At 64.8% G+C, this 48741-nt stretch carries 46 protein-coding genes (1 of these 46 running past the window's edge); 25 read left to right on the top strand and 21 right to left on the bottom strand.

All coding sequences use genetic code 11. The features are described 5' to 3' along the window. Nucleotides 1–422: 422 nt before the first annotated feature. From kynU to GA0061098_RS06865, 5 genes are all read right to left on the bottom strand, one after another. On the bottom strand, nt 423–1625 hold the full coding sequence (gene kynU / locus GA0061098_RS06885; RefSeq protein WP_165637194.1) for a kynureninase: 1203 nt from the start codon (nt 1623–1625) through the stop codon (nt 423–425). 20 nt (nt 1626–1645) lie between these two features. Continuing rightward, nucleotides 1646–2485, bottom strand: a complete 840-nt coding sequence (gene kynA, locus GA0061098_RS06880; RefSeq protein ID WP_091955135.1) for a tryptophan 2,3-dioxygenase — start codon at nt 2483–2485, stop codon at nt 1646–1648. A 36-nt stretch (nt 2486–2521) separates the two neighbouring features. Further along, nucleotides 2522–3331 (bottom strand): alpha/beta hydrolase, encoded by an 810-nt coding sequence (locus GA0061098_RS06875; RefSeq protein ID WP_091955131.1) that lies wholly within the window; start codon nt 3329–3331, stop codon nt 2522–2524. Between the two features lie 272 nt (nt 3332–3603). Continuing rightward, the gene (locus tag GA0061098_RS06870; RefSeq protein WP_091955128.1) at nt 3604–4881 is read right to left on the bottom strand and encodes an ArgE/DapE family deacylase; all 1278 of its coding nucleotides are present in this window, start codon (nt 4879–4881) and stop codon (nt 3604–3606) included. Between the two features lie 54 nt (nt 4882–4935). Further along, nucleotides 4936–5661, bottom strand: coding sequence for a pyridoxamine 5'-phosphate oxidase family protein (locus tag GA0061098_RS06865; protein WP_091955125.1), 726 nt, complete (start codon nt 5659–5661; stop codon nt 4936–4938). Nucleotides 5662–5737: 76 nt separating this feature from the next. Between GA0061098_RS06865 and pdxR the strand changes: the two genes are divergently transcribed. Further along, the gene (gene pdxR, locus GA0061098_RS06860) at nt 5738–7228 is read left to right on the top strand and encodes a MocR-like pyridoxine biosynthesis transcription factor PdxR (protein ID WP_091955122.1); all 1491 of its coding nucleotides are present in this window, start codon (nt 5738–5740) and stop codon (nt 7226–7228) included. A 67-nt stretch (nt 7229–7295) separates the two neighbouring features. Then, a complete protein-coding gene (locus GA0061098_RS06855) occupies nt 7296–7541 on the top strand; it encodes a DUF6719 family protein (RefSeq protein ID WP_091955119.1) in 246 nt (81 codons plus the stop codon). Here the strand turns inward: GA0061098_RS06855 and GA0061098_RS06850 are convergent, their stop codons facing one another. Next, nucleotides 7542–7907 (bottom strand): hypothetical protein, encoded by a 366-nt coding sequence (locus GA0061098_RS06850; protein ID WP_028144962.1) that lies wholly within the window; start codon nt 7905–7907, stop codon nt 7542–7544. Nucleotides 7908–7941: 34 nt separating this feature from the next. Then, entirely contained in the window at nt 7942–8106 is a 165-nt protein-coding gene (locus GA0061098_RS44795) for a hypothetical protein (RefSeq protein ID WP_165637193.1), read from the bottom strand. On the opposite strand from GA0061098_RS44795, the gene GA0061098_RS43575 reads away from it, so the two are divergent. Further along, complete coding sequence (locus GA0061098_RS43575) at nt 8087–8407, top strand: hypothetical protein (RefSeq protein ID WP_129590821.1); 321 nt, start codon at nt 8087–8089, stop codon at nt 8405–8407. The two genes, GA0061098_RS44795 and GA0061098_RS43575, sit on opposite strands and share 20 nt — an antisense overlap. A gap of 385 nt (nt 8408–8792) precedes the next feature. Here GA0061098_RS43575 and GA0061098_RS06835 read toward each other — a convergent pair whose 3' ends face one another. Further along, the gene (locus GA0061098_RS06835) at nt 8793–9341 is read right to left on the bottom strand and encodes a CreA family protein (RefSeq protein ID WP_091955107.1); all 549 of its coding nucleotides are present in this window, start codon (nt 9339–9341) and stop codon (nt 8793–8795) included. Between the two features lie 208 nt (nt 9342–9549). On the opposite strand from GA0061098_RS06835, the gene GA0061098_RS06830 reads away from it, so the two are divergent. The 4 genes from GA0061098_RS06830 (at nt 9550) to GA0061098_RS06815 (ending at nt 13543) form a co-directional block, all read left to right on the top strand. Then, the gene (locus GA0061098_RS06830) at nt 9550–11130 is read left to right on the top strand and encodes a L,D-transpeptidase (protein ID WP_165637192.1); all 1581 of its coding nucleotides are present in this window, start codon (nt 9550–9552) and stop codon (nt 11128–11130) included. 93 nt (nt 11131–11223) lie between these two features. Then, complete coding sequence (locus tag GA0061098_RS06825; RefSeq protein WP_091955103.1) at nt 11224–11793, top strand: glutathione peroxidase; 570 nt, start codon at nt 11224–11226, stop codon at nt 11791–11793. A gap of 165 nt (nt 11794–11958) precedes the next feature. Further along, nucleotides 11959–12984 (top strand): polysaccharide deacetylase family protein, encoded by a 1026-nt coding sequence (locus tag GA0061098_RS06820; protein ID WP_091955101.1) that lies wholly within the window; start codon nt 11959–11961, stop codon nt 12982–12984. Nucleotides 12985–12991: 7 nt separating this feature from the next. Beyond that, nucleotides 12992–13543 (top strand): dihydrofolate reductase family protein, encoded by a 552-nt coding sequence (locus GA0061098_RS06815; RefSeq protein WP_165637191.1) that lies wholly within the window; start codon nt 12992–12994, stop codon nt 13541–13543. 4 nt (nt 13544–13547) lie between these two features. Here the strand turns inward: GA0061098_RS06815 and GA0061098_RS06810 are convergent, their stop codons facing one another. Both GA0061098_RS06810 and GA0061098_RS06805 read right to left on the bottom strand, forming a co-directional pair. Next, complete coding sequence (locus GA0061098_RS06810) at nt 13548–14000, bottom strand: DoxX family protein (protein WP_091955097.1); 453 nt, start codon at nt 13998–14000, stop codon at nt 13548–13550. A gap of 295 nt (nt 14001–14295) precedes the next feature. Next, entirely contained in the window at nt 14296–16602 is a 2307-nt protein-coding gene (locus GA0061098_RS06805; protein WP_091955094.1) for an NADP-dependent malic enzyme, read from the bottom strand. Between the two features lie 248 nt (nt 16603–16850). On the opposite strand from GA0061098_RS06805, the gene GA0061098_RS06800 reads away from it, so the two are divergent. Beyond that, nucleotides 16851–18821 (top strand): hypothetical protein, encoded by a 1971-nt coding sequence (locus GA0061098_RS06800; protein ID WP_165637190.1) that lies wholly within the window; start codon nt 16851–16853, stop codon nt 18819–18821. 141 nt (nt 18822–18962) lie between these two features. On the opposite strand, the gene aspS is transcribed toward GA0061098_RS06800, so the two are convergent. Further along, a complete protein-coding gene (gene aspS / locus GA0061098_RS06795) occupies nt 18963–20735 on the bottom strand; it encodes an aspartate--tRNA ligase (RefSeq protein WP_091955088.1) in 1773 nt (590 codons plus the stop codon). A gap of 196 nt (nt 20736–20931) precedes the next feature. On the opposite strand from aspS, the gene GA0061098_RS06790 reads away from it, so the two are divergent. The 6 genes from GA0061098_RS06790 (at nt 20932) to GA0061098_RS06765 (ending at nt 26931) form a co-directional block, all read left to right on the top strand. Beyond that, nucleotides 20932–22404 (top strand): protein adenylyltransferase SelO, encoded by a 1473-nt coding sequence (locus GA0061098_RS06790; RefSeq protein WP_091955085.1) that lies wholly within the window; start codon nt 20932–20934, stop codon nt 22402–22404. A 19-nt stretch (nt 22405–22423) separates the two neighbouring features. Further along, a complete protein-coding gene (locus GA0061098_RS06785) occupies nt 22424–22681 on the top strand; it encodes a hypothetical protein (RefSeq protein ID WP_091955080.1) in 258 nt (85 codons plus the stop codon). A gap of 237 nt (nt 22682–22918) precedes the next feature. Continuing rightward, nucleotides 22919–23767 carry a phosphodiesterase gene (locus tag GA0061098_RS06780; protein WP_091955076.1) on the top strand — a complete coding sequence of 283 codons (849 nt, stop codon included), beginning with the start codon at nt 22919–22921 and terminating at the stop codon, nt 23765–23767. 1 nt (nt 23768) lies between these two features. Further along, nucleotides 23769–24719, top strand: coding sequence for a carbohydrate ABC transporter permease (locus tag GA0061098_RS06775; protein ID WP_165637189.1), 951 nt, complete (start codon nt 23769–23771; stop codon nt 24717–24719). After that, on the top strand, nt 24716–25585 hold the full coding sequence (locus tag GA0061098_RS06770; RefSeq protein WP_091955069.1) for a carbohydrate ABC transporter permease: 870 nt from the start codon (nt 24716–24718) through the stop codon (nt 25583–25585). The genes GA0061098_RS06775 and GA0061098_RS06770 overlap by 4 nt, the downstream gene beginning before the upstream one ends. An 11-nt stretch (nt 25586–25596) precedes the next feature. Then, nucleotides 25597–26931 carry an ABC transporter substrate-binding protein gene (locus GA0061098_RS06765; RefSeq protein ID WP_091955066.1) on the top strand — a complete coding sequence of 445 codons (1335 nt, stop codon included), beginning with the start codon at nt 25597–25599 and terminating at the stop codon, nt 26929–26931. 72 nt (nt 26932–27003) lie between these two features. Here GA0061098_RS06765 and GA0061098_RS06760 read toward each other — a convergent pair whose 3' ends face one another. Further along, entirely contained in the window at nt 27004–27993 is a 990-nt protein-coding gene (locus GA0061098_RS06760; RefSeq protein ID WP_091955062.1) for a zinc-dependent alcohol dehydrogenase family protein, read from the bottom strand. A gap of 103 nt (nt 27994–28096) precedes the next feature. Here GA0061098_RS06760 and GA0061098_RS06755 point away from each other — a divergent pair, with 103 nt between their 5' ends. Continuing rightward, nucleotides 28097–29005, top strand: a complete 909-nt coding sequence (locus tag GA0061098_RS06755) for a LysR family transcriptional regulator (protein WP_091955058.1) — start codon at nt 28097–28099, stop codon at nt 29003–29005. A 469-nt stretch (nt 29006–29474) separates the two neighbouring features. Beyond that, complete coding sequence (rnd, locus tag GA0061098_RS06750; protein WP_038972944.1) at nt 29475–30623, top strand: ribonuclease D; 1149 nt, start codon at nt 29475–29477, stop codon at nt 30621–30623. Nucleotides 30624–30701: 78 nt separating this feature from the next. Here rnd and GA0061098_RS06745 read toward each other — a convergent pair whose 3' ends face one another. From GA0061098_RS06745 to GA0061098_RS06730, 5 genes are all read right to left on the bottom strand, one after another. Beyond that, nucleotides 30702–32084 (bottom strand): aspartate aminotransferase family protein, encoded by a 1383-nt coding sequence (locus GA0061098_RS06745; protein WP_091955055.1) that lies wholly within the window; start codon nt 32082–32084, stop codon nt 30702–30704. Between the two features lie 218 nt (nt 32085–32302). Further along, nucleotides 32303–32473 (bottom strand): hypothetical protein, encoded by a 171-nt coding sequence (locus tag GA0061098_RS44790; RefSeq protein WP_162832232.1) that lies wholly within the window; start codon nt 32471–32473, stop codon nt 32303–32305. Nucleotides 32474–32503: 30 nt separating this feature from the next. After that, complete coding sequence (locus GA0061098_RS06740; RefSeq protein WP_091955051.1) at nt 32504–33067, bottom strand: isochorismatase family protein; 564 nt, start codon at nt 33065–33067, stop codon at nt 32504–32506. Nucleotides 33068–33092: 25 nt separating this feature from the next. After that, a complete protein-coding gene (locus tag GA0061098_RS06735) occupies nt 33093–33713 on the bottom strand; it encodes a GNAT family N-acetyltransferase (RefSeq protein WP_028144981.1) in 621 nt (206 codons plus the stop codon). After that, a complete protein-coding gene (locus GA0061098_RS06730; RefSeq protein ID WP_165637188.1) occupies nt 33700–34317 on the bottom strand; it encodes a hypothetical protein in 618 nt (205 codons plus the stop codon). The genes GA0061098_RS06735 and GA0061098_RS06730 overlap by 14 nt, the downstream gene beginning before the upstream one ends. A 70-nt stretch (nt 34318–34387) precedes the next feature. On the opposite strand from GA0061098_RS06730, the gene GA0061098_RS06725 reads away from it, so the two are divergent. Next, nucleotides 34388–35428 carry a LysR family transcriptional regulator gene (locus tag GA0061098_RS06725; RefSeq protein WP_091955043.1) on the top strand — a complete coding sequence of 347 codons (1041 nt, stop codon included), beginning with the start codon at nt 34388–34390 and terminating at the stop codon, nt 35426–35428. Between the two features lie 10 nt (nt 35429–35438). Here GA0061098_RS06725 and GA0061098_RS06720 read toward each other — a convergent pair whose 3' ends face one another. Then, nucleotides 35439–36575, bottom strand: coding sequence for an autotransporter outer membrane beta-barrel domain-containing protein (locus GA0061098_RS06720; protein WP_165637187.1), 1137 nt, complete (start codon nt 36573–36575; stop codon nt 35439–35441). Here GA0061098_RS06720 and GA0061098_RS44785 point away from each other — a divergent pair. Next, complete coding sequence (locus GA0061098_RS44785) at nt 36460–36939, top strand: hypothetical protein (protein ID WP_165637153.1); 480 nt, start codon at nt 36460–36462, stop codon at nt 36937–36939. The two genes, GA0061098_RS06720 and GA0061098_RS44785, sit on opposite strands and share 116 nt — an antisense overlap. Nucleotides 36940–36954: 15 nt before the next feature. Next, a complete protein-coding gene (locus GA0061098_RS06710; protein ID WP_007591938.1) occupies nt 36955–37161 on the top strand; it encodes a cold-shock protein in 207 nt (68 codons plus the stop codon). A gap of 92 nt (nt 37162–37253) precedes the next feature. Here GA0061098_RS06710 and purN read toward each other — a convergent pair whose 3' ends face one another. Next, nucleotides 37254–37922, bottom strand: a complete 669-nt coding sequence (gene purN / locus GA0061098_RS06705; RefSeq protein ID WP_208610628.1) for a phosphoribosylglycinamide formyltransferase — start codon at nt 37920–37922, stop codon at nt 37254–37256. Then, the gene (gene purM, locus GA0061098_RS06700) at nt 37922–38995 is read right to left on the bottom strand and encodes a phosphoribosylformylglycinamidine cyclo-ligase (protein WP_091955034.1); all 1074 of its coding nucleotides are present in this window, start codon (nt 38993–38995) and stop codon (nt 37922–37924) included. The genes purN and purM overlap by 1 nt, the downstream gene beginning before the upstream one ends. 157 nt (nt 38996–39152) lie before the next feature. Here purM and GA0061098_RS06695 point away from each other — a divergent pair, with 157 nt between their 5' ends. The 4 genes from GA0061098_RS06695 (at nt 39153) to ppx (ending at nt 44341) form a co-directional block, all read left to right on the top strand. Further along, on the top strand, nt 39153–39695 hold the full coding sequence (locus tag GA0061098_RS06695; protein WP_025035876.1) for a CDP-alcohol phosphatidyltransferase family protein: 543 nt from the start codon (nt 39153–39155) through the stop codon (nt 39693–39695). Nucleotides 39696–39804: 109 nt separating this feature from the next. Continuing rightward, nucleotides 39805–40482, top strand: a complete 678-nt coding sequence (locus GA0061098_RS06690) for a P-loop NTPase family protein (RefSeq protein WP_091955349.1) — start codon at nt 39805–39807, stop codon at nt 40480–40482. A gap of 148 nt (nt 40483–40630) precedes the next feature. Continuing rightward, nucleotides 40631–42823 carry an RNA degradosome polyphosphate kinase gene (locus GA0061098_RS06685; protein WP_165637204.1) on the top strand — a complete coding sequence of 731 codons (2193 nt, stop codon included), beginning with the start codon at nt 40631–40633 and terminating at the stop codon, nt 42821–42823. 15 nt (nt 42824–42838) lie between these two features. Beyond that, nucleotides 42839–44341 carry an exopolyphosphatase gene (ppx, locus tag GA0061098_RS06680; RefSeq protein WP_091955346.1) on the top strand — a complete coding sequence of 501 codons (1503 nt, stop codon included), beginning with the start codon at nt 42839–42841 and terminating at the stop codon, nt 44339–44341. Between the two features lie 106 nt (nt 44342–44447). On the opposite strand, the gene GA0061098_RS06675 is transcribed toward ppx, so the two are convergent. Continuing rightward, complete coding sequence (locus GA0061098_RS06675) at nt 44448–44921, bottom strand: hypothetical protein (RefSeq protein WP_129590820.1); 474 nt, start codon at nt 44919–44921, stop codon at nt 44448–44450. A 221-nt stretch (nt 44922–45142) separates the two neighbouring features. On the opposite strand from GA0061098_RS06675, the gene GA0061098_RS06670 reads away from it, so the two are divergent. Together GA0061098_RS06670 and GA0061098_RS06665 are read left to right on the top strand one after the other, a co-directional pair. Continuing rightward, nucleotides 45143–46276, top strand: coding sequence for an efflux RND transporter periplasmic adaptor subunit (locus GA0061098_RS06670; protein WP_430649253.1), 1134 nt, complete (start codon nt 45143–45145; stop codon nt 46274–46276). Further along, a protein-coding gene (locus tag GA0061098_RS06665) for an efflux RND transporter permease subunit (RefSeq protein WP_091955025.1) crosses the window boundary here: on the top strand, nt 46277–48741 show its 5' portion. 610 nt of this gene lie beyond the right edge of the window; the window shows 2465 of its 3075 coding nt (coding positions 1–2465); its start codon is at nt 46277–46279; its stop codon lies beyond the right edge, outside the window.

Genomic DNA, 48741 nt, shown 5'->3' with positions numbered 1-48741 from the left:
CTCGAAGACGACCAGCACGTTGCATCGCCAACGCGCCGCGATCTGAGTGATGGCCTGCGGCGCGTTGGCGATGCGCTCCGGCACGCCTAAACCGTCATCGAAGATATCGAGGTGTTGTTTGGAGACGTCGATTCCGACGCAACGAGCGGGTATGATCACGGTGCCTGTCCCTGTGATGCGAGGTCTGTTGGCGCAGCCTCGTGCAACTGTTCAGGTTGGTAATGGAACGGGCGGGAGACCGAGCCGGCTCACGGCGTCAAGCGCCAAGGACCCAACGGCTTCCCGCCCAACCCCATCCTGACAGACTTCCAAGACACAGGGACCCATCTCGCGACGGAGCACGGTGCGGCGTGGGCCCCGGCTCTGCAGCGTATCACGCCGCAAGAGCGGCGCGCTGCGCTGCGTCCGGGGCACAGCGGAGCTCACGTCACCGCATTCACCACCTGATATTCCGGCCGGCGCCAGACCTCGCCCGCGATCACCTCCTCGATGATCTCGGCTGCCTTCAGCACCTCGGTCTCACCAATATACAGCGGCGTAATCCCGAACCTCATGATGTCAGGCGCGCGGAAATCGCCGATGACGCCGCGGGCGATCAGCGCCTGCATGGCGGCGTAACCGCCCTCGAAGGCGAAGGAGACTTGCGAGCCGCGGTGCTCATGCGCGCGCGGGGTGACCAGCTTCAGAGACGGACAGCGGCGTTCGACTTCGGCGACCAGCAAGTCACCGAGCGCCAGCGAACGCGCACGGACCTCCGCGATATCGACGCGGTCCCAGATGTCGAGCGAGGCCTCCAGCGCCGCCATCGCCAGCACCGGGGGTGTCCCGACGCGCATGCGTTCGACGCCACCAGCGGCCGCATAGCCAAGCTCGAACGCAAACGGCTTTGCGTGCCCCATCCATCCCGACAGAGCGGCACGCGCGCTGTCGGCGTGGCGCGGGGCAACATAGAGGAAGGCCGGCGCGCCGGGACCGGCGTTGATGTATTTGTAGGTGCACCCCGCCGCGAAGTCGGCGCCGCTCCCGGCGAGATCGACCGGCAGCGCGCCGGCGGAATGCGCGAGATCCCAGACCGTGACGATGCCGAGCGCATGCGCCTTTGCGGTCAGCTTCGCCATGTCGTGACGCCGGCCGGTGCGGTAGTCGACCTCGGTGATGTAGAGCACCGCGACCTCCTCCGAGAGGGCGGCGTCGATCTCCTCCGGCGCCACCAGACGCAATTGATGGCCGCGCCCGAGCGTGGCGATCAGGCCTTCGGCCATGTAGAGGTCGGTCGGGAAATTGCCGGTGTCCGACAGCACGATCTTGCGCGACGCGTTCATGTCGAGCGCAGCAGCCAGCGCCTGGTAGACCTTGAGCGACAGCGTGTCTCCGACCATCACCGAGCCGGCTTCCGCGCCGATCAGCCGCGCGATGCGATCGCCGACATGGCGCGGCTGCGCATACCAGCCTGCACTGTTCCAGGCGCGGATCAGCTCATTGCCCCACTCGGTCGTGATGACGCGGTTGACGCGCTCGGCCACCCCCAGCGGCAGCGCGCCGAGTGAGTTGCCGTCGAGATAGATCACACCTTCAGGCAGATGGAACAGCGCTTTGGTGTCGTCATAGACGCGATATCTGGTCATAGACATTTCTTTGGGCATTTCTACAGAATGGTGCGGACGCGCCAGAGTTCGGGAAACAGCTCGACCTCCAGCATGCGTTTGAGATAGCTGACGCCACCGGTGCCGCCGGTGCCGCGCTTGAAGCCGATGACGCGCTGGACCGTCGTCACGTGGTTGAAGCGCCAGCGGCGGAAGTAATCCTCGAAATCGACCAGCTTTTCGGCGAGCTCGTAGAGCATCCAATGCGTCTCCGGCGCCTCGTAGACGACGCGCCACGCCTGCAGCACGCCTTCGTTGAAGCTGTGGGTCTCGCGGACGTCGCGCGACAGCACCGCCGCCGGCATCTTCAGCCCGTTGCGGTGGGCGAGCCTGAGCACCTCGTCGTAGAGGCTGGGCGTCGAAAGTTCAGCTTCGAGCAGCTTCGTCGTCTCGACATCGTGCTCGTGCGGCTTGAGCATGGCGTGGTTGCGGTTGCCGAGCAGGAATTCGATCAGCCGGTATTGGCGCGACTGGAAACCGGAGGACTGTCCGAGCTGCGAACGGAAACGCGTGTATTCGCTCGGCGTCATCGTGCGCAGAACGTCCCAGGCGTTGTTGAGCTGCTCGAAGATCCGCGACATCCGCGCCAGCATCTTCATGGCGGGCTGCACCTTGTCCCCGGCGATGGCACGGCGTGCGGCACTGAGTTCGTGGATGGCGAGGCGCATCCACAGCTCCGTGGTCTGATGCTGGATGATGAACAGCATCTCGTCATGCGCTTCCGACAGCGGATGTTGCGCGCCCAGGATCGCATCCAGCGCGAGGTAGTCGCCGTAGGACATGCGCCGGGCGAAATCGGTCTCGGCGCCTTCTCTCGTGGGATCGTAATCGTTGGACGTCATGGGGCAGGCCCTTTCGATCGATCTTCCCGGCTTTGCTCAGTCGAGGCCGATCAGGCGCGCGGTGATCGGCGATGACGGATCCTTCAGTCCGTCGATCACGGTAAAATGGTTCAGACCGGGATCGACGACGAGGCGCGTCGGCACGTCGAAGGCGGTCCAGACATTGGCCATCAGATCGGACTGGCGGATGAATTCCGGCCGCTCGCTGCCGCCAACCCAGGCGGTGACGGGCGAATGCCCGCGCGGCAGGTGCAGCGCCGCGCTTTCGAGCGTCGCCTCCCCCATGGTCATGCCGAGCGTCTCGTTCATCTTCGTCTTGAGCAGCGGACGCAGATCATGCAGGCCGCTGATCGAAAGCGCACCGGCGATACGGTGGTAGACGGCGGGCTCCAACCGGCTGTCGTCGCACAGCATGCGGGTGACGAGATGGCCGCCAGCGGAGTGGCCGGCGAGCCGGATCGGCCCGGAGACGAGCGAAGCCGCCTTGGCGATCGCCGCGGCGATCTCGGCGGTGATTTCGGAGATGCGTGCGGCCGGCGTCAACGTGTAGCTCGGCAACGCCACCGTCCAGCCATGCTGGCGCGCGCCTTCGGCCAGATCCGTCCAGGTCGACTTGTCGAAGCGCATCCAATAGCCGCCGTGGACGAAGACGACGAGGCCCTTGCTGTCGCTGTCGGGCAGGATCAGGTCGAGGTGCTGACGCTCACCGGCGCCATAGGCGATGTCAGGGCGAAAATTGTTCAGCCCGGTGCGGTAAGCGGCCGCCCGCTCGGCCCATTGTCCAGGCATCTTGTCCGAGCCGGGGATATGGGCCGAATTGGCGTAGGCATCATCCCAATCGCGCATCGTAACTCCCAGAGGACTCGTCCAGCGAACCGGGCGCCAGTCTGCCACTGGTACGCCCGGCAGCCTAGTCTTTCTTTTAAGCTTAAAGGATTTGATCAGTCCGTGTTTCGGGGAGCGGTTGCCCTGAGCAGACGAGCTCGTCGCTTCAAGAACGGTGCCGTAGGGTGGGCAAAGCGAAGCGTGCCCACGCACCTGGTCATGGCGGATAGGACTCGTGGGCACGGCGCTCACGCGCCTTTGCCCACCCTACGAGAGCTGCGACAGAGGCGACGCTACGCCTTCTCCACCCCGCACCATTCCGCGATGAACAGCGCCATCGCCTTGGTCGTCTTCTTCAGCGAGTCCAGGTCGACGAACTCGTTGAAACCGTGCATCTCGCCGCCGCTGGCGCCGAAGCACAGGCTGGGGATGCCGTGGTTGAGGCCGTAAAAACGTGTATCGGTGAGCGCGGTGAAGACGAGATCCTCTGGCAAGCCACCGTAGACTTTGCCGAACGCCTTGCCGAACGCGGCTTCCGGTGCCGCCGCGTCGGTCAGCTCATAGCCCTCCGACAGGAAGCCCGACCATTCAATCTCCGGCGGATTGTTGGCGAGGAAGCGGTGGTTGCGCGCGGCAGCGGCGACGCAGGCCGCAATCTCCTTCTGGTGATCGGCGATCGACCAGCCCGGCAGCACCGCGATCCGGCAATCGACGTCGCACCAGGCCGGCACGCTGGAGGCCCAATCACCGCCCTTGATGATGCCGGGGTTGAAGTTGATGGGATGGTTCAGCGTCTTGAAGTGCCTGTCAGCCTTGGCGCGCTCGTTCCATTCGATCTCAAGCTTTTGCAGCGCCTGGATCAAATGATAGGCGGCCATGATCGCGTTCGCGCCGGAGCCGGCAAAGGCGACATGGGTCGGGTGCCCCTTCACCCGTAGGCGAAACCAGATCACGCCGACCTGCGAGCGCACCATCTTGCCGCCGGTCGGCTCCGGAATGAAGCAGGCGTCCGCACGATAGCCGCGCTGCAGCGTCGAGAGCGCACCCACGCCGGTGCTCTCCTCTTCGATCACCGACTGGAAATGGATCCGCGCCGTCGGCTTGAAGCCCGCCGCCTTGATCGCATCCAGCGCATAGAGCGCGCCGATGGTGCCGGACTTCATGTCGCAGGCACCGCGGCCGAACATCTTGCCGTCCTTGACGACGGGCGAGAACGGCGGCGTGTCCCACAGTTCCAGGGGGCCTGCGGGCACCACGTCGCAGTGGCCCTGCAGGATCAGCGATTTGCCGCCATTCGTTTGCGGACGGTAGGTGCCCACCACCGAACGCGCCTTGGAAAAATCATGCTCGATCGGACCGAAACCGCGCAGGTCCTTGAGGTCGTCGACGTTGATGTGCCAGTCGTCGACCTCGTAGCCGCGCGCGCGCAGGAGGTCGCTGATCATGTCCTGGCACGGCCCCTCCGCCCCGCGGGTCGAAGGGATTGCGACAAAATCGCGTGTGGTGGCGAGCTGAGCCTCGAAGCCGGCATCGACGGCGTCAAGAATCCTCTGCTGCGTTTCGGCATTCATCAGGCAACTCCCGGCATTCCAATGGTTCCCAAGGAGCGCGCAAGCTAGCCGATTTCAGCCGTTCGGGTACTCCACAAAATAAGCATCCCGCAATGCATCTTCGAGCAGGCGGCCTTCCGAATAGCCATTCAGCGTCGCCGGCCGGCTGACGCCGTCGAGCAGGCGCAGGCACGGCTCCGGCGCGCCGAGCACGGTGCGCACCGGGATGCGCTCGGCATAGATTGGCAGCGCATAGTCCTCGTCGTCGTCGGCGACACCCTTGGCACGGACCTTGGCCGAGGCTTCCTCGATCTCCATCGCAATGAAGGAGGTCGCCTTGATCTCCTGCGTGTTGCTGGCCCGCAGGCTCGCCGTGCGGTCCGGGAAGAAGCGGTCGACCATCGCGATCACCGCGCGCTCCTTCTCCTCGGGGTCGGTGACGAGATAGGCCGTGCCGAACGCCATTACCGCACGGTAGTCTGCGGAGTGATTGAAGCCGCAGCGCGCGAGCACGAGGCTGTCAAGATGGGCGACCGTGAGACACACGCGCTCGCCCCTAGTCTGGCTGCGCAGCATCCGGCTTGCGCTCGAGCCATGCCAATAGAGCTTGGTGCCCTCGCGCCAGAAGAAGGTCGGCGTGCAATAGGGCTGGCCGTCGATCGCATAGGAGACATGGCACAGCATCGAGGAATCCAGGATGCGATGAACCGTGGCGTGGTCGTAGAAGCCGCGGTCGTGCCGGCGCTTCACCTGGTTGCGCGCCGATGTCGGATAGGAATTCGAGGTCTCGGTCTGGCTCACGGCCGCTCCTGCTCGGATTGGAAGAAATCTGGAAGCAGTTGTAGCGGCGCATTTGGTCTGCGATAGTTCCAATTCCATGCGAAATATTCCGACCAATTCTCTCCCCTCGCCGGCCAAGCCTTCCTTGCCGACAAAGACGGAGCTGCCGCTCGACCTCACCGGCCCGCACGTCACGCCAGGCGCCTCCGCCGCACACCGGCTCTATCAGGCGCTGTGCGAGATGATCGTCTCCGGCCTCGTCAAGCCCGGCGAGCCCCTGCCGCCGTCGCGAACGCTGGCCAGGCAGACCGGCTTTCGGCGCAACGCCGTCGTCATCGCCTATGAGCGCCTGATCGCCGACGGCTTCGCCGAGGCGACCGTTGGCTCCGGAACGTTCGTCGCCGCGCGCATTCCTGCGCGCACGGCCGAGCCGAACAAGGCGAAGGTCATCGTCGAAACGCCGGGGCAAGGTGCGTTCGCGCTCGGCTGCACCCATATCGACGAGCGCGCGGTGCAACGCTTGCGCGCTTTCGTCGGCCGGCGCATGCGCGCCTTCGGGGCCGAGCATTTGCATTATGGCGACCCCCGCGGCAGCCGCGATCTGCGCGCGGCGATCGCCGATCATCTGTTGTCGGCGCGCGGCCTGCGCTGCGACCCCGATCAGATCATGCTGACATCGGGCACGCTGCATGCGTTGCGCATCGTGCTGAGCGCGATCCTCAAGCCCAACGACCAGGTTTGGTGCGAAGACCCGGGTTACCCCGCCGCGCGAAAAACCATCGCGCATTGCGGCTATCGCGCCGTGCCGGTTCCGGTCGACGAGCACGGGATGCAGGTCGCCAAGGGACGCACTGCCGGCCCCAACGCGCGCGCGGCCTATGTCACGCCGTCGCACCAGTTTCCGCTGGGCGTGCAGATGTCGATGCCACGGCGGCTCGAGCTTCTGGACTGGGCCAAGCAGGCCGGCGCTTTCGTGCTGGAGGACGATTACGACAGCGAGTTTCGCTATGACGGCGCACCGCTGATGTCGCTCGCCGGCATCGATCGCCTCCAGCGCGTGATCTACCTCGGAACGTTTGCCAAGACGCTGTTTCCCGGCCTGCGCATCGGCTATTGCGCCCTGCCCGAACGCCTGATCGCGGACGTGACGGCTGCGCGCGCGGCGCTCGACCGCTTCCCCGGCACGCTGATGGAAGGTGCGGTCGCCGACATGCTCAACTCCGGCGCCTTCGCCGCCAACCTCAAGCGCGTGCGAAAACTCTATCGCGACGCCCGCGATGTGCTGGCCGAAACGCTCGAAGCCGCATCCGACGGCGCGCTCTCGGTGCCGGTGCCATCCCAAGGCCTGCATCTCGTCGCCCGGTTTGATCCCTCGGTCGATCTTTCGGTGGCTGCGCGGGCCAAGCAGGCGGCCGGCGCGGAAGGCTGGTTATTGGCCGACACCTATTCGCGCGCGCGCCCTCTGCCCGGCTTCGTGCTGGGATTTTCCGGCCACGAGGTTCCGCAGCTGATCGCCACCGCCGAACGGCTCGCGCGGGAATCGCGCGCCGCCCTGCGCACGAGGAACAGATCGGCCCGGCGGCCCTGACAAAGGTTCACTATCAGAATCGCGAGCCCGTCCTTACATTGCGGTATCAATGCCGGGATCTTTCGCCATGCTTTTCCGCCGTGCAGCTTGCCTCTCGCTCCTGATCTCCGCCGCGTTCGTGACGACGGCGCACGCCGTCACGGTCGGACGCGAGCAGGACATCACAGATCTCAAGCTAGGTCAGCGCGTGCAGGTGGATGACGGAACCTGCCCCGCCGGACAAGTCAAGGAAGTGCGCGGAACGAAGATGACCGACAAGGGCGTCGTGCGCACCAGCGCTTGCGTGCCGCGCTACGGTCCGAAGACGAAATAGTTACTGCTTCGCCGGATCGAACATGCACTGCAAGGTTGGCTTGGCGATCTTGGTGAAGGTCGGACCGATCTCGCCCTGCTTGGACGTCGGCACCCAGTCGGTCTCGATCGTGGGTACGCCGGTCTCACTGATGCCGCGCAACAGCGCTTCGCGCAGATCGCGATCCTCGACTGCCGCCGCGGCGTGATCGTGTAGGCAGCCGCAGACTTCCTCGGGATGTTCCCACCGCCCCAGCATCCGCGGCGCGCATTGGCGCACGAACTCAGTGCGGGGATCCGGTAACCTGGTGGGAGCGCGCACCTGCGCCTGGGCGGCATTGATCGTCAGAACGGACACGAAGGCAGCGGCGCAAAATCGAACGATCATGACGGCCTTTATCGGCTGATTTTCTTGTTATCGATCAGAAGCGCGCGGCAACCACGATCGACTGCGGCGTCGTGGGGATGATCGGCGAGCCGCTGTACTGGAAGGTGCCGACACCGGGGAGACTGCCGTCCGGCGCGCCCGCGAACGAAGAGGCGGCAATCACGAAGCCGAAGGCAAGGATGAAGCTGAGCGCGCGCATGGTCTTGTCTCCGAATTCCGTGGCCGGCGGTGCGCCGTTCGTCGTTGTGAAGCTGATAACCATGGGCGGTTTCGCGCGTGATGCGCCAAAAGCGCAAAATGGTTTCATCTTGCGTGAGAATTGTTTCGTCCGGCCCGAGACGACGACACAATTCTCCGAAAAGACCAATCATTTCAGACGGGTCTCGCCGCAGCTCAAAGTAGCCTGCCAAGTTCCGCATGCGTGCGCGAACACACCGGACGCAGCCGCCGTCATGCTCTCGCCTCACCCGCTTCACACGCATTTTACGTTTTTCTGCTGAATGGAGCGGCAAACGAAGGCTGGGTCGAACCGAGATCACGTCGGCTGCGACCCAAGCCATCGAAGCCAGGACGCCCGGATCACCGGGCGCATTCACTTGAGGGATGGCCATTATGGCGGCGCAAGATCGCGCAATGCCGCGCGAGGCGGACCAACGGACGGACCGCGGAGATCAGCGATCGAATCGCGTCGCCTCAGCCGGCGCAATGTCGTTGCAGTCTGGCCGCGGCTTTGAAGCCGCGCCACAAGCGTTCGTGCGGCTGACCGGGTCGCACCTTGTCAAACCGCGGGCCAGCCGCGCTGAGTGAAACGCTAACGCGTCGCTGGGTGAACGCAAGCGCGTCACTGAGTGAACGCAAGCGCGTCACTGAGTGAACGCAAGCGCGTCACTGAGTGAAGAACTCGCCGCACTTCTGGACGTTTGCGTCCGCCGGTCCCCACGGCATGATCGGCACGGTCGAGGTCGAGTTCTTCGGCGAGCCCTCGATCAGCCTGTCCGAATAGACCATGTAGACCAGCACGTTGCGCTTGGAGTCGCAGCCGCGCACGATCTGCATCTTCTTGAAGAACAGCGAGCGGCGCTGGCGGAACATGTCGTCGCCCTGCTCCATCTTGTTCTTGAACTTGATCGGGCCGACCTGGCGGCAGGCCAGCGAGATGTCCGAGACCTCCTCGGCAAGGCCCAGCCAGCCCTTGAAGCCGCCCTTCTCCGGCACGGTGAAATGACAGGCGACGCCCTCGACTTCAGGATCGTCGAGACCATAGGTCGCGAGCTTGTCGTTCGGGCTCATCCATTTGAACACGGTGGAGCGGCGGAAGATCAGATCGGGCTCGTCGGCGGCCGAAGCGGACGCCGCCGGCACGACCAGGGTCAGGAGGAAGAAAGCAAGGCCTTTCAAGCGGATGCCGGAAAGACCGAGGAAACGAGATGACATGAAGTTCTCCGGTAACAAGTCGCCACAATGTAGGCATGAGGCAGCCGCTCAGGAAGACGACGGACAGCCGGGCGCGGCCGCCGTTTACCGCTCCGTGAGGCTTTTTTGCTACGAGTTGGACAAATGTAGCTGATGGCAGAACCGCCCTGCTGGTGAACGCGTATCCCCTCTGCGAGACTAACGTCTGATTTGGATTATGGATTCGAGGATGAACAGCGTGAACGGGTCGGGTTTTTCTGGCAAGCCGGCGCGGCTCTGGCAGGTCGCCATTTTGACGGCGGCGGGTGTGATCGGCGCGACCAGCCAGGCAGACGCAGCATTTTATTATTGGACGGATTATTCAGACGGGTCCTATTACGCCCGGCAGGACCGGCATCCCGAAATACCGCGCCAGAAGCCGCAGAAGCGCGGCGCTGCCGTCAAGAAGGAAGCTGTCGCCGGGAAGGAAGCCGGCACCAAGCCTCAAGGGCCGCTGGTCATCGTCGTCTCGATCGACCGGCAGAAGGTCACGGTCTACGACACCAACGGCGTGTTCGCGGAATCTCCGGTGTCGACAGGCATGAAGGGCCATTCGACGCCGATGGGTGTGTTCAGCGTCATCCAGAAGCACAAATTCCACCACTCCAACATCTATAGCGGCGCGCCGATGCCGTACATGCAGCGGATCACCTGGTCCGGTGTCGCCATGCATGCCGGCGTGCTGCCGGGCTATCCGGCCTCGCATGGCTGCATCCGCATGCCGATGGCGTTCGCGGTGAAGATGTGGAACTGGACCAGGATGGGCGCGCGCGTCATCGTCGCGCCCGGCGAGATGACGCCGCACAGCTTCTCCCATCCCCTGCTCGCCTCGTCGCGCGTGCCGCCGCAGCCTGCGGCCAGCCTGGAGCCGCAGACCAATGTCGGCGACAAGGCCGACAAGGGCGCCGCGCCGACCAAAGCCGCCGAGACCAAAACTGCCAGCGCCGACAGCGTGCTCGAGCTGCGCACCTCCGTCGGACACGTCGCGATGTCGGATGTGACCACGGGCAATGCGTCAGCCCGCGAGGAAGCCGCCGTGCCGGCCGACAAGACCAAGACGGTCGAGGCATCCGACGCGGCTAAGCCTCAATCGGAGGAAGCCGCCAAGCCGGCTAGCGACGACAAGCCCGCCACCGACAAGGTCGAAGCTGTCAAGACCGAGCCGGTCAAGACTGAAGCCGCGGACTCCGCGAAGACGCCCGATGCGCCGGCGCCTGCGCTCGCCGCCTCGCCCGACGCGAAGAAGGATGACGGCCGCGTTGCCGAACCGGCGGTGGCCGCAAAGCCGGAAGCGCCCAAGCGGGCGGGCCAGATCGCCGTCTTCATCAGCCGCAAGGATTCCAAGCTCTATGTGCGGCAGAATTTCGCGCCACTGTTCGAGGTCCCGATCTCGATTGCCACGAGCGACCGTCCGCTCGGCACGCATATCTTCACCGCCGAGCTCGACAAGACCGACTCCAATGCGCTGCGTTGGTCGGTGCTGTCGCTGCCAGTCTCCGCCCGTTCCGCGGCCCGCGAGGACGACAGCCGCCTCACGCGCCGCAAGGGTGGCGCTGCGGTGATCCCCGTCGCCGCCAAGCCTGTGACTGCCAAGCCCGTGGTCACGCCGGACAGCCCGGCCGCGGCCCTCGACCGCATCTCGATCCCCGCCGACACCATGGCGAAGATCAACGAGATGCTGACATCAGGCGGCTCGATCATCATCTCGGACCAGGGCATCAACCAGGGCGAGACCGGCGAAGGCACCGATTTCATCGTCCGCCTGTACTGACCTGTTTCACGGCGCCCCGATAACGCGGTGTTGACGAGGCAGGTCGCGGCGGCGGAGTAACATGCGGCCCGGATCATTTCGGGGGACGCCGTCATGATGAATCGCAGAACCATGCTCACCACGGCGCTTGCAGGCATGCTCGTGCCGGCAACGCGCGCGCTCGCCGATGGCGGCATGAGCCGGATCTCGGCCTATGCCTTCTCCTTCCCCGCTTTGTCCGGCGAGGACATCCGCCTTGCCGCCTTCACCGGCAAACCGCTGCTGGTGGTCAACACGGCCTCGCTCTGTGGCTACACGCAACAATATGCCGGCCTGCAGGAGATCTGGAGCGAGTTTCGCGCGCGCGGGCTCACCGTGATCGGCGTGCCCTCCAACGATTTCGGCGGCCAGGAGCCGGGCGGCACTAGCGAGATCACGGAGACCGCCCACCACCAATATGGTGTTACCTTCCCGGTTGCGGCCAAGGCGAACGTCGTCGGCGCGAAGGCGCATCCCTTCTACAAATGGGCCGCCGACGCGCGGCCGCGGGAAGTTCCGCGCTGGAACTTCCACAAATACCTGATCGGGCGCGACGGCTATATTGCCGAGGTCTTTCCGTCCGCGGTCGAACCGGCCGACACGCGGATCAAGACGGCCATTGCCAGGACGCTGGCCGACAGTTGACGCGCGGCGCCCCAATCCGGCTGGGCACAATTGTGGCGGGATGCCAAACAGCCGTTGCAATGGCGATGGCCCACCATCTAGGCTAGGATCGTTTGGGGCAGGACGGTTTTTGCCGAGGGCGAAAAGCAGCGGCGGAACAACGGGATCAATCTCGAGGACAACACCATGCGTGTGGCGGCAGGACTGATTTTGGCAAGCGCGATGTCGGTTGCAATGACCGGCGCAGCATGGTCGCAGACCCCGGCCGCAAAGCCCGCAGCTGCGACGCAAGCCGCACCCGCGGCGACGCCGGCCACAGCCGCGCCTGCTGCGGCTCCGCCGACAGCTCCCGCGGCAGCCGCCGCGCCGGCAGGCTTCGTCAATCCGCCTCCGCCCAAGCAGGCGCCGCAGCCGGCCCGCGCGGCCTGCAACACGCCGGGCGCGCTCGGTGTCGCCCGCACCGTCGAGATCGACACCACGGGCGGTCCGGGCTTCGGCTTCGAGCATTTCAAGGAGCTCGACTTCCTGCGCGACAAGGAGGTGGTGCTGACCTTCGACGACGGCCCTTGGCCCAAGAACACGCCCGCTGTGCTGAAGGCGCTCGCCGACGAATGCACCACCGGCATCTTCTTCTCGATCGGCAAGCACGCGACCTATGAGCCGGAGATCCTGAAGCAGGTCTACAACGCCGGCCACACCGTTGGCACCCACACCTGGTCGCACGCCAATCTCAACAACAAGAAGCTCACGGAAGCGCAGCGCAAGGAAGAGATCGAGAAGGGCCTGTCCGCGGTGAAGTGGGCGCTCGGCGGCATCTCGCCCTCGCCGTTCTTCCGCTTCCCGGCGCTTCAGCATCCGCCGGAGATGGTCACCTATCTCGGCAACCGCAACACTGCGATCTTCTCCTGCGATATCGACTCTTTCGACTTCAAGGCCTCCAAGCCCGAGAAGGTGGTCGAGACCGTGATGAAGAAGCTCGACACCAAGGGCAAGGGCATCATCCTGATGCACGACTTCCAGAAGCACACTGCGGAGGCCCTGCCCGAGCTGCTCAAGCGCCTGAAGGCCGGCGGCTACAAGGTGGTGGCGATGCGCGCCAAATTCCCGGCCTCGTCGCTGCCCGAATACGACCAGGAGCTGCTCAAGGACGCCAAGCTGCCGACGGTGAGCCAGCGCCCGGTCAATTCCGTGGTGACGACCGTTTCCGAATAGACGGCCATTGTCTTTCCGTATCGAAGGCTACGTCATCGTCTCTGCGGACGGCATGCTCGCCGACGCGAGCCACGTCATGCCCGACAGCCTGAAGTTCGACGGCGACAAGCTGTTCTTCGAGCAGGCGCTCGATCGCGCCGCGCTGATCGTGCACGGCCGCAACTCGCATGAGCAGCAGCCGAATTCGCCGAAGCGCAAGCGGCTGATCCTGACCCGCAAGATCAAGGCGCTCACCGTCGATCCGGAGATGCCGAACGCGACGCTGTGGAATCCGGAACAGGCGAGCTTCGAGGAGGCCTGCGCCTTTGCGGATGTCGCCTCCGGCATGGTCGCCGTCATCGGCGGCCCAGCCGTGTTCGAGATGTTCATGGGCCGCTACGATACGTTCTGGCTGTCGGAAGCCCCGCATGTGCGCCTGCCCGGCGGCGAAGGCTGTTTCGTCGGCGTACCTCAGCGCAGCCCGCAGCAGGTGCTGACGTCGCACGGGATGCAGCCGAGCGCGCCGTATTTACTCGATGCGGCGCATGAGGTGACTGTGACAGCCTGGCGCCGAACGTAGGCCCTCAGACGTCCCCGTACGCCGCTTCGGCCGGACGCGTGGTGCGGCCGTATCCCATGATCATGAACAAGGCGCCGATGATCGAAAGGTTCTTCAGCGCGTCGACCACCATCTTGGCGTTGTCGGGCGGCGCCTGGTTCCAGAAATCGTCGAACAGCACGGTCGCGACCGCGACGTAGATGATCAGCAGCATCGCGAAGAACCGCGCGCCGAAATTCAGCGCGATCATCAGCCCGGCGATGATCTCGAGCGCGCCGACCGCGATCGCCAGCAGCTGCGGCGTGGTCATGGCGGTGGCCGTCTCCACCTGCTTGGCATAAGGCGCGACGAGGTCGGGGACCACCACCTTGGTGGCGATGAAGTCGGCGGTCGCCTGGATGGCAAAGAGCTTGGTCGCGCCCGTGTAGATGAACAGCACGGCGAACAGGATTCGCCCGAAAGTCACGAACGCTGGCATGATCGGCCTCTTGGCAAGCTCAAAGCGCGGAACGCGTGAGGATTATGAAGAGTCACGCGCCGCTTTACAAACGGGGAAATGGAGAACTGAAAGTAATTCAAGGTTGGCCGTCTCTTCCCTTCTCCCCTTGTGGGAGAAGGTGGCTCGCCGCAAAGCGGCGAGACGGATGAGGGGTATCTCTCGGCGCGAAAACTCGCGAGATCCCGAGGCGCGGAAACAACCCCTCATCCGGCGCTTCGCGCCACCTTCTCCCACAAGGGGAGAAGGGATTTGCAGCGCCGATGACGCTAGAGGCTTACGTAAACAACGTCGGCTGCCGGGCCGCGCGCTCCTGCGCTTCTACGACCGCGACGGCCGTCATGTTGAGAATGCCGCGCGCCGTCACCGACGGCGTCAGGATATGCGCCGGGCGCGCCGGGCCGACCAGGATCGGGCCGACGGGGAGCGCGTCCGCCAGCGACTTGATCATCTGATAGGCGACGTTGGCGGTGTCCAGCGTCGGCATGATCAGGATGTTGGCCTCGCCCTCGAGATTGGAATGCGGCAACACCATTTTTCGCGCGGCAGCGGAGAGCGCAGTATCACCCTGCATCTCGCCGTCGGCCTCGATCTCCGGATGCTTTTCCTTGAGCAGCTGGGTCGCGCGGCGCATCTTGCGCGAGGAATCGGTGTCGTAGCTGCCGAAATCCGAGTGCGAGACGAAGGCGATCTTCGGCTTGATATTGAAGCGCTGAACGTGGACCGCGGCGAGCGAAGCGATCTCGGCGAGCTCCTCCGCGCTCGGATTGGGGCGAACCTGCGTGTCGGCGATGAAGAAGGCGCCCTTGCTGGTGATCAGGAGTGCCAGCGCCGCGTAGTCGCTGATGCCCGGGCAAAAACCGACGATCTCGCGGACATGGCGCAGATGGCTCATGTAGCGGCCCTCGACGCCGCAGAGCATGGCATCCGCCTCCCCGCGCGTGACCGCGAGCGCAGCGATCACCGTGTTATTGGTACGCACCACCGTGCGCGCCGCATCCGGCGTCACGCCGCGTCGCCCGGCGACCTCGACATAGGACTGCACATAGGAACGATAGCGCGGATCGTCCTCGGGATTGACGAGGTCGAAATCCTTGCCGGCGCGGATCGAGAGGCCGAAGCGCTTGATGCGCGCCTCCACGACCGAAGGACGGCCGACCAGGATCGGTCGCGCCAAATTCTCCTCCAGCACCACTTGCGTGGCGCGCAGCACGCGCTCGTCCTCGCCTTCGGCGTAGATCACGCGCACCGGCTGGGTCTTGGCCTTGGCGAACATCGGCTTCATGACGAGGCCGGAACGGAAGGCGAAGCGCTCGAGCAGCGCGGTGTATTCGTCGAAATTGGTGATGGGGCGCGTCGCCACGCCGGACTCCATCGCCGCCTTCGCCACCGCCGGCGCGATGCGCAGGATCAGGCGCGGGTCGAACGGGCTCGGGATCAGCGAGCCCGGGCCGAACCCTTGCGTCTCGCCGGTATCAAAACCTTGCGCGACCGCGTCCGACGGCGCCTCACGCGCGAGCTGCGCGATGGCCTCGACGGCAGCGTGCTTCATCTCCTCGTTGATGGCGCTGGCGCCGACATCGAGCGCGCCGCGGAAGATGAAAGGAAAGCAGAGGACGTTGTTGACCTGGTTCGGATAGTCGGAGCGGCCGGTGCAGATCATGGCGTCGGGACGCACCTTGCGCGCCTCCTCCGGCATGATCTCCGGGGTCGGGTTCGCGAGCGCCATGATCAGCGGCTTGTCGGCCATGGCCTTGGCCATGTCGGGCTTGAGCACGCCGGGCGCCGAGAGACCGATGAAGATGTCGGCGCCGCCGATGACATCGGCGAGCGTGCGCTTCTCGGTCTTTTGCGCATAGACCGCCTTCCAGCGGTCCATCGTGGTGTTGCGGCCCTCATGTACGAGGCCGTCGATGTCGCAGACCCAGATGTTCTTGCGCTGCGCGCCCATCGACACCAGCAGGTTCAGCGTGGCGATCGCGGCGGCCCCTGCCCCCGACGCCACGATCTTGACCTCGGACAGCTTCTTGCCGTTTAGCCTGAGGCCGTTGGTGATGGCGGCGGCGACGATGATGGCGGTCCCGTGCTGGTCGTCATGGAAGACCGGGATCTTCATGCGCTCCTTGAGCTGCGCCTCGATCTCGAAGCACTCCGGCCCACGGATGTCTTCCAGATTGATGCCGCCGAAGGTCGGCTCGAGCGCCGCGACGGTCTCCACCACGCGGTCGATGGTGTCGGCGGCGATCTCGATGTCGAACACGTCGATGCCGGCGAATTTCTTGAACAGGACGGCCTTGCCCTCCATCACCGGCTTGGAGGCCAGCGGGCCGATATTACCAAGGCCGAGCACGGCGGTACCGTTGGAGACCACGGCGACCAGATTGGCGCGGGTGGTCAGCGTGGCGGCTTCCGCCGGGTTCTTGGCGATCTCGGTGCAGGCCGCGGCGACGCCCGGCGAATAGGCCAGCGCGAGGTCGCGCTGGTTGGCAAGCGGCTTGCTTGCCTGGATCTCGAGCTTTCCAGGGCGCGGCAGACGATGGTAGGCGAGCGCCGCCTGGTGGAGATCATCAGAATAGGACGACATGCGGTGTCTCGCCTCGCGTTACCGGCCTCAAAAATGCACGATCCGAAAGCGGCTGTCCAAGCGGACCGAATTTCCGGGTCATGGAAACGGGATGAAGCACGCCGGGCGCCCCGGTGGCAACATCCGATTGCGCGCCCATCAACAGGGCGCGCGGTCAAATATTTGAAAACCATAGCTTTCCCTGGACCGCGCGGCGTTTCGCGAATATGGCAGGTTGCGCGGTGCAAAACGAGCAACTGGAGCTGGGAATGAAGCGAATCCTGATCGGCCTGATCGTGGCAGCCGTACTCGGCGCGGGCGGATGGTTCGGCTTCAATCTCTATGTCCAGCACCGGATGACCAGCGAGGTCGAGGCGGCGTTCGAGCGGCTTCGCGCCGGCGGCAGCAAAGCCAGCCACGGCAAGATCGCCTTCGAGCAGTCGAGCCGGACGCTGACGATCGAGGACATTGCAATCGATCCCGGCAACCCGTTGCAGGGGCACATCAAGATCGGCGCCTTCAAGAGCTCGGGCGTCCGCCAGATCGGCGAGACGCGCTTTGCCGCTGACGGCATCGACATCTCGGGTGTCGAGATTGCGTTGGATGAAGTCGGCCCCGGCAAGCTGAAAGTGGCCTACAAGATCCCGCAGGTGACGCTGCGCGACTATGCGGGTCCCCTCCGCGTTCAAAACGTGCCGGCATCGAGCTCCTTGGGCGACGTGTACCGGCTCGTGCTCGACCAGTTTGCGAGCGTGACAGCAACGTCCGTGATGATCCCGTCCATCAACATCAGTTTCGACGCGGGCAGCAGCAGCGGCAGCGGTGAAGCAGTCTATTCCGGCCTCGCGCTCCAAAACCTCGGCCGCGGCAAAGTGGATGCAATGAAGACGGACCGCGCCACCTTCACGATCAACGTTACGCAACCGGGCAAGGCGGACAAGCTGACGGGAGAGATCTCCGGCATCATCGTCAATGATTTCGACTCGACCCCGATCCTCGCCGCACTCGATCCGCAGACGAGCGGTGACGACAGCTACCGTCGGGTCTACCGGCAAATCTCGAGCGGCCCTTATGCGCTAAAGTCCGCGCTGGGCCTGCGTATGGATATCGACGGCTTCGCCATGGACGACATCGACGTGCAGCCGTCGAAGCTCCATTTGTTCGAGATGTTTGCCATGCTGCCGCAGGATAAGTCGGCCCCGCCAACGCCGACGCAAATGCGCGAGCTGATGGAGAAGGTCGCCGGATTCTACGACGGCATTCGTATCGGCAAGGCCGAGATCGGCAAGACCTCGATTGGCACACCGCAGGGAACAGGGAAGATCAACGCGATCCGCTACCGGCAGGGCGAATTCGCGATCGAGGGCGTCGATGCACCCTCGCCGCAGGGTCAATTCAAGATGGAGCGCTTCGCGCTCAAATCCTTCAGCATGCCCAACCTGATGAGCTGGGCCTCGGGTCTCACCAATCCCGGGCAACCGCCCTCGCCCGATCAGATGCTGGGCCTGTTCCGGGTGCTCGAAGGCGCCGAGGTCAAGGGCGTGGTTGCGCCGCATAAGAACGCACGGCAGCCCATCACCGTCGACACGATCAGCCTGAACTGGGGCCAGCTGGTGGGATCGATCCCGAGCAAGGCCAGTCTGGTCGTGAAGATGGTCACGCCGACCGATCCCGCCAATCCGGTCCTGCAGCCGCTGATCGTGGCAGGCGTGGATAAGCTCGCAATCGACCTCGATCTCGGCGCGGCCTGGACGGAAGCGTCAGGCGCATTCGCGCTGGCGCCGGCCACGCTCGATCTCGGCAACCTCGCCAAAGCGCAGGTAAGCGTGGCGCTCGCCAAGGTGCCGCGCGACCTCTTCACCACGACGGACCCGCTAGAGGCTATGGGCCAGTTGGCGCAGGTCGAGACCGGCGCAATCGAGCTGTCCTTGCGCGATCGCGGCGGTGTCGACCTTGTCGTGGCCCAGTTCGCGCGCGTGCAGAATGTCAGCCGTGATGCCGCGCGCAGCGCCCTCGTTGCGATGATCCGGGCGCAGGGTGAGAGGATCGCGGCCTCCAATCTCGATGCCAGAGTCGCGGTCGATGCACTCGCCGGCTTCGTCGAGACCTCCGGGCAAACGCTGAGCATCAAGCTGACGCCGTTCGGCAAGCTGCCGGTGCTTCAGCTAATGGACGTCCTCGAGAACGAACCGATCATCGCGCTGGCGCAGTTCAGGATCGAGGCGTCGACGGGGTTGTAGCTCTCGTGTCCCGGACGCGCTGCGGCACGCAGTGACGCGGCGCAGAGCCGGGACCGAGAAAGCCTGCTGTTCGCCGAAATGTGGGCCCCGGCTCAGCAGCGCATCACTACCGTGCTGCGCTGCGTCCGGGGCATGCACCACTCACTTCTGCGGCAGATTCACCCGCACATGCAGCTCGCGAAGCTGTTTTGTGGTCGCATCCGACGGCGCGCCCATCAGCAAATCCATCGCCTGCTGGTTCATCGGGAACAGCGAGATCTCGCGCAGATTGTTCGTGCCGCAAAGCAGCATCACGATGCGGTCGACACCGGCGGCCATGCCGCCATGCGGCGGCGCGCCGTACTGGAAGGCGCGGTACATGCCGCCGAAGCGGTCGACCACTTCCTGCTCGCCATAGCCCGCGATCTCGAACGCCTTCACCATCGCTTCCGGCACGTGGTTGCGGATGCCGCCCGAAGCGATCTCGTAGCCGTTGCAGGTGATGTCGTACTGAAACGCCTTGATGGTCAGCGGATCTTGACCCTTCAGCGCGTCCAGGCCGCCCTGCGGCATCGAGAATGGGTTGTGCGAGAAATCGACCTTCTTGTCGTCCTCATTGTACTCGTACATCGGGAAGTCGACGATCCAGGCGAGCTCGAACCGCTCCTTGTCGGTGAGGTTCAATTCCTCGCCGACCTTGTTGCGGGCCAATCCTGAGAACTTCCAGAACTTGTCGGGGTCGCCGGCGACGAAGAAGGCGGCATCGCCTTCCTTCACGCCGATCTGCGCACGGATCGCGGTGGTGCGCTCCGGCCCGATGTTGTTCGCAAGGGGACCTGCACCCTCGCCGCCCTCGCGCCACATGATGTAGCCGAGGCCGGGCTGGCCCTCGCCTTGCGCCCACGAATTCATGCGGTCGCAGAAGGCGCGCGAGCCGCCGCCCGGTGCCGGGATCGCCCAGACCTGGTTCTTGGGATCCTCGAGCATGCGCGCAAAGACCTTGAAGCCGGAGCCGCGGAAGTGCTCGGAGACGTCCTGCATCTCGATCGGGTTGCGCAGATCCGGCTTGTCGCTGCCATACTTGCGCAACGCCTCGGCGAACGGAATCCGGCGCCAGCCCTTCGTGACTGGCTTTCCTCTCGCGAACTCCTCGAACACGCCCGTGATGACCGGCTCCATCGCCGCGAACACGTCTTCCTGAGTCACAAAACTCATCTCGACGTCGAGCTGGTAGAACTCGCCCGGCAGGCGGTCGGCGCGCGGGTCCTCGTCGCGGAAGCAGGGCGCGATCTGGAAGTAGCGGTCGAAGCCCGACATCATCAGCAGCTGCTTGTACTGCTGCGGCGCCTGCGGCAACGCGTAGAACTTGCCGGGATGGATGCGCGAGGGCACCAGGAAGTCGCGCGCGCCTTCCGGCGAGGACGCGGTCAGGATCGGGGTGTTGAACTCGAAGAAGCCCTGCCCCTCCATGCGCCTGCGCATCGACTTGATGATCTCGACGCGCGTCATGATGTTCTGGTGCAGCTTTTCGCGGCGCAGGTCGAGGAAGCGGTACTTCAGGCGGATGTCTTCAGGATATTCCTGGTCGCCGAACACCGGCAGCGGCAGATCGCCGGCCGGACCCAGCACCTCGATCTCGGTGACGTAGATCTCGATCCTGCCGGTCGGCAGATCGTCATTGTCGGTGCCCTCGGGGCGGCGGCGGGCCTTGCCGTCCATCCGCACCACGAATTCCGAGCGCAGCTTCTCGGCCAGCGAGAACGCCGGCGAGTCCGGGTCGACCACGCACTGGGTCAGGCCGTAATGGTCGCGCAGGTCGATGAACAGCACGCCGCCATGGTCGCGGACGCGATGGACCCAGCCTGACAGGCGGACCGTCTCGCCGATGTTGCTCTCGCGGAGCGCGCCGCATGTATGTGACCGGTAGCGATGCATGGTCGTCCCAAAAATGATGTCGGAGGAAGCGAATCGGACCGCCTGTCACGGCCGGTCCGAGATTGCGGCAGGGTTTACCCGACGAGGCCCAAGGCGGCAACCAAGGGAACGGCCTGTTTTGAGCCAGAAGCGCCCATTTTTGCCCAATCCGGGCCCATCCCTTTGCCATCAGCCGTTCCAGCCCTATCTTGAGGGCATGACCGTGCATTTCCCCTTCCAGAACTCCTATTCGGCGCTGCCGGACAGCTTCTTTGCCCGCGTTGCGCCAACCCCTGTCGCCGCCCCCCGGCTGATCAAGCTGAACCGGCCGCTGGCGGTCCAGCTCGGGCTCGATCCCGACTTGCTGGAGACCCCTGAGGGCGCGGCGATCCTGGCGGGGAAGACGGTTCCCGCCGGCGCCGATCCCATCGCCATGGCCTATGCCGGCCACCAGTTCGGGCAGTTCGTCCCGCAGCTCGGCGACGGCCGCGCGATTCTGCTCGGCGAGGTCATCGACAGCGACGGCATCCGCCGCGACATCCAGCTCAAGGGCTCGGGCCCCACCCCGTTCTCCCGCCGCGGCGATGGCCGCGCGGCGCTCGGGCCGGTCTTGCGCGAATACATCGTCAGTGAAGCCATGCATGCGCTGGGCATCCCGACCACGCGCTCGCTTGCCGCCGTCGTTACCGGCGAGCACGTCATCCGCGAGACCGCGCTGCCCGGCGCGGTGCTGACGCGTGTTGCTTCCAGCCATATCCGCGTCGGCACCTTCCAGTTCTTCGCCGTGCGCCGTGACACCGAGGCGATCCGCCGGCTCGCCGACCACGTCATCGCCAGGCACTATCCCGAACTGGTCGGCGCCGAGCGACCCTATCACGCGCTGCTCGCCGGCGTCGTCGCGCGCCAGGCCGATCTCGTCGCGCGCTGGCTGCTGGTCGGCTTCATCCACGGCGTCATGAATACCGACAACTCTTCGATTTCGGGCGAGACCATCGATTACGGCCCCTGCGCCTTCATGGACGCCTACAACCCTTCGCAGGTGTTTTCCTCGATCGACGAGATGGGCCGCTACGCCTACGCCAACCAGCCGCGCATCGCGCTGTGGAATCTGACGCGCCTCGCCGAATGCCTGCTGCCGCTGTTCTCCGACGAGCAGGAGAAGGCGGTCGCCGAAGCCCAGGACATCCTCGGCGCCTTCTCCGACCAGTTCAGCGCCGCTTATCAGGCGGGCCTGCGCAGGAAGGTCGGCCTGTTCACGGAGCGCGACGGCGACGACGCGCTGATCCAGGACCTGCTCGACGCCATGGCCAAGAACCAGGCCGACTTCACCCTCACCTTCCGCAAGCTCGGCGATGCCGCCGTTGATGACAGCGCGGATGCGCGTGCGCAGTTCATGGAGCCCGCAACCTTCGACGAGTGGGCCGGCCGCTGGCGCGCCCGCATCGCGCTGGAGCCGCAGGGCGCGACCGAGCGACAGGTCGCCATGCACGCTGTCAATCCCATGTTCATCCCGCGCAACCACCGCGTCGAGGCCGTGATCCAGGCCGCCGTCAACGACGACAATTACGCGCCGTTCGAGGAATTGGTGAAGGTGCTGGCAGAACCGTTCGAGGACCAGCCGCATTACGCCGCCTATGCCGATCCTCCGCTGCCGGACCAGCGGGTGTTGCGGACGTTCTGCGGGACGTAGACCTGTTCTGGATTGCAAGATGACGCAGCTCTCGGCCCTGACAGATGACGAGATCGAGGCGATCAAGGCGCGCTGCGAGCAGGCGACCGCGGGTCCTTGGAAATCGTTCATCGAGAAGCGCGATAAACTAAGCGGATCGGACTTCGTCCAGACCGGAGGCGAAGACATCTACCTCACTGGCGCGACGCTCGCCGATCAGGAATTCATCGCCAACGCGCGACAGGACATTCCGAGATTGATCGCCGAGATCAAGCGCCTGCGCGCGATCGATCGTTAGCTCGATCCGCGGGACAAGAACCGAGTTTGCGCGCTTAGATTAGCTCTGCTCCGCGCAGCACCGCAACTCAAGGTAAGCCGGAACGTTGAATTACCCCTTCGGCTAATCCACCCTACGAAGCGAGCACTGTGGACGCGGCGCCCCCTGTCATCAAACTGAAACACACGCGCTCTAACCGCCTGTCAGGGTCGTCCTGCCGGAGGCGCCCATCCTTCAACCGTCCCGACAAAGCGCGCCATGCCCTTCAAGTTCATCCACATCACCGACACGCATCTGGCGAATCCCGGCTTGACGCTCTATGGCCTCGATCCGCGCGCCCGGTTGGATGCTGCGATCGCCGACATCAACACGCACCAGTCCGACGCCGCCTTCGCGGTCGTGACCGGCGACCTCACCCATTGGGGCGAGCCGGAGTCTTACGCCAATTTCGCAGACGCGATGTCGGCGCTAAAGATCCCGTACATCGCCATGGTCGGCAATCACGACCGCCGCGTCACCTGCCTCGACGCGCTGAAGGCCGCGCCGCGCGATTCAAACGGCTTCGTGCAGGGCACGCGCACCACCGAGCATGGCCTGTTCGTCTTCCTCGACACGCTGGACGAGAACAGCCACGCCGGCGAGATGTGCGCCAAGCGCTTCGACTGGCTGGCGAAGTCGCTCGCGGCTGCGCCTGCCGGCCAGCAGTTCGTCGTGTTCATGCATCACCCGCCCTTCCCGATCGGCGTCCATGCGATGGACGAGATCGGGCTGAAACAGAGCGCGGAGTTCGCCGAGGTGATCGCGCCCTATCGCGCGCGCATCCGTCACCTCTTCTTCGGCCATGTGCACCGGCCGATCTTCGGCAGCTACGGCAAGATCCCGTTCTCCACCCTGCGCGGCACCAACCACCAGGTCTGGTTCGAGCTCGACGCTGGCGCGCCGCATCTGGCCAGCCACGAGCCCCCCGCCTATGGCGTCGTGCTGATCGACGACGAGAACCTCGTCGTGCACAGCCACGACTTCCTCGACACCAGTCTGCGCTTCCCCTTTGAGCCACCGGCGGGAACGGACGGCCGCGACTATGCGCTCAATTTCCCGGCGCGGTGAGATGAGCCTCGCCGAACCCGCGGCTCTTCCGGTCGCGACCTCGGCGGCGCCGCGCCTTGACGTCCTGAAGCGCCTCGGCACGCGCTTCAAAGCTTCACTGCCCGCCTATCTCCTGTTGCTGCCCTCGCTGATCTTTCTCGCGCTGTTCACCTATGGCGCGATGGGCCGCGTGCTTATCGATGCGCTCTACCAGCGCGCCACGCCAAAGGCGCCGGTCCGCTTCGTCGGCCTTGACAACATCGCAGCGGTGCTGGCCGATCCCGCCTTCTCCGGCGCCGTCGTCAACAACCTCATCTATGCGGTCGGCACCGCAGTCCCAAGCATCGGGCTTGCACTCTTGTTCGCGCTGGCGCTATCGCGCACCAACGCCGTGAGCAGCGCGCTGCGCGCCGCGCTGTTCCTGCCGGTGCTGATCCCGATGGTCGCGGCCTCGGCGCTGTTCATGTTCATCTTCCTGCCCAATGTCGGCCTGCTCGACTACTATATCGGCCGCCTGCTTCCGGTGCTGCCGAACTGGCTGGGCGACCCCGACATCGCGCTTTACGCGATCATGGTTATCACGATCTGGAAGAACGCGGGCTATTACATGCTGTTCTTCCTCGCCGGCCTTCAAGCCGTGCCCGAAGACGTTATGGAGGCCGCACATCTCGACGGCGCCGGGCCTTACATGCGCCTGCGCCACATCATCCTGCCCGAGCTCAAGCCCACTTTCCTGTTCGTCATCGTGATCGCCACGCTCAACGCGGTGACACAGGTCGACCACGTCTTCGTCATGACCCAGGGCGGACCGTCGAACGCGACCAATCTCGTGTTGTTCTACATCTATCAGCAGGCGGTCGAGCATTACGACGTCGGCAAGGCCTCAGCCGCGACGCTGCTGACGCTCGCCGCGCTGATGGGCCTCACCGCGCTCTCCTTCCGCACCATGGCGAATCGCGAGGGCGGGCCATGAAGCTGATCGACCGCCTGTTCAGGGACGCTCCGCTCGCCACAAGGGGCGAGATCACGCCCAAGCTCGGCTTCCTGCTGACCGTGCTGCTCGCGATCGTCTGGCTCATCCCGTTCCTGTGGATGGTCGCGGCGACGCTGCGCCCGGCCTCCGACGGCATCAATGCCATGGCCGAGCTGATGCCGAGCCTGAAGCCGACGCTCGACAATGTCAGGGATGCCTGGGAGATCGGCGATTTCCCGCGCTACACGCTCAACACCACGATCATCTGCGCCGGCATTTTGCTGGTGCAGTTCGCCACGATCACGCTGGCGGGCTTTGCCTTTGCGCGCCTCGCCTTCGTCGGCAAGACGCTGATCTTCTATCTGTTCCTGATGCAGCTGATGCTGGTGCCGGTGCTGCTGATCGTACCGAACCTGTCGCTGGTGGCGCAACTCGGCCTCTACGACACGCTCACCGGCGTGATGATGCCGTTCTTCGCCTCCGCCTTCGGCACCTTCCTGATGCGCCAGGCGTTCGAAGCCATTCCGACCGAGCTGGAAGACGCAGCCCTGATCGATGGCGCCAGCCTGTTCCAGCGCATCCGTCACATCTACGTGCCGCTATCGATGCCGAGCTTCTCGGCCTTCGCCATCATCTCCGTCACCAGCCACTGGAACGACTTCCTGTGGCCGCTGATGGTGATCAACTCGCCGGACAAGCGGCCGCTCACGGTCGGGCTCTCGGTCTTCACCAAGACCGCCGAAGGCACGCAGGCCTGGGGCACCATCGCCGCCGGCACGCTGATGGTGATCGCGCCGCTGCTCGTCACCTTCCTGATCTTCCAGAAGCGCTTCATCAGCTCTTTCGTCACCTCAGGCATCAAATAGGAGATTCTTCGATGCTGTTCTCCCGCAGGCTCATGCTGGGCCTCGCCATCGCAGGTACCATGGCAGGCGCCCTCGCTTTTCCGGCTCTCGCCGGCGAAGGCCCGACCGAGATCGATCTGTTCTTCCCCGTCCCCGTCGACGGCAAGCTCGCCCGCGACATGGGCACCTTGATCAAGGAGTTCAACGAGACCCATCCGGACGTCAAGGCGACCGCGGTCTACACCGGCTCCTATGACGACACGCTGATCAAGACGCGCGCCGCAATCAAGGCCGGCAAACCGCCGTCCGCCGTGATCATGTCGGCCAACTTCCTGCTCGACATGCAGATCGAGAACGAGCTCACCAATCTCGATGCCCTGATCAAGGCCGACGGCACCACCAAAGAGCAGTTCCTCGGCCAGTTCTTCCCCGCGCTGCAGGGCAATGCGGTGATCAACCGCTCGGTCTACGGCGTCCCGTTCCACAATTCGACGCCGCTGCTCTACATCAACGCCGACAAGGCCAAGGAAGCCGGCCTCGATCCGAGCAAGCCGCCGCAGACCTGGGCCGAGCTCACCGACTGGGCCAAGAAGCTCACCAAGCGCGAGGGCGACAAGGTGACCCAATGGGGCATCGCGATCCCCTGCGCCTACGACTATTGCGGCTGGATGATGGAAACGCTCACCATGTCCAATGGCGGGCGCTACTACAACGAGGAGTTCGGCGGCGAAGTCTATTACGATACGCCCTCGATGCTGGGCGCGCTCACCTGGTGGAATGACCTTGTCTATAAGCACAAGGTCCACGCGCCCGGCGCCACACCCGGCCCTGCCGTCAGCACCTCCTTCATCTCTGGCAATGCCGCGATGATGATGCTGTCGACGGGCTCGCTCACTTATGTGCGCGACAACGCCAAATTCGCCTACAAGGTCGCCTTCATCCCGCGCAACGTCCGCAACGCCGTGCCGATCGGCGGCGCCTCGCTGATCGTTCCGGCCGGGCTCGAGGCCGACAAGCAGAAGGCCGCCTGGACGCTGATCAAGTGGATGACCTCGCCCGAGAAGAGCGGCTGGTGGAGCCGCGCCACCGGCTATTTCGCGCCTAACATGGCCGCCTACAAGACGCCTGAGATGGTGGACTTCCTCAACAAGAACCCGGACGCCAAGACCGCCGTCGAGCAGCTCGACGTCGCAAAGCCCTGGTTCGCGACCTACAAGACCGTGCCGGTGCGCAAGAATCTCGAGGACGAGGTGATGCTGGTCCTCAACGGCAAGAAGCAGCCGAAGGAAGCCCTCGCCGCCGCCCAGAAGGCCGCCGACGAGACGCTGAAGCCGTACAATGCAGAAACGTCGCTGAAGCTGCCGTAAGGCCACTTCAAACGGCAAACGTATTTCGGCGCTCCGCCATGTGGGGCGCCGAATTCGTTTGGACGGGCCGGTTCAGACCGTCACGACAATCTTGCCGAACTGCGTGTTCGACTCAAGGAAGCGATGCGCCTCGACAATATCCTCGAACTTGAACGTTCGCGCGATGATCGGCTTCAACGTGTCGTCCGCCACCCCATCGAGGATGAAAGCCTTGGCCCGCCCAAGTCGCATAGGATCGCGGACGATCTCGTGCACGAGGTAGCCGCGCAGGACCAGGCTCTTGGTCAACACGTTGAAGAGTGGGAACGGCGTCGGCTCAGGGCTCAGCCCGCCATATTCGATCAGGATGCCGCGCGGCGCCATCGCCGCAGTCAGCGGCTCGAACGCCGGACCGCCGACGGCATCAAGCACCACACGGACGCCGTTTGAACCGGCGATCTCCGCCAGCCGCGCTGCGATATCCTCCTCGTCTGAGGCCACGACGTAGGCGGCACCGGCATCGAGCAAGGCCCGCCGCTTGGCCGATGTCCGGCTCAGGGCGACCGGGACAGCCCCGATCCGGTTCGCGATCTGGATTGCGGCAAGCCCGACACTGCTCGATGCCGCCGTGATGGCGACCACGTCCCCTCGCAAGAGTCCGGCGATGTCAACCAGCGCGCCGTAGGCCGTCAGATACTGCATCCATAGCGCTGCCGCTGTCTCGAAGCTTAGATCGGGTGGATGCTTTACGACGAGTTCGGCCGGAAAAGTTGCGAGCTCCGCATAAGCCGGCCATCGCACCATGGATGTGGGCGGCACGATACTGACGGCATCGCCCGGCGCAAAGCCGGCCACGCCTTTGCCGACAGCCTCGACAAGACCCGCCGCCTCGAGACCAAGACCGGACGGAAATTGGGCGGTCTCGATATAGGACCCCGACCGCAACAGGGCTTCCGCACGGTTGAGGCCGAGCGCCCTGATCCGAATCTGAACCTCACCCTTCGCCGGCAGCGGAACGTTGACGGTCTCGATACCCAGCACTTTGGGACCGCCATGGCGGTGAAAGCGAACGACGCGGGCCATGGATACACTCCAAAACAATTGAACTGAATGGAGCTATGCCGATCCCAAGGAAGTGGATAAATCGGCAAAATATGCGAACAGTCGAAACCAGGAGTTTTCAATCATGGACCGCTTGACCAGCATGGCCGTGTTCGTCCGGGCTGTCGACCTCGGCTCGTTCGCGGCTGCGGCCGACGCCCTGGAGATGTCGGGGCCGATGGTCGGCAAGCATGTGCGCTTCCTCGAAGAGCGCCTCGGCGTCCGCCTCCTCAACCGCACCACACGACGACAGAGCCCGACCGAGGCTGGCCAGGCCTATTACGAGCGCTGCCGCGCGGTGCTCAGCGAGGCCGAAGCCGCCGACGCCGTCGTTGCCGACGAGCGTTCCGAGCCGCATGGAAAGCTGCGCGTGACCATGCCTTCCTTGCTCGGACGGCACTGCATCGCCCCGCTGTTGATGAAGCTCGCGCGAAAGTATCCGCATCTCGAGCTCGACCTCTCCTTCGGCGACCCGATCGCTGACATCATCGAGGCCGGCTACGATCTTGCGATCCGGACCGGCGATCTCGATGATCAATCCGGCCTGATCGCGCGGCGCATCGCAAGCCAGCGCATGGTGGTGTGCGGCGCTCGCACGTATTTGCGCACCAACGGCAAGCCGAAATCGATTGACGATCTCTCCGCGCATCAGGCGATCATCTATCGCCGCCGCGGGCGCGTTCGGCCGTGGCTGTTTCCGCAAGCAGACCAGCCTCCGCGCGAGATCATGCCAACCGGCAGGCTGAGGCTCGACGATCTGGAGGCCATCGCCGATGCCGCGGCGCAAGGCATGGGGCTCGCCTGGCTACCCTATTGGCTGGTTCGCGAGCGCCTCAACTCCGGCGCGCTGGTCGGTCTCCTCCGGGGCCAGTCTGAATTCCTCTATGACTGCCACGCACTGTGGCCCCGTTCACCCCGACTGCCCCCCAAGGTCCGCGCCGCCGTGGACACCCTTGCCGCAGCCTTGCCAAAGCTGATGACGGCAAGCGGGTGATTGATTATGTCGTGCGTCCCAAGGCTGACGAGCGCGGCTTCAGCAAATGGCCCGGTTCAAATCCGGGAAAGTTCAATGGGTCCGCGCGCCGGCCCAGCCCTCGCCGGGCCTAGTCCCCCCGCAGCATCGCTTCATTAACCCCTCGTCCACCATTCCGCCGCCCGCGCCGCCGGTAACCATTGCAATTAACAGACCCTCAACGCACCCCCGACAAGTCTAACGGGTCTGTCGGGGGATTTTGCCGTGGATTTGTTGGTTTTCGAGTTCCTGGGATTGGCATTGGTCGCCATGTGCGTGGTCGTGGTGGCGTTGCCCTGCGCCCGCAAATCCTCGCACCGGGTCCGCTACGAATAGGATTTTTGCCGGAAGAAGCGATTCCGGCCCAAAGCAAGGCTCGAATTCGCATCGAGCCCCTTGACATCACAGCACTTTCGGCAGAACGGCTGATATCAAGTGTCATGGGCCGTTCATGGATTTGATTACCACCACCGCTGACCTCGCGGCTGCCTGCAGCCGGCTGGCCAAGCACCCCGTCATTACCGTCGATACCGAGTTCCTGCGCGAGACCACCTACTACCCGCTGCTATGCGTGGTGCAGATGGCCAGCGCCGAGGAAGCCGTCGTCGTCGATACCCTGGCCGAGGGGATCGACCTCAAGCCGTTCTTCGAGCTGATGGCCAACGAGGCCGTGCTGAAGGTCTTCCACGCCGCCCGTCAGGACATCGAGATCATCTGGCATCAGGCCAACATCATCCCGCATCCGGTGTTCGACACCCAGGTTGCCGCGATGGTGCTGGGGTACGGCGACAGCATCGCCTACGACGCGCTGGTCGAGAAAGTCACCGGCCACCGCCCCGACAAGACCCACCGCTTTACCGACTGGTCGCGCCGGCCGCTGACCAAGGAGCAGATGCACTACGCCGTGTCCGACGTCACGCATCTGCGCGACGTATTCGCAGCGCTCGATGCCGACCTCAAGAAGCGCCGGCGCAGCGAATGGGTCTCCATCGAGATGGAGGTCCTGACCTCCCCCCGGACCTACGATTTCCACCCCGAGCGCGCCTGGGAGCGGCTCAAGACGCGGGTGCGCAAGCCGAAGGATCTCGCGGTCCTGATGGAGGTCGCCGCCTGGCGCGAGCAGGAGGCGCAGAGCCGCGACGTGCCGCGCGGCCGCGTGCTGCGCGACGAGGCCATCAGCGATATCGCGACCCACGCGCCGAACACGCTGGAAAAGCTCGCCCATCTGCGCTCGGTGCCGAAGGGCTTCGAGAAGTCCAAATGGGGCGCGGACATCGTCGCCGCGGTCGAGCGCGGGCTGGCGCGGGATTTTTCGACGCTGCCGAAGCTGGAGAAGCCGCGCAACAACAACAATGGCGCGGCGATCGTCGAGCTGTTGAAGGTGCTGCTGCGCATGACCGCGGAGCGGCATGCGGTGGCGAGCAAGGTGATCGCCACCGTCGACGATCTCGAAGAGATCGCGGCCGACGACGAAGCCGACGTCCCCGCCTTGCGCGGCTGGCGCCGCGAGCTGTTCGGCGATGCCGCCTTGAAGCTCAAGCGCGGCGAGCTGGCGCTGGCGATCGAGAAGGGCCGCGTGATTGGCGTGCAGCGGGCGTAGGCCCCAATGTCGTCCTGGCTTTCGCCAGGACGACACCTGAGGGTGTGGCCGGCTGCTCCGGCCACGCCGATCCCTCCATTACGCCGGCGTCAGCTTGGCCACTTCCGCCTTCATGTCATTCAGCACGCCCGAAATGGCGGCGACGAGGTCGTCGATCTGCGCCTTAGTGACGATCAGCGGCGGGCAGATGGCGATGGCGTCCAGCATGTTGCGCGAGATCACGCCGCGCTCCTGGAGCATGCGGCTGGCGATGCCGCCGACGGCGCCCGGCGTCGCCGCTGCGGTCTTGCGTCCCTTGTCGAGCACGAGCTCGATCGCCGCGATCATGCCGACGCCGCGAACCTCGCCTACCAGCGGATGGCTGGTGAGCTCGCGCAGTCTGCCCTGCATGTAAGCGCCGAGCTCGGCGGCATGCGCGACCAGGCCGCGCTCCTCGATGATCCTGAGGTTTTCCAGCGCAACCGCCGATCCGACGGGATGACCGCCCGCCGTGAAGCCGTGGCCGAGCACGCCGATCTTGTTGCTCTCGTCCGCGATCGGCTCGAACATGCGGTCGTTCATGATGATCGCCGAGAACGGGAAATAGCTCGAGGTGATCTGCTTGGAGACCACGAGCACGTCAGGCTTGATGCCGTAGGTCTCGCAGCCGAACATCTTGCCGGTGCGGCCGAAGCCGCAGATCACCTCGTCGGCGACCAGCAGGATGTCGTACTTGTTCAGGACCGCCTGGATCTTGTCCCAATAGGTCGCCGGCGGCACGATGACGCCGCCCGCGCCCATCACCGGCTCGCCGAAGAACGCCGCGATCGTATCTGGCCCTTCCTTCTGGATCAGCGCGTCGAGCTCCTCGGCCCGGCGCGTCGCAAACGCTTCCTCGCTCTCGCCGGGCGCGCCGTCCTTGTAGAAATGCGGCGAGCCCGTGTGCAGGATGTTCGGCAGCGGCAGGTCGAACGAGCGGTGGTTGTTCGGCAGGCCGGTGAGGCTCGCCGAGGCAATGGTGACGCCGTGATAGGCGCGCATCCGGCTGATCACCTTCTTGCGCTGGGGCTGGCCGAGCGCGTTGGAGCGATAGGCGATCAGCTTGAGGACGGTGTCGTTGGCTTCCGAGCCGGAATTGGTGAAGAACACCTTGCTCATCGGCACAGGCGCGAGCGCGACCAGCTTCTCGGCAAGGTCGATCGAGGGCCCGTGCGATTTGGCGGAGAACGTGTGATAAAACGGCAGCGCCTGCATCTGCTTGTGCGCGGCCTCGACAAGCCGCTTCTCGTTGAAGCCCAGCCCAACGCTCCACAGGCCGGCCATCGCCTCGAAATAGCGCTTGCCCGATGCATCGAAGACGTAAGGACCCTCTCCGCGCTCGATCACCAGGGGACCTGCCTGCTGATGGGTGCGCGCGTTGGTGTAGGGATGGAGCTGATAGGCTACATCCCGGGCCTCTTGCGAATTGGGCAGCATGGACATTTGCGGAGATCCTTGAAAGCGTCACGTCGCAGGCATAGCCGGCGTCATCACTCGATGATCAAGTACCTTGGCTATTGCGACAGCGCAGAACTTGCAACGCCAATTCGTCGGCAGCAAGCGCTCAGCAGCGATGCACAAAGATGCACGCGAAAAAGCTGCACGTGACATTGCCGCACGTGACAAATCCGCTCATGGCGAAGCAACACGTGGAGCAGCTCTCATGCCGCGTCGTCGTCATGCCCGTCGTCAGTGCCGGCAGCGGCTTCCCTCACCTCCACCAGCGCCATCGACAGCAGATAGACCGTCGTCGGCAAACCAAGCCCGCGCGCCCTCTCGGCCGCACGCGACAGATCGCTCGCCAGCTCCTTGAGCTCGTCTCCCCGTGACAATCTCTCACCCCATCCGCCGGTCGCGGCCGCCTACACCGCAACGGCGCCGCTGGTTCTGATCAGTTCGGCGCTGGACTGGATTGTAGCAAAATTCCCGATGACATTCACTACCGCATGCTTGTAGGCCGCGGCATCGCCCGTACCCGGCTGCCGGCAAGCCACGGCGTCAGCGACGATTTGGTAGCGATGGCTGCGGTGAAACCCTTCGGCAGCGGTGGCCAGGATGGTCTCGTCCAGGGAAAAACCGATCAGAATGCAGCGCACAGTGCGGATATTGGACATGTAGTCCACAAACCGCGACGAGCTGTAGGCCGACGGCAGCGGATGGTCGAACGTCATCTCTCCCGGCCGCGGCTTGGTCTCCGCGATCCAATCGGTCAGCCTTGATGCCGGATTGAACCACGCCGCCTGCGCGATCCGCTTCAGATGCATCACCGGCCAGAGATTGCCCCGCCACAAGGTCAGGAGTTCCAGGCAGCGCGCAGTGACGGCGTCGCCGTCGAGGACGACGTGGCGGCGCCCAGGGGTCAGATATTCGACCTGGAGATCCGCGCAGACCAGGATCGGCGGATCATCGTGGATGGAAGCCAGCATTGTCTTGCGCAGAGCTGCACCAATTTCAACGGTCGGCGAGCGCGAGGTCCCGCAGCGGTGAGGTCACCGCCCGCCCCGCCGAAGCGTCGAGCACGCCCGGCCGGTCCCAATCGCCTTCGGGTCGGATGATCACATAGGGATCGCTGTCCAGCGTGATCGCGTCCGGGCCCGGCTCGATTTCCAGCAGCATTTCCGTGTAGGAAAAATCCGAGAACGTGACCTTGCGATTGTGGCCGAGCGGCTTGGCGCCGAAATGGGCCCAGAAATCGACCAGCCTGTCCTGTGCCTGGCCGTAGATCTTGCGAAAGCCCTTGCGCTTCACATAGTCGACGCTGGCTTGCACCAGCTTGAACGAGACGCGCGAGCGCCGGTATTGGTGGCGCACCGCGAGCCGCTCCACCTTGGCGAAATCGCCGAAGAAGCGCACCCGCAGGCAGCCTGCGGGCTCGTTGCCGACGAAGCCGATGAAATGGGCCGCGACCATGTCGTTGCCGTCGAACTCCTCCTCGAACGGACAATCCTGCTCGGCGAGGTAGACCGCCGAGCGAATGGCGGTGACCAGCATGAGATCGCTTGGATCGCGCGCAAGGCGGATGGTGATGGCGCGGGAACAGGGCTTGGCGACAGGAATCCTAGTACCGTGCATCTGCAAAACTCCTTGCGTGGATGATCGCGCCTGGCATCCGCATCGGCTGCCGATGCCAGGGCCGCTCGTAGCACCAGAGGTCGGGCTGGAAGCTCGGGACCGGCGCAAAGCCGGTCGCCTTCATGATAGCGCGTCCGGCCACCGTTGACGGCTGCGCATAGCAATCGGCGCTGCGAAACCTTAGCTGTCGCAGATGTGCTGCAACCTTGCCGAGACCGGCGATACCGCGTCCCGTCGCCGCGATCGCCCAGATGTAGATGGCAGCGACCTCTTCGTTCGCGGAAGCGAGATAGCGCGTCTCGGGCGCGGTGAGGCAGATCTCGTCGAGCAGCAGCGCATCGTGCCCGCGGTCATTGAGAAACAGGAAAGCCATGCCGCCGACGAGATCGCCCTTCCGGCGGAACGTCAGGATGCTCTGGGGATCGAACGTGAAGTAATGCGCAAGCTCGGCTGTCCCGATCCGCACGCCCGGCACCAGCCGTTGCGCCATCTGCGAAAGCGCGGCAATTTCGGAAAATTGCGCGCAGCGGACATCCACATCCGGGCTCAGCGGCAAGGCATCGAAATCATGCCTTGCGGCAAACGAGCCTCTTTCCATAGCCATATCGCGCCTCTATCGTCCGGAGCTTTCGTGCCCGCTATGCCAATGAGCTTAGCGGCTGGGGATCAGGAGTATGCAGCAGTTATTGCACCGGGGTGCTGCTATGATGCAGCACCGTGAAGAAGCCCTGGGCGCGTCCTGGGACGATTTGAAACTGTTTTTAGCGTGCGCAAAATATAAAAGTTTTCGCAATGCCGCCGAGGAGCTCGGGCTCACCTCCACGACCCTGATGCGCCGGGTCGACCGGCTCGAAGAGAGCATCGGCTGCAAGCTGTTCCTGCGCGACCAGAGCGGGCTCACGCTCAGCGATGAAGGCACCGCGATGATCGCCGACGTTGCGCATATGGAGCGTCATGCCTTCAACGTCTTCCGGCGCGCCTCGCGGTCGTCGAACGACACCTCAGGCACCGTACGCGTCGCGGTGACGGAAGGCCCGGGCAATTTCTGGATCCTGCCGCGCCTGATCGACTTCCAGAAGACCTACCGCAAGATCACCGTCGATCTGCGCTGCGCGATGGAGCAGGCCGACGTCGCACGGCTTGAATCGGACATCGCGATCCAGCTCGAGCCGCCGACCAATCCGGATCTGATCGTCGCCAAGCTCGGCCGTCTGCACATCTATCCCTTCGTCTCCAAGGAGTACGAAAATCTCTACGGCGTGCCGGCGACGCTGGGCGACCTGAAGAACCACCGCATCATCAAGCAGAGCGCGCCGCAGGTCGACGACGGCGCCTACGCGCGCGTGCTCGGACTGAAGTCGCTCGAGGGCATCGTCGGGATCAAGACCAATTCCTCGGTCGGCGTGCTCTATGCGGTCGAGCGCGGCGCCGGCATCGGCTTCCTGCCGACGGTTTCGACCGCGCTCGGCGCGCCGCTGATCGCCGTCGATCTCGGCGTCAGCCACCACGCCGATCTCTGGCTCACCTATCACCGGGAATTCCGTACCTCCGAGCGCCACAAGATCGTGGTCGACTGGCTGAAGAAGATCTTCGATCCCAAGACCTACCCCTGCTTCCGCGATGAGTTCATCCATCCGAACGCGCTGGTGCCGATGATGACGGCGGCGCGCGAGGGTTTTGGATTGACGGGATATGTCGCGGCGACGCCGACCTAGGAGGCTGCGCCTACCAGCGATATTCGAAGCCGACCGTGCCCTGGTGCGAGGTCAGCTCGTTGCGGAACTTGCCGTCGTAATTGACGTAGAGCCGCGCCACGCTGGTCAGGCTCAGCGAAGCCGAGGCACCGGCATCCACGCCGTAACGGCTCTCACCGATGCCGGGAACGACGATGTTCTGAGCGCCGAGGCTGACCTGGACGGATCCCAGGTCCTGGTGGAAATTGTCGACGAACTTGCCGTAGGCTGACAGGTCCAGGATCTTCTGGTCGATGATGAAGTAGCGGCCGATCTCGGCCCCGATCATGATGCGTGCGCGTGAGAGCGCCGTCGAACCAACGTTGAGCGGGTCGAGGCCGCCGGCCTCCTGGAACGCCGCGCTGGTGGCGCGCACATATTCCAGCGCGCCCTTGGGCACGATGCGCATCTGGTCCTTGGTCCAGTAATAGCTGATCTCGGTCAGCGCGCCGTCGACCGCGGCGCGGTAGCCCGCGGTCGCAAGGCCAAGGCCGGTGTCACGGCTGGAACGGACCTTGCCGAAACCGTGCACCACGGCAAAGGCCCAGGTCCATGGCCCCTTGTCGACCGAGCCGTTGAAGCCGATTTGCGTCAGGTCGAGCGTGGCCGATTGCAGCGCCAGCGGCACGTCGATGTCGGTATGGCTCTGGTCGACTGAGAAGCCGAGATTGACGCCCGGGGCCACGCGCGCGCCAAAACCGGCGACGCCGCCAACCGTCTTGCGCCGGTCGCCGACGAAGTCGCCTTGCGCATCGGTCCGGACCGAGATGCCGTAGCCCTCGAACCAGGTGCGGTAGCGCGGATCCTCGGTGCTGGCCGACGCGCCGCCGCCGCCGGGGTTGGTGCGGAACGTCCGGTTGAAACCGTTCGATGCCTGGTTGCCGAGCCGCTCCAGGAAATTCGAGCCGAGATCGAGCGCAGCGTTGCCGGCTGACGGGGACGGGATCGGGGTGGGCGACGGCGTGGGCGTCGGGGTCGGCGTAGGCGTCGGGCTTTGCGCGAAGACTGGTGACGTGGCCGACATCATCACGACGATCGCTAACGCCGTCGCGATCGCTGCCGCGACCCTGCGGACGCGGTCCAGCCCGATCGTCTGCCGTGTCCCGGAGGGCTGCGATCTGCAGCACATGACGACAAATCCCGAAGCAAATGGCGGCGCGCAAAAATGCAACACGACGCGCAGCCGCATGCGGCGATTTGTGCTGAACTGCCACGTAGCGTCAATCGGTTGCAGTGCTGAGACAGGGGCTATTGCCCTCGATTGTGGTTCCGCGGCCACAGGTCGGAAATTGCAGAACGGCACAATCCGCCCGCCCTTGAAATTTACGCGCGGCTTGCTAACGGGCGATTTTCATGTTGCAATGTTGGACACAATCGGAATTGGCCGCTCTGCTGTGCGTTTCGCGACATTGAGATTCAAGACTCGAACAGACTCCCGGAAGCCCGTTTGTGGCGTGGCACGCGAAAAGCGGCCGCGTCTTTTTTATATCTAGTGGAGGAGACTGAGGATGCCGCAAAAGGGCACCGTCAAATGGTTCAACCCGACCAAGGGCTATGGGTTCATCAAGCCGAACGGCAGCGACAAGGACGTGTTCGTCCACATCTCCGCCGTCGAGCGTGCCGGACTCTCAACCCTCAACGAGAACCAGGTGGTTGAATACGACCTCGTGGAGAACCGCGGCAAAGCATCCGCGGAGAACCTCAAGGTCTCCTGAATTCTCTCAAAGCCAAAGCGCGAGAGATCATGACGTTGCCCCCGGCTCTGCCGGGGGATTTTGTTTTGGGACGCCCATCGCAGGAATGCGCGTCAGCTCACCACCGGCGCCACCAGGAAATTCTCCGACGCCGCACTCCCAGCCGTCTTGCAGACATCACCCTCGATCCGGACCTTGCCGGTGGCGAGCAGCCGCAGCGCTTCGGGATAGATGCGGTGCTCGACCTCGAGGATGCGCTCCGAGAGCGTATCCCCCGTGTCGTGATCGCCGACGGGAACCGCGCCCTGCATCACGATCGGGCCGGCGTCGATCTCGGGGATCACGAAGTGCACCGTCGCGCCGGATAGCTTGACGCCGGCGCGCAAGGCCTGGCCGTGCGGATCGAGGCCGGGGAAGGACGGCAGCAGCGAGGGATGGATGTTGAGCATCCGCCCGTACCAGGCTTTGGTGAACTCGGCCGTGAACAGGCGCATGAAGCCGCCCAGACAAATCAGCTCGATACCGTGCTGGTCGAGCGCCGCCTGCAGCACCTTTTCGAAGCCGGCGCGGTCCTTGCCGAACGGCTTGCTCTCGATCACCAGCGTGTTCACGCCGCTTGCCTTGGCCCGCTCAAGGCCGAGCGCATCGGCCTTGTTCGAAATGACGAGCGAGATCTCGGCCGGGAAATCCGCAGCAGTGGCGGCCCTGATCAGCGCGGACATGTTGGAGCCGCGGCCAGAGATCAGGATGGCGACGCGGCGCTTCACCACAGCGCCAGTCATCACAGCGCCATGTCGAGATGACCGTTGTAGACGACGCGGTGCTCGCCCTCGGCCGGAATCACGGTGCCGAGCTGCGCCACCGTCTCGCCGGCGTCGGTGAAGACCTGCACGACCTCGTCGACCTTGTCGGGCTCGACGATCGCGATCATGCCGATGCCGCAGTTGAAGGTGCGCAGCATCTCCAGCTCGGCGATGCCGGCCTGCGCCGCCAGCCATTTGAACACCGGCAGCACCGGCAGGCGGGCCAGGTCGATGCCTACACCCAGATCCTTCGGCAGCACGCGCGGAATGTTGTCGGTGAAGCCGCCCCCGGTGATATGGGCGAGCCCCTTCACCGCGCCCGTCTCGCGGATCGCGCGCAGGCAGGATTTGACGTAGAGCTTCGTCGGCGTCAGCAGCGCGCCGCCAAGGGTCATAACGGGAGAAAAAGGCGCCGGCGCCTCGAAGCCGAGGCCCGATTGTTCCACGATCTTACGCACCAGCGAGAAGCCGTTGGAATGCACCCCCGACGAGGCAAGGCCGATCACGGCGTCCCCCGCGGCGATATCCTTGCGCGGCAGCAGCGTGCCCCGCTCCGCGGCACCGACGGCAAAGCCGCCGAGATCGTAATCGCCATCCTTGTACAGGCCGGGCATCTCGGCGGTCTCGCCACCGATCAGGGCGCAGCCGGATTCGCGGCAGCCCTCCGCGACGCCTGCGACGATCGAGGCCGTCGCCTCCGGATCGAGCTTGCCGCACGCGAAATAGTCCAGGAAGAACAGCGGCTCGGCCCCCTGCACCACGAGGTCGTTGACGCTCATGGCGACGAGGTCGATGCCGATCCCGCCATGCAGCCCGGTCTCGATCGCGATCTTGACCTTGGTGCCGACGCCGTCGGTCGCGGCCACGAGGACCGGGTCCTTGAACCCGGCCGCCTTGAGGTCGAACAGGCCGCCGAAACCGCCGATCTCGGCGTCGGCGCCCGGCCGTGCGGTAGCGCGCACCATCGGCTTGATCAGGTCGACCAGGCGGTTGCCCGCATCGATATCGACGCCTGAATCGGCGTAAGTGAGGCCGTTTTTGCGGTCGGTCATGCCCGATTTCCAGTGGGTTCGCGGCTGGTTACGTCGAATTCCGGGGACGCGCAATGGCTCGCATGGCGCACCGCCGTATACTATGTAGAGATATCAACCGGTTCAGCCTCCCGAGAGGCCGGATTCGAGGTCAGACCGGGTGCCGGGAAGCGCTTTCGTGAGTATTCCGAATATCATTACCCTGGGCCGCATCATGCTGGTCCCGATCATCGTCTGGGCCATCGTGTCGAGCCAAATGGAGGTGGCGTTCGCCGTCTTCCTGATCGCCGGTATCAGCGACGCCGTGGACGGCTTCCTGGCCAAGCGCTTCAACATGACGAGCGAGCTCGGCGCCCTGCTCGACCCGCTCGCGGACAAGGCGCTGCTGGTCTCGATCTACATGGCGCTCGGCATCTGGGGCGCAATTCCGCGCTGGATCGTGATCCTGGTGGTCTCGCGCGACATCATGATCGTCGCCGCCGTGATCGTGTCCTGGCTGTTCGACCGGCCCGTCGAGATGAAGCCGTCGAAAGTGTCCAAGCTCAACACCGTGGCACAGGTGGCGTTCGCGGCCCTCGTGCTGGCGGCGCTTGCCTTCGGCTTCAAGCCGGCCCCTTATGATATCATCCTGATGGGTCTCGTCACGGTCTTCACGCTCTCCTCCGTGTCGCTCTATCTGGTCGAGTGGCTGCGGCACATGAGTACGATCGAGGCCAAGTAGCACGATCGAGGCCAAATGAGAGGCGATGCGGCCCCGTAAGGCCAACTCCCGCTCGATACGTCCGACCTCTTCAAATGACGCCGGCGCGCCGGCATGGAGCAAAGCAAGCGTGCCAGGCCGCGTTCACCCCCGACAATTGGCGTTTTCGCTTCCGCACGCGGAGAGCCTCAGCCGGGACAATTTCCTCGAAGGCCCCGCCAATGCGGCCGGTCTCGGCCTGATCGACAGCTGGCCGGAATGGCCGAACCGGATCATGTGGCTGGCCGGCCCGGAAGGAAGCGGCAAGAGCCATCTCGCCGCAATCTGGGCCGAGGAGGCCGGCGCCCGCTCCACCACGGCCAATGCGCTGACCGCTGCGGGCGTTCCGGGCACGCTCGCCACCGGCGCGCTGGTGGTCGAGGATCTCAAGGCCAGGGAATTTGACGAACGCGCCCTCTTCCACCTGATGAACCTCGCCCGCGAGGATGGCGCCTACGTCCTGTTCACCGGACGCGAGGTGCCGGCCTCGCTGGAGATCGAGCTTCGCGACCTGCGCTCGCGTCTGCGCGCCGTTCCGGTGGTCGCGTTGCTACCGCCCGACGACCAGCTGTTCCGCGGCCTGATCGTCAAATTCTGCGCCGACCGCCAGCTCACCGTGGACGAGAGCGTGGTCGGCTACCTCGCCACCCGCCTGGAGCGGTCCTCGGCCGCCGCCCGCCAGGCCGTGGAATTGCTCGACAGCGAAGCCCTGCGGCTTGGCCGCCCAGTCACCCGGGCCTTGGCCGCCGAGTTGTTGCGGGACGCCTAACCTGCGCCTCCAGACCACGCGAAGCCCGCTTGACGCGGCGGAGCGGCGGAACATCAATGTCATCGAAACGTCATCGCTCTAACACATGCTCCGGCCGGTTTTGCGCCGCAAGTCGCAAATTGGGGCGAACTGGATGGACCGACTTCTGATGGACTCTGCGCAAGCTGTTGAAACTAAAGAAAAAGCCCCAGAGACCGAGAGCCTGCCGGCGATCGCATCGAGTCCCGAGCGATTCATCAACCGCGAGCTCTCCTGGCTGCATTTCAACCGCCGCGTCCTGGAGGAATCGGTCAATCCCAGCCACCCCATGCTGGAGCGGGTGCGATTCCTGTCGATTTCCGCGAATAACCTCGACGAGTTCTTCATGGTCCGCGTCGCCGGCATCAAGGCCCAGGTGCGCGAGGGCATTGCCGAACGCAGCCCCGACGGCCTCACGCCATCCGAGCAGCTCGCGCTGATCAACCGCACCGTCTCCGAACTCGCCTCCGACCAGCAGGCGATCTGGCGCGATTTGCGCGGCACGCTAGCCGATGTCGGCATCGTGCTGGTCGAGGGCAAGGATGTCACCAAGGCGGAACGGACCTGGATCGAGGACTACTTCCTCAGCAACGTGTTCCCGCTGCTGACGCCGCTGGCGATCGACCCGGCCCACCCCTTCCCGTTCATCCCGAGCCTCGGCTTCACCATTGCGCTCCAGCTCACGCGCGCCGCCGACGGCAAGCAAATGAACGCGCTGATCCGCATGCCCGGCAAGATCGACCGCTTCATCCGCCTGCCGGCCGACGGCAAGGTGGTCCGGCTGATTTCGCTGGAGCAGGCGACCGCCCTGTTCATCAACCGCCTGTTCCCCGGCTACAATCTGCACGGCCAAGGCGCCTTCCGCATCATCCGCGACTCCGAGCTCGAAATCGAGGAAGAGGCGGAAGACCTCGTCCGCCTGTTCGAGACCGCGCTGAAGCGCCGCCGCCGCGGGTCGGTGATCCGGCTCGAGATCGATGCCAAGATGCCGGAGCAGCTGCGCAGCTTCGTGCAGCACGCGCTGTCGGCTGCCGATGACGAGGTGTTCCTGGTCGACGGCGTGCAGGCGATGAACGAGCTCTCGCAGCTCACCCGCCTCGACCGGCCCGATCTCGAATTCACCCCTTACGTGCCGCGCCATCCCGAGCGCGTGCGCGAGCATGGCGGCGACATCTTCGCCGCGATCCGGCAGAAGGACCTCGTGGTCCATCACCCCTACGAATCCTTCGACGTGGTGGTGCAGTTCCTGCAGCAGGCCACGCGCGACCCCGATGTCGTCGCGATCAAGCAGACGCTCTACCGCACCTCCAACAACTCGCCGATCGTGCGCGCGCTGGCGGAAGCCGCCGAGGCCGGCAAATCCGTCACGGCGTTGATCGAGCTGAAGGCGCGCTTCGACGAGGAAGCCAACATCCGCTGGGCACGCGATCTCGAACGCGCCGGCGTGCAGGTCGTCTACGGTTTCCTCGAACTGAAGACGCACGCAAAACTCTCGATGGTGGTGCGCCGCGAGGGCGGCAGCCTCACGACTTACGTCCATACCGGCACCGGCAATTATCACCCGGTCACCGCGCGCATCTACACCGACCTCTCCTACTTCACCTCGGATCCGACCATCGGCCGCGACGCCGCGCGCGTGTTCAATTTCATCACCGGCTATGCCGCGCCGAGCGATCTGGAAAAGATGGCAGTGTCGCCGCTGACCTTGCGCAAGCGCATCATCGAGCACATCCAGGGCGAGACCGCGCATGTGCGGCACGGCCGCCACGGTGCGGTCTGGATGAAGATGAATGCGCTGGTCGACCCCGACATCATCGACGCGCTCTACGAGGCCTCCCAGGCCGGCGTGCAGGTCGAGCTCGTGGTGCGCGGCATCTGTTGCCTGCGCCCGGGCATTCCCGGCCTTTCCGAGAACATCCGCGTCAAGTCGATCATCGGACGCTTCCTGGAACACGGCCGAATCTACTGCTTCGGCATGGGCCAGGGCCTGCCGAGCGCCAAAGCGGCTGTGTATATCTCCTCCGCCGACATGATGCCGCGCAACCTCGACCGCCGCGTCGAGGTGCTGTGTCCGCTGCAAAATCCCACGGTGCATCAGCAGGTTCTCGAACAGATCATGGTCGCGAATCTCAAGGACAATGAGCAGAGCTGGCAATTGTTGCCGGACGGGTCCTCAACGCGTATGAAGACCGCGAAGGGCGAGGAGCCTTTCAACGTCCACAACTACTTCATGACAAATCCGAGTCTGTCTGGCCGTGGAAAGTCGCTCAAGGAATCCTCGCCGCGTCGTCTCACGCGCCGGAACGAACGCCATCAATCCTGATCCGGGATGTTCGACGTGAAGCGGCCGCGCAAGCGCGGCTCGAGCGTCGCGGTCATCGATATCGGTTCCAACTCGGTCCGTCTCGTCGTCTACGAGGGACTGACGCGGAGCCTCATTCCGATCTTCAACGAGAAGACGTTGTGCGGCCTCGGACGCGAGGTGCAGAGCACCGGCCTGCTCGCGCCCGACGCCGTCGACAAGGCGCTGACCTCGCTGAGGCGCTTTCGCGCATTGTGCCGTGTAATGCAGGTCGGGCGCGTGTTCGCGATCGCGACCGCGGCATGCCGCGACGCCTCCAACGGCCCCGACTTCATCGCGAAGGCCGAGCGCATCTGCGCCGTGAAGATCGAGATCCTGTCGGGCCCGCGCGAGGCGCGGCTGTCGGCGCTCGGCGTGATCTCCGGCATCCATCATCCCGACGGCATCGTCGGTGACCTCGGCGGCGGCTCGCTCGAATTGATCGACGTGCGCAGGAACAGCGTGCGCAGCGGCGTGACGCTGCCGCTGGGTGGGCTCGCGCTGCAGGACCTCGCGCATAAATCGCTCAAGCGCGCCGACCGCATCGTGCGCGAGGAGCTCGACGAGGTGCCGCAGCTCACCGCGGGCCGCGGCCGCACCTTCTACGCCGTCGGCGGCACCTGGCGCGCGCTCGCGCGGATTCACATCATCCAGAGCGGCTATCCGCTCCAGGTGATGCACGGTTATTCGATTTCGGCCGCCGAGGCGCTCGACTTCTCGCGTCGTCTGCGTCGTCTTGCGGCCGCAGACATGCTCGCCGACATCGAGAGCGTTGCGGACGCGCGCCGCCCCCTCCTCACCTATGCGGCGCTGGTGCTAGAGCACATCATCCGGGTGGCGAAGCCGAAGACGATCGTGTTCTCGACCTTCGGCGTGCGCGAGGGCCTGCTGCACGAGAAGCTGTCGGAGCCGGAACGCAACAAGGACGGCCTGATCTGCGCCGCGGAAGAGCTGAACCAGTTGCTGTCGCGCTCGGCCAAGCACGCCCACGAGCTGATCGCCTGGACCGACCGCCTCGCGCGCGTGGTGAAGCTGCGCGAGAGCGAGGAGGACCGCCGCTTGCGCCACACCGCGTGCCTGCTGTCCGACATCGGCTGGCGCGTGCATCCCGATCACCGCGGCGAGCAGACGCTGAGCCTCGTCGTCAACGGCAATTTCGGCGCGATCACCCACACCGAGCGTGCCTTCGTCGGCCTGTCGGTGTTCTATCGCTATGCGGGCCTGAGCGAGGAAAACCAGCCGCCGGTCACCATGCAGGAGCTGCTGACGCCGGCGCAGCTCGAACGCGCGCGCCTCTTGGGCGCTGCGTTCCGCGTCGCGCACCTGATCTCGGCGGCTCGCCCGGGCGTGCTGCCGGCCACGCATTTCCGCAGCCAGGGCCGCAAGCTGATGCTGGTGTTCGAGCACCGCCTCGGCGACCTCGTCGCCGACCGCGTCGGCAGCCGCTTCCGCGCACTCGCCCGCCTGGTCAGCCGCGCCGGCTCGATCGTGCGGCGCTAGCGCATGATCCGGAAAAGTGCGCAGCGGTTTTCCGAAAAGATCATGCTCTAACAATAAACTAAAGCGCAACGAGACTAGTGCAAGCGACAGGCATCTGCACCGACATCTACTTCGCGACGAATCGGCTGCCATTCCAGCGCAGCTTCCGGCTGGTTCCGTTGCGGTCGAGGAGCTCGACGAAGGCCTGGTTGTTGACGGATGACAGTCGGATGTCATAGGTGCGCACCGTGAGCACGCGGCGGTATCGGCCGGCCGTCGCGACATACACTTCGTGAAGACATCCCGAGGAATTGCAAAGAACGGCTCTGCTGCGGCATTGAAAATCGTCGAAGTGAAGGGCCACGAACTCGGCGCCTGGCACGGTCAGATAGAGCGCAAAATGTTGGGCGGCCGCTATCGAGCCCCCGCACGCAGCGTTCCATTTCTGCACCTCTGCGCGGATTTCGTCCGGGAGCATGTCAATGTGCGCGGGGCTCCAAGGATCCTGCGCCGTTCCACTGTGGGAAAGCGCGGGCTGCACGAGAGCAAGCGCCGCAATGACACTGCTCAGCAGTGTGCACAAGAGTCTGCTCAATTTCACGACTTTGCTCCTGCGTAGTTCAGAACAGCATTGGCTGTTGCGCCCCGCGATAAGCAAACCACCCGGAGCCCACCTCGGCCCACAGCCGGATCGATGCCATCTCCGTCGCGCCTCATGCAAAAATATGCTGCGCAGGCCAAGCGCGCTTGATGCACATCAACCCGCCACCGTCGCGCCGGCGTTAGCGAGGTACAAATGCTGCGCTCCGGACGCCTTCCGCCATGCAACTGCCCCATGGGATTTTCCGTCTGAGCCCCGCTCGGAGCGCGACTGCCCGTGCTCTCCTGGCGCTTGTATTGAGTCTTTGGCCCTCCGCGCCGAATGCGCAGGACGAAGTGAAGCTCAGCGATGCGCAGGCGCGCAATCTCGGCGTCCGCGTCACCCATCCGGTCGCGAGCCGGACCGATCTGACGCTGCCCTATCCCGTCCAGGTCGTCATCCCGACGCAGCAATTGTGGGTCGTCAGCGCGCCGGTGGCCGGCATGGTCGCCAATCTCCTGGTTGGGCGCGGTGACCGCGCCATGGCCGGCCAGCCGCTGGTCACACTGGAGAGTCCGAGCTTCGTCTCCCAGCAACGCGACTATCTGCACGCGATCGCGCAGGAGCACCTCGCCAGCCAGCAGCTCAATCGCAACGTGGATCTGTTCGAAGGCAAGGCCGTGCCGCAACGCGTGCTCGAGGCCAGCCAGGCCGAAGCGCGCCAGGCCGCCCTCGTCGTCGCCGAACGGCGTCAGATGCTGCACCTGAGCGGGATGTCCGACGATGCAATCTCCCGGCTGGCCCAGCAAGCGGCGATCAGCGGGACGCTCACGGTCAATGCACCGCAAGCCGCGTCGGTGGTCGAGATCGCGGTGTCACCAGGGCAGCGGCTCGAACAATCCGCACCGCTCGTCAAGTTGGCGCGGCTCTCGCCGCTATGGGCGGAAATCGCGGTCCCTGCCGCCAATATTCGAGCGATCCGTACCGGCGCGAAAGTCGAGATCGAGGGCTATTCCACCCCGGGCAGGGTCGTGTTGGTCTCAGAGACCATCGATCCTGCCACCCAGACTATTCTGGTTCGCGCGGAAGTCCCCAACGACGGCGAGCTGCATCCCGGCCAGACTACCGCGGCCCGCATCGGGTTTCTCTCGACCGGCGAAAGCGCCTGGGAGATCCCTTACAGCGGGCTGGTCCGGCGGGGCGAGCAAACGTCGGTCTTCGTCGCCTTTGACGGCGGCTTCCGGCTGGTGCCGGTCAAGCTGCTTGCGGAAGATCAGGACCATGTGGTCGTAGCGGGCGCCGTCTCGGACCGGGATGAGATCGCGATCGGCGGCATCTCGGCGCTTCGCGGCATCCTCTCCGGACTGGGGCAGTAAATGCTCCGGCGCCTGGTTGCGTTCGCACTGTCGCAGCGACTGTTCGTCATGCTCGGCGTGCTGCTGGTGATCGGCGCCGGCGCTTTCCTCCTGCCCGGCCTACCGATCGATGCCTTTCCTGACGTTTCGCCGGTTCAGGTCAAGGTCATCATGAAGGCGGCGGGCCTCACTCCCGAAGAGGTCGAGCAGCGCATCACCGTTCCCGTCGAGCTCGAACTGCTCGGATTGCCGAACAAAAAGGTGCTTCGTTCGACCACGAAATACGCGCTGGCAGACATCACCGTCGATTTCGAGGACGGCACCGACATCTACTGGGCGCGCAACCAGGTCTCGGAGCGGCTGTCGAACATCTCGCGCGATTTCCCCGACGGGGTGAGCGGCGGTCTGGCGCCGATCACGAGCCCTCTCGGCGAGATGTTCATGTTCACGATCGACAGTCCCGAGCTGTCGCTCGCGGAACGCCGCACCCTGCTCGATTGGGTGATCCGCCCGGCCTTGCGGACCGTCCCCGGCGTCGCGGACGTCAATGCGCTCGGCGGCTATGTCCGCGCCTTCGAGATCGTGCCGCGCAACGATGCGCTGGCCGCGCGCGGCATCACCTACGATGTGTTTCGCCGGGCCATCGAAGCCAACAGCCGCAACGACGGCGCCGGGCGGGTGAACCAAGGCGAGGACAGCGCCCTAGTGCGGATCGAAGGCAGCATCCGCTCGATCGAGGACATCAAGGCCATCGTCGTCGACACCCGCGAAGGCGTGCCGATCCTGGTCAACGACATCGCGAGCGTCAAAGTCGGGACGCTGACCCGCTATGGCGCCGTCACGGCGGACGGCCGCGGCGAAACCGTCGAGGGACTGGTCCTCGGCTTGCGCGGCGCCAACGCGGGTCAGCTGATCCGTGACGTGCGTGCTCGGCTCGCGGAATTGCAACCCTCGCTGCCGAAGAGTGTGTCGATCAACGTGTTCTATGACCGCAGCCGCTTGGTCAACCGCGCCGTCGGCACCGTGGTGCGGGCCCTCGGCGAGGCCACCGCCCTCGTCATCGTCCTTCTGCTGCTTTTCCTCGGCAACTGGCGGGCCTCGCTGGTGATCGCGCTCAGCCTGCCGCTCGCCATCGTCATCGCCTTGATCGTCATGCGCGTGGTGGGAATGTCGGCCAATCTGATGAGCCTCGGCGGACTTGCGATCGCGATCGGCATGCTGATCGACGCGCTGGTCGTCGTGGTTGAGAACATCGTCGGCAACCTCAGCAAGCACGAGCCGGGCAAGGCCACTCCGCTGATCCACCTGGTTTACCGTTCGGTCTGCGAAGTCCTGGAGCCGGTCGCCTCGGGCGTGCTCATCATCATCATCGTGTTCGTCCCGTTGCTGACGCTGCAGGGGTTGGAGGGCAAGCTGTTCATCCCGGTCGCGCTGGCCATCATTTTCGCGCTGGCCGGCTCGCTCCTGCTGGCGCTCACCGTGATCCCGGTCGCAATCTCCTTCGTGCTCAAGTCCGCGTCACATCGCGATCCCCTGCTGGTGCGTGCGGCCCAACGGATCTACGCGCCGGCACTGGACTGGGCCCTCAACAACGAGCGCAAGGTGATGGCTGCGGCGCTGATCGGCCTCGTCGCGGCGGGCTTCGCCTATACCAAGCTCGGCAAGACCTTCATGCCGACCATGGATGAAGGCGACGTCATCGTCAGCGTGGAGACGCTTCCGTCCGTCAACCTCGACGAGTCGCTAGCGATGAATGCAAGGCTGCAGACCGCGCTTCTGGCCGTGCCTGATATTGCCGGCATCGTCGCGCGAACCGGGTCGGACGAGCTTGGCCTCGACCCCATGGGCCCCAACCAGACCGACACGTTCCTCGTGCTCAAGCCGGCCGCCGAGCGCGCGACCGACAATCGCGAGGCCCTGCTGCAGAAGCTTCGCGAGGTCCTCACCGGCTTCCCCGGCATCTCGCTCAGCTTCACCCAGCCCATCGACATGCGCGTGCAGGAGATGATCAGCGGCGTGCGCGGTGACGTCGCCGTCAAGATCTTCGGCCCCGACATCGCCAAGCTGAACGAAACCGCGGCAAAGCTGTCGGCGATCCTGTCCAGCATCGACGGTGCCGAGGACGTCTACACCACGCTGAACGAAGGCGCTCAATACTACACGGTTGCGGTCAACCGCATGGAGGCCGGCCGCCTCGGCCTGACGGTGGATTCCATCGTCAACTCGCTGCGGACGCAGATCGAGGGCCGGACCATCGGGACCGCGCTCGAGGACGGACGCCGCACGCCGATCCTCATCCGGGGCAGCGAGACGACGCGGGAAGCGCCGACGCTGCTGGCGAGCCTGCCGCTCACGCTCGCCTCCGGACGGCACGTCGCGCTGTCGCAGGTCACCCGCATCCAGCGCGTGGACGGCCCGGTGAAGATCGACCGCGAGGACGGCGCCCGCATGAGCGTGGTGCGCGCCAACATCCGCGGTCGCGACAT

The sequence above is a fragment of the Bradyrhizobium shewense genome (assembly GCF_900094605.1).
Classification (GTDB): domain Bacteria; phylum Pseudomonadota; class Alphaproteobacteria; order Rhizobiales; family Xanthobacteraceae; genus Bradyrhizobium; species Bradyrhizobium shewense.
This window is presented reverse-complemented; position numbering and strand designations above follow the sequence as displayed.

What these genes read in the sequence shown, in the direction of transcription:
- kynU (WP_165637194.1), bottom strand. Translation starts at nt 1,625, where the DNA reads ATGACCAGATATCGCGTCTATGACGACACCAAAGCGCTGTTCCATCTG.
- kynA (WP_091955135.1), bottom strand. Translation starts at nt 2,485, where the DNA reads ATGACGTCCAACGATTACGATCCCACGAGAGAAGGCGCCGAGACCGAT.
- GA0061098_RS06875 (WP_091955131.1), bottom strand. Translation starts at nt 3,331, where the DNA reads ATGCGCGATTGGGATGATGCCTACGCCAATTCGGCCCATATCCCCGGC.
- GA0061098_RS06870 (WP_091955128.1), bottom strand. Translation starts at nt 4,881, where the DNA reads ATGAATGCCGAAACGCAGCAGAGGATTCTTGACGCCGTCGATGCCGGC.
- pdxR (WP_091955122.1), top strand. Translation starts at nt 5,738, where the DNA reads ATGCGAAATATTCCGACCAATTCTCTCCCCTCGCCGGCCAAGCCTTCC.
- GA0061098_RS06855 (WP_091955119.1), top strand. Translation starts at nt 7,296, where the DNA reads ATGCTTTTCCGCCGTGCAGCTTGCCTCTCGCTCCTGATCTCCGCCGCG.
- GA0061098_RS06850 (WP_028144962.1), bottom strand. Translation starts at nt 7,907, where the DNA reads ATGATCGTTCGATTTTGCGCCGCTGCCTTCGTGTCCGTTCTGACGATC.
- GA0061098_RS43575 (WP_129590821.1), top strand. Translation starts at nt 8,087, where the DNA reads ATGAAGCTGAGCGCGCGCATGGTCTTGTCTCCGAATTCCGTGGCCGGC.
- GA0061098_RS44795 (WP_165637193.1), bottom strand. Translation starts at nt 8,106, where the DNA reads ATGCGCGCGCTCAGCTTCATCCTTGCCTTCGGCTTCGTGATTGCCGCC.
- GA0061098_RS06835 (WP_091955107.1), bottom strand. Translation starts at nt 9,341, where the DNA reads ATGTCATCTCGTTTCCTCGGTCTTTCCGGCATCCGCTTGAAAGGCCTT.
- GA0061098_RS06830 (WP_165637192.1), top strand. Translation starts at nt 9,550, where the DNA reads ATGAACAGCGTGAACGGGTCGGGTTTTTCTGGCAAGCCGGCGCGGCTC.
- GA0061098_RS06825 (WP_091955103.1), top strand. Translation starts at nt 11,224, where the DNA reads ATGATGAATCGCAGAACCATGCTCACCACGGCGCTTGCAGGCATGCTC.
- GA0061098_RS06820 (WP_091955101.1), top strand. Translation starts at nt 11,959, where the DNA reads ATGCGTGTGGCGGCAGGACTGATTTTGGCAAGCGCGATGTCGGTTGCA.
- GA0061098_RS06810 (WP_091955097.1), bottom strand. Translation starts at nt 14,000, where the DNA reads ATGCCAGCGTTCGTGACTTTCGGGCGAATCCTGTTCGCCGTGCTGTTC.
- GA0061098_RS06805 (WP_091955094.1), bottom strand. Translation starts at nt 16,602, where the DNA reads ATGTCGTCCTATTCTGATGATCTCCACCAGGCGGCGCTCGCCTACCAT.
- GA0061098_RS06800 (WP_165637190.1), top strand. Translation starts at nt 16,851, where the DNA reads ATGAAGCGAATCCTGATCGGCCTGATCGTGGCAGCCGTACTCGGCGCG.
- aspS (WP_091955088.1), bottom strand. Translation starts at nt 20,735, where the DNA reads ATGCATCGCTACCGGTCACATACATGCGGCGCGCTCCGCGAGAGCAAC.
- GA0061098_RS06790 (WP_091955085.1), top strand. Translation starts at nt 20,932, where the DNA reads ATGACCGTGCATTTCCCCTTCCAGAACTCCTATTCGGCGCTGCCGGAC.
- GA0061098_RS06785 (WP_091955080.1), top strand. Translation starts at nt 22,424, where the DNA reads ATGACGCAGCTCTCGGCCCTGACAGATGACGAGATCGAGGCGATCAAG.
- GA0061098_RS06780 (WP_091955076.1), top strand. Translation starts at nt 22,919, where the DNA reads ATGCCCTTCAAGTTCATCCACATCACCGACACGCATCTGGCGAATCCC.
- GA0061098_RS06775 (WP_165637189.1), top strand. Translation starts at nt 23,769, where the DNA reads ATGAGCCTCGCCGAACCCGCGGCTCTTCCGGTCGCGACCTCGGCGGCG.
- GA0061098_RS06770 (WP_091955069.1), top strand. Translation starts at nt 24,716, where the DNA reads ATGAAGCTGATCGACCGCCTGTTCAGGGACGCTCCGCTCGCCACAAGG.
- GA0061098_RS06765 (WP_091955066.1), top strand. Translation starts at nt 25,597, where the DNA reads ATGCTGTTCTCCCGCAGGCTCATGCTGGGCCTCGCCATCGCAGGTACC.
- GA0061098_RS06760 (WP_091955062.1), bottom strand. Translation starts at nt 27,993, where the DNA reads ATGGCCCGCGTCGTTCGCTTTCACCGCCATGGCGGTCCCAAAGTGCTG.
- GA0061098_RS06755 (WP_091955058.1), top strand. Translation starts at nt 28,097, where the DNA reads ATGGACCGCTTGACCAGCATGGCCGTGTTCGTCCGGGCTGTCGACCTC.
- rnd (WP_038972944.1), top strand. Translation starts at nt 29,475, where the DNA reads ATGGATTTGATTACCACCACCGCTGACCTCGCGGCTGCCTGCAGCCGG.
- GA0061098_RS06745 (WP_091955055.1), bottom strand. Translation starts at nt 32,084, where the DNA reads ATGTCCATGCTGCCCAATTCGCAAGAGGCCCGGGATGTAGCCTATCAG.
- GA0061098_RS06740 (WP_091955051.1), bottom strand. Translation starts at nt 33,067, where the DNA reads ATGCTGGCTTCCATCCACGATGATCCGCCGATCCTGGTCTGCGCGGAT.
- GA0061098_RS06735 (WP_028144981.1), bottom strand. Translation starts at nt 33,713, where the DNA reads ATGCACGGTACTAGGATTCCTGTCGCCAAGCCCTGTTCCCGCGCCATC.
- GA0061098_RS06730 (WP_165637188.1), bottom strand. Translation starts at nt 34,317, where the DNA reads ATGGCTATGGAAAGAGGCTCGTTTGCCGCAAGGCATGATTTCGATGCC.
- GA0061098_RS06725 (WP_091955043.1), top strand. Translation starts at nt 34,388, where the DNA reads ATGCAGCAGTTATTGCACCGGGGTGCTGCTATGATGCAGCACCGTGAA.
- GA0061098_RS06720 (WP_165637187.1), bottom strand. Translation starts at nt 36,575, where the DNA reads ATGTGCTGCAGATCGCAGCCCTCCGGGACACGGCAGACGATCGGGCTG.
- GA0061098_RS06710 (WP_007591938.1), top strand. Translation starts at nt 36,955, where the DNA reads ATGCCGCAAAAGGGCACCGTCAAATGGTTCAACCCGACCAAGGGCTAT.
- purN (WP_208610628.1), bottom strand. Translation starts at nt 37,922, where the DNA reads ATGACTGGCGCTGTGGTGAAGCGCCGCGTCGCCATCCTGATCTCTGGC.
- purM (WP_091955034.1), bottom strand. Translation starts at nt 38,995, where the DNA reads ATGACCGACCGCAAAAACGGCCTCACTTACGCCGATTCAGGCGTCGAT.
- GA0061098_RS06685 (WP_165637204.1), top strand. Translation starts at nt 40,631, where the DNA reads ATGGACTCTGCGCAAGCTGTTGAAACTAAAGAAAAAGCCCCAGAGACC.
- GA0061098_RS06670 (WP_430649253.1), top strand. Translation starts at nt 45,143, where the DNA reads ATGCAACTGCCCCATGGGATTTTCCGTCTGAGCCCCGCTCGGAGCGCG.